50 protein-coding genes and 1 pseudogene (2 of these 51 running past the window's edge) are annotated in these 57671 nt (G+C 39.0%); 8 read left to right on the forward strand and 43 right to left on the reverse strand.

Annotation, left to right across the window (positions count from 1 at the left end; all coding sequences use genetic code 11):
* The 19 genes from xylB (IGI49_RS24305) to IGI49_RS24395 all read right to left on the reverse strand — a co-directional run.
* Positions 1 to 1332, reverse strand: the 5' portion of a protein-coding gene (gene xylB / locus IGI49_RS24305) for a xylulokinase (RefSeq protein ID WP_429965077.1). Its footprint begins 168 nt before the window's first position; only the first 1332 of its 1500 coding nucleotides appear in the window; its start codon is at positions 1330 to 1332; its stop codon lies off the left edge, out of view.
* A gap of 43 nt (positions 1333 to 1375) precedes the next feature.
* Positions 1376 to 2764 carry a melibiose:sodium transporter MelB gene (gene melB / locus IGI49_RS24310; protein ID WP_429965076.1) on the reverse strand — a complete coding sequence of 463 codons (1389 nt, stop codon included), beginning with the start codon at positions 2762 to 2764 and terminating at the stop codon, positions 1376 to 1378.
* On the reverse strand, positions 2743 to 4989 hold the full coding sequence (locus IGI49_RS24315) for an alpha-galactosidase (protein ID WP_429965075.1): 2247 nt from the start codon (positions 4987 to 4989) through the stop codon (positions 2743 to 2745). Before IGI49_RS24315 ends, melB begins: the two co-directional genes overlap by 22 nt.
* A 95-nt stretch (positions 4990 to 5084) precedes the next feature.
* On the reverse strand, positions 5085 to 5936 hold the full coding sequence (locus IGI49_RS24320; protein WP_429965074.1) for an AraC family transcriptional regulator: 852 nt from the start codon (positions 5934 to 5936) through the stop codon (positions 5085 to 5087).
* Positions 5937 to 6150: 214 nt separating this feature from the next.
* The gene (gene xylB, locus IGI49_RS24325; protein WP_429965073.1) at positions 6151 to 7623 is read right to left on the reverse strand and encodes a xylulokinase; all 1473 of its coding nucleotides are present in this window, start codon (positions 7621 to 7623) and stop codon (positions 6151 to 6153) included.
* 13 nt (positions 7624 to 7636) lie between these two features.
* The gene (locus IGI49_RS24330; RefSeq protein ID WP_429965072.1) at positions 7637 to 8599 is read right to left on the reverse strand and encodes a hypothetical protein; all 963 of its coding nucleotides are present in this window, start codon (positions 8597 to 8599) and stop codon (positions 7637 to 7639) included.
* A gap of 56 nt (positions 8600 to 8655) precedes the next feature.
* Positions 8656 to 9171 (reverse strand): D-lyxose/D-mannose family sugar isomerase, encoded by a 516-nt coding sequence (locus IGI49_RS24335; RefSeq protein WP_429965071.1) that lies wholly within the window; start codon positions 9169 to 9171, stop codon positions 8656 to 8658.
* 18 nt (positions 9172 to 9189) lie between these two features.
* Complete coding sequence (locus IGI49_RS24340; RefSeq protein ID WP_429965070.1) at positions 9190 to 10287, reverse strand: PTS fructose transporter subunit IIC; 1098 nt, start codon at positions 10285 to 10287, stop codon at positions 9190 to 9192.
* 79 nt (positions 10288 to 10366) lie between these two features.
* Entirely contained in the window at positions 10367 to 10675 is a 309-nt protein-coding gene (locus IGI49_RS24345; RefSeq protein ID WP_207703213.1) for a PTS fructose transporter subunit IIB, read from the reverse strand.
* A gap of 17 nt (positions 10676 to 10692) precedes the next feature.
* Positions 10693 to 11559, reverse strand: a complete 867-nt coding sequence (locus IGI49_RS24350) for a ketose-bisphosphate aldolase (RefSeq protein ID WP_207703212.1) — start codon at positions 11557 to 11559, stop codon at positions 10693 to 10695.
* A 29-nt stretch (positions 11560 to 11588) separates the two neighbouring features.
* Positions 11589 to 12053: a PTS sugar transporter subunit IIA gene (locus IGI49_RS24355; RefSeq protein WP_429965069.1), complete on the reverse strand. Its 465-nt coding sequence runs from the start codon at positions 12051 to 12053 to the stop codon at positions 11589 to 11591.
* A 19-nt stretch (positions 12054 to 12072) separates the two neighbouring features.
* Complete coding sequence (locus tag IGI49_RS24360; RefSeq protein WP_429965068.1) at positions 12073 to 13551, reverse strand: BglG family transcription antiterminator; 1479 nt, start codon at positions 13549 to 13551, stop codon at positions 12073 to 12075.
* Between the two features lie 533 nt (positions 13552 to 14084).
* The gene (locus IGI49_RS24365) at positions 14085 to 14729 is read right to left on the reverse strand and encodes an HAD family hydrolase (RefSeq protein ID WP_429965067.1); all 645 of its coding nucleotides are present in this window, start codon (positions 14727 to 14729) and stop codon (positions 14085 to 14087) included.
* The gene (locus IGI49_RS24370; RefSeq protein WP_429965066.1) at positions 14730 to 15623 is read right to left on the reverse strand and encodes an aldose 1-epimerase family protein; all 894 of its coding nucleotides are present in this window, start codon (positions 15621 to 15623) and stop codon (positions 14730 to 14732) included.
* A gap of 78 nt (positions 15624 to 15701) precedes the next feature.
* On the reverse strand, positions 15702 to 16709 hold the full coding sequence (lacD, locus tag IGI49_RS24375) for a tagatose-bisphosphate aldolase (RefSeq protein WP_429965065.1): 1008 nt from the start codon (positions 16707 to 16709) through the stop codon (positions 15702 to 15704).
* Between the two features lie 156 nt (positions 16710 to 16865).
* Complete coding sequence (locus IGI49_RS24380) at positions 16866 to 17909, reverse strand: galactitol-1-phosphate 5-dehydrogenase (RefSeq protein ID WP_429965064.1); 1044 nt, start codon at positions 17907 to 17909, stop codon at positions 16866 to 16868.
* Positions 17878 to 19260: a PTS galactitol transporter subunit IIC gene (locus IGI49_RS24385; protein ID WP_207703205.1), complete on the reverse strand. Its 1383-nt coding sequence runs from the start codon at positions 19258 to 19260 to the stop codon at positions 17878 to 17880. Before IGI49_RS24385 ends, IGI49_RS24380 begins: the two co-directional genes overlap by 32 nt.
* 18 nt (positions 19261 to 19278) lie before the next feature.
* Positions 19279 to 19557, reverse strand: a complete 279-nt coding sequence (gatB, locus tag IGI49_RS24390; RefSeq protein ID WP_429965063.1) for a PTS galactitol transporter subunit IIB — start codon at positions 19555 to 19557, stop codon at positions 19279 to 19281.
* Positions 19558 to 19577: 20 nt separating this feature from the next.
* Complete coding sequence (locus IGI49_RS24395; RefSeq protein WP_429965062.1) at positions 19578 to 20024, reverse strand: PTS sugar transporter subunit IIA; 447 nt, start codon at positions 20022 to 20024, stop codon at positions 19578 to 19580.
* A 273-nt stretch (positions 20025 to 20297) separates the two neighbouring features.
* On the opposite strand from IGI49_RS24395, the gene IGI49_RS24400 reads away from it, so the two are divergent.
* Positions 20298 to 21233: a 1-phosphofructokinase family hexose kinase gene (locus tag IGI49_RS24400; protein ID WP_429965061.1), complete on the forward strand. Its 936-nt coding sequence runs from the start codon at positions 20298 to 20300 to the stop codon at positions 21231 to 21233.
* A 54-nt stretch (positions 21234 to 21287) separates the two neighbouring features.
* Here the strand turns inward: IGI49_RS24400 and IGI49_RS24405 are convergent, their stop codons facing one another.
* From IGI49_RS24405 to IGI49_RS24465, 13 genes are all read right to left on the reverse strand, one after another.
* Positions 21288 to 22052: a DeoR/GlpR family DNA-binding transcription regulator gene (locus tag IGI49_RS24405; RefSeq protein WP_429965060.1), complete on the reverse strand. Its 765-nt coding sequence runs from the start codon at positions 22050 to 22052 to the stop codon at positions 21288 to 21290.
* A 165-nt stretch (positions 22053 to 22217) separates the two neighbouring features.
* Positions 22218 to 22553: a PTS galactitol transporter subunit IIB gene (gene gatB / locus IGI49_RS24410; RefSeq protein WP_429965059.1), complete on the reverse strand. Its 336-nt coding sequence runs from the start codon at positions 22551 to 22553 to the stop codon at positions 22218 to 22220.
* A gap of 182 nt (positions 22554 to 22735) precedes the next feature.
* Positions 22736 to 23506, reverse strand: coding sequence for a DeoR/GlpR family DNA-binding transcription regulator (locus IGI49_RS24415; protein ID WP_207703199.1), 771 nt, complete (start codon positions 23504 to 23506; stop codon positions 22736 to 22738).
* Between the two features lie 258 nt (positions 23507 to 23764).
* Positions 23765 to 28114, reverse strand: coding sequence for an SdrD B-like domain-containing protein (locus IGI49_RS24420; RefSeq protein ID WP_429965058.1), 4350 nt, complete (start codon positions 28112 to 28114; stop codon positions 23765 to 23767).
* A gap of 820 nt (positions 28115 to 28934) precedes the next feature.
* A complete protein-coding gene (locus IGI49_RS24425) occupies positions 28935 to 30599 on the reverse strand; it encodes a glycoside hydrolase family 13 protein (RefSeq protein ID WP_429965057.1) in 1665 nt (554 codons plus the stop codon).
* Positions 30600 to 32777 carry an alpha-galactosidase gene (locus IGI49_RS24430; RefSeq protein WP_429965056.1) on the reverse strand — a complete coding sequence of 726 codons (2178 nt, stop codon included), beginning with the start codon at positions 32775 to 32777 and terminating at the stop codon, positions 30600 to 30602.
* 12 nt (positions 32778 to 32789) lie between these two features.
* The gene (locus IGI49_RS24435; RefSeq protein ID WP_429965055.1) at positions 32790 to 33614 is read right to left on the reverse strand and encodes a PTS system mannose/fructose/sorbose family transporter subunit IID; all 825 of its coding nucleotides are present in this window, start codon (positions 33612 to 33614) and stop codon (positions 32790 to 32792) included.
* Positions 33611 to 34417 carry a PTS mannose/fructose/sorbose/N-acetylgalactosamine transporter subunit IIC gene (locus IGI49_RS24440; RefSeq protein WP_429965054.1) on the reverse strand — a complete coding sequence of 269 codons (807 nt, stop codon included), beginning with the start codon at positions 34415 to 34417 and terminating at the stop codon, positions 33611 to 33613. Before IGI49_RS24440 ends, IGI49_RS24435 begins: the two co-directional genes overlap by 4 nt.
* Before the next feature lie 18 nt (positions 34418 to 34435).
* Positions 34436 to 34927, reverse strand: coding sequence for a PTS sugar transporter subunit IIB (locus tag IGI49_RS24445; protein ID WP_429965053.1), 492 nt, complete (start codon positions 34925 to 34927; stop codon positions 34436 to 34438).
* Positions 34928 to 34945: 18 nt separating this feature from the next.
* On the reverse strand, positions 34946 to 35362 hold the full coding sequence (locus tag IGI49_RS24450) for a PTS sugar transporter subunit IIA (protein ID WP_429965052.1): 417 nt from the start codon (positions 35360 to 35362) through the stop codon (positions 34946 to 34948).
* Between the two features lie 123 nt (positions 35363 to 35485).
* Positions 35486 to 38065 (reverse strand): sigma 54-interacting transcriptional regulator, encoded by a 2580-nt coding sequence (locus tag IGI49_RS24455; RefSeq protein ID WP_429965051.1) that lies wholly within the window; start codon positions 38063 to 38065, stop codon positions 35486 to 35488.
* A gap of 15 nt (positions 38066 to 38080) precedes the next feature.
* Positions 38081 to 39049: a Gfo/Idh/MocA family protein gene (locus tag IGI49_RS24460; RefSeq protein ID WP_429965050.1), complete on the reverse strand. Its 969-nt coding sequence runs from the start codon at positions 39047 to 39049 to the stop codon at positions 38081 to 38083.
* A 208-nt stretch (positions 39050 to 39257) separates the two neighbouring features.
* The gene (locus IGI49_RS24465) at positions 39258 to 40190 is read right to left on the reverse strand and encodes a nitronate monooxygenase (protein ID WP_429965049.1); all 933 of its coding nucleotides are present in this window, start codon (positions 40188 to 40190) and stop codon (positions 39258 to 39260) included.
* A 107-nt stretch (positions 40191 to 40297) separates the two neighbouring features.
* Between IGI49_RS24465 and IGI49_RS24470 the strand changes: the two genes are divergently transcribed.
* A complete protein-coding gene (locus IGI49_RS24470) occupies positions 40298 to 40927 on the forward strand; it encodes a DUF998 domain-containing protein (RefSeq protein WP_429965048.1) in 630 nt (209 codons plus the stop codon).
* A gap of 77 nt (positions 40928 to 41004) precedes the next feature.
* Here the strand turns inward: IGI49_RS24470 and IGI49_RS24475 are convergent, their stop codons facing one another.
* From IGI49_RS24475 to IGI49_RS24485, 3 genes are read right to left on the reverse strand one after another with little or no spacing between them, the layout of a single operon-like run.
* Positions 41005 to 42342 (reverse strand): MFS transporter, encoded by a 1338-nt coding sequence (locus tag IGI49_RS24475; RefSeq protein ID WP_429965047.1) that lies wholly within the window; start codon positions 42340 to 42342, stop codon positions 41005 to 41007.
* 28 nt (positions 42343 to 42370) lie between these two features.
* Entirely contained in the window at positions 42371 to 44353 is a 1983-nt protein-coding gene (locus IGI49_RS24480) for an alpha-rhamnosidase (protein ID WP_429965046.1), read from the reverse strand.
* Positions 44354 to 44366: 13 nt separating this feature from the next.
* Positions 44367 to 45677 carry an MFS transporter gene (locus IGI49_RS24485; RefSeq protein WP_429965045.1) on the reverse strand — a complete coding sequence of 437 codons (1311 nt, stop codon included), beginning with the start codon at positions 45675 to 45677 and terminating at the stop codon, positions 44367 to 44369.
* 139 nt (positions 45678 to 45816) lie between these two features.
* Here IGI49_RS24485 and IGI49_RS24490 point away from each other — a divergent pair, with 139 nt between their 5' ends.
* Positions 45817 to 46791 carry an AraC family transcriptional regulator gene (locus IGI49_RS24490; protein ID WP_429965044.1) on the forward strand — a complete coding sequence of 325 codons (975 nt, stop codon included), beginning with the start codon at positions 45817 to 45819 and terminating at the stop codon, positions 46789 to 46791.
* Between the two features lie 17 nt (positions 46792 to 46808).
* On the opposite strand, the gene IGI49_RS24495 is transcribed toward IGI49_RS24490, so the two are convergent.
* The 4 genes and pseudogenes from IGI49_RS24495 to IGI49_RS24510 form a co-directional block, all read right to left on the reverse strand.
* Complete coding sequence (locus tag IGI49_RS24495) at positions 46809 to 47633, reverse strand: histidinol-phosphatase HisJ family protein (RefSeq protein ID WP_429965043.1); 825 nt, start codon at positions 47631 to 47633, stop codon at positions 46809 to 46811.
* 32 nt (positions 47634 to 47665) lie between these two features.
* Positions 47666 to 48283, reverse strand: coding sequence for a sugar O-acetyltransferase (locus IGI49_RS24500; RefSeq protein ID WP_429965042.1), 618 nt, complete (start codon positions 48281 to 48283; stop codon positions 47666 to 47668).
* On the reverse strand, positions 48280 to 49482 hold the full coding sequence (locus IGI49_RS24505) for an MFS transporter (RefSeq protein ID WP_429965041.1): 1203 nt from the start codon (positions 49480 to 49482) through the stop codon (positions 48280 to 48282). The genes IGI49_RS24500 and IGI49_RS24505 overlap by 4 nt, the downstream gene beginning before the upstream one ends.
* A gap of 34 nt (positions 49483 to 49516) precedes the next feature.
* A pseudogene (locus tag IGI49_RS24510) lies at positions 49517 to 50293 on the reverse strand (Cof-type HAD-IIB family hydrolase).
* Between the two features lie 274 nt (positions 50294 to 50567).
* On the opposite strand from IGI49_RS24510, the gene IGI49_RS24515 reads away from it, so the two are divergent.
* The gene (locus IGI49_RS24515) at positions 50568 to 51452 is read left to right on the forward strand and encodes an AraC family transcriptional regulator (RefSeq protein ID WP_429965040.1); all 885 of its coding nucleotides are present in this window, start codon (positions 50568 to 50570) and stop codon (positions 51450 to 51452) included.
* Between the two features lie 286 nt (positions 51453 to 51738).
* Here the strand turns inward: IGI49_RS24515 and IGI49_RS24520 are convergent, their stop codons facing one another.
* On the reverse strand, positions 51739 to 52740 hold the full coding sequence (locus IGI49_RS24520; RefSeq protein ID WP_429965039.1) for a YeiH family protein: 1002 nt from the start codon (positions 52738 to 52740) through the stop codon (positions 51739 to 51741).
* Positions 52741 to 52841: 101 nt separating this feature from the next.
* On the opposite strand from IGI49_RS24520, the gene IGI49_RS24525 reads away from it, so the two are divergent.
* The 3 genes from IGI49_RS24525 (at position 52842) to IGI49_RS24535 (ending at position 54853) form a co-directional block, all read left to right on the forward strand.
* Positions 52842 to 53660, forward strand: coding sequence for a LysR substrate-binding domain-containing protein (locus tag IGI49_RS24525; protein WP_429965038.1), 819 nt, complete (start codon positions 52842 to 52844; stop codon positions 53658 to 53660).
* An 18-nt stretch (positions 53661 to 53678) separates the two neighbouring features.
* Positions 53679 to 54311, forward strand: coding sequence for a pentapeptide repeat-containing protein (locus tag IGI49_RS24530; protein WP_429965037.1), 633 nt, complete (start codon positions 53679 to 53681; stop codon positions 54309 to 54311).
* 134 nt (positions 54312 to 54445) lie between these two features.
* Positions 54446 to 54853 carry a YjdF family protein gene (locus IGI49_RS24535; RefSeq protein WP_429965036.1) on the forward strand — a complete coding sequence of 136 codons (408 nt, stop codon included), beginning with the start codon at positions 54446 to 54448 and terminating at the stop codon, positions 54851 to 54853.
* Between the two features lie 35 nt (positions 54854 to 54888).
* Here the strand turns inward: IGI49_RS24535 and IGI49_RS24540 are convergent, their stop codons facing one another.
* Positions 54889 to 55539: a carbonic anhydrase family protein gene (locus IGI49_RS24540; RefSeq protein ID WP_429969607.1), complete on the reverse strand. Its 651-nt coding sequence runs from the start codon at positions 55537 to 55539 to the stop codon at positions 54889 to 54891.
* A 67-nt stretch (positions 55540 to 55606) separates the two neighbouring features.
* Positions 55607 to 56521: an alpha/beta fold hydrolase gene (locus IGI49_RS24545; protein ID WP_429965034.1), complete on the reverse strand. Its 915-nt coding sequence runs from the start codon at positions 56519 to 56521 to the stop codon at positions 55607 to 55609.
* 211 nt (positions 56522 to 56732) lie between these two features.
* On the opposite strand from IGI49_RS24545, the gene IGI49_RS24550 reads away from it, so the two are divergent.
* Entirely contained in the window at positions 56733 to 57101 is a 369-nt protein-coding gene (locus IGI49_RS24550) for a YccF domain-containing protein (RefSeq protein ID WP_429965033.1), read from the forward strand.
* Between the two features lie 530 nt (positions 57102 to 57631).
* Here the strand turns inward: IGI49_RS24550 and IGI49_RS24555 are convergent.
* A protein-coding gene (locus tag IGI49_RS24555; protein ID WP_429965032.1) for a MarR family winged helix-turn-helix transcriptional regulator crosses the window boundary here: on the reverse strand, positions 57632 to 57671 show its 3' portion. 437 nt of this gene lie beyond the right edge of the window; the window shows 40 of its 477 coding nt (coding positions 438-477); its start codon lies off the right edge, out of view; it ends in the stop codon at positions 57632 to 57634.

The raw sequence follows: 57671 nt of genomic DNA on the forward strand, positions 1-57671 counted from the left end.
CAGGGCCGCACCTAAAGTCGTTGTAGTATCTGTATTAACCACACGAATTTCTTTGCCTGTTACATCACTTTTGATTTGTGTCCATACTTCACTGTTGGCAGCTCCCCCCATTGCTCGAAGCAATGAAACCTCTGCACCAGCCTGCTGAGCAGTTTCCAGATTATGTTTAAGGGAATAAGCTACGCCTTCCATTCCTGATCGGATCAAATGACCTTTTGTTTTACTAAAATCAAGTCCATAATAAACGCCCTTGGCTTTAGGATTCCAAATCGGGGAACGTTCTCCCGCCATATAGGGCAGGAAGATCAATCCATCTGAACCAGGAGAGACTTTTTCAGCTAAAGAGCTTAATTCAATAAAACTGTTGGTATTATTTTTGGCTGCTGTTAGTTTTTCTGCATCGCTTAACTGTTTTTCCAGCCAATTCAGCACACCGCCTCCACCAACGGTACCACCTTGAAGCAGCCACTTATTTGGTACTACATGATTACTAAGGATTAATCGTTTGTCCGCTTGGTAGGTGTCTAAACAAATGCCCATCCCTCCAGCTTGGCCACCTTGCTCTTGCGTTTCGCCAGCTTGAATTGCTCCAGTACCTAAAGCGCCGCAAGCAGAATCTAATCCGCCAGCCACAACTGGTATGCCCGCAGTTAGTCCAGTTTGAAGAGCAGCTTCATCTGTTACTTTGCCCACAACCTCATGGCAGGCGAAAATATCTGGCAATATTTCCAGCGGAATGCCTAATTCCTGACAGATTGTTTGGTCATAGGTACCTTTTCGCATATCAAATGATTGATACCCGTAGCCTTGGGAAACATCCTGAGAGAAACAGCCGGTCAGCTGATAAACAATGTAGCTGTTGGACTGCAAAATTTTATCGATTTTTTGATACATCTCTGGTTGATGCTTTTTGTACCATAGAATTTTTGGCAATGTGTAGGCCGGTTGAAGCGGATTTCCGCAAAGCTGAAACAACCGTTCTTCGCCAATTTGTTCCTCCAGCTCCTGACAACTATCCACCGCTCGGGTATCCATCCAGATCGGCGTATTGGCTAGAACTTGTCCGTCAGCTGACATAGGAATTGCTGACCAGCTTTGTCCTGCTACTCCAATTCCAACAATCTCACTCGGATCAATTTTTGACTGTTCAATTAGTTTCTTGGTTGCTTTACAAACCGCCTGCCACCAGTCAGCTGGATTCTGTTCGGCCCAGCCCTCCTGAGGATAAAAAACGGGGTAACTTTCACTTGCTTGGGCAATGGCTTCTCCAGCAGGATTAAACAAGGCTGCTTTACAGGAAGACGTGCCGATATCAATACCTAATAAATACATACGATCTCCATCCTTCTTTTAATATGCTGCACTCTTTATAAGCTTAGCATGTTCCTTTACTAAGGGAAACAGCAAGTCTGTCATTATAGATAGACTTACTGTTAAGGTTTTTATATATATGCTGGCAGTTTTTCCAGCATTTCCAGATTTTCCTCTGACAGTAGATCTTCTTTAAAGTAGCTGGACTCTGTACAGCATTAGGTACATAACCGGTTAAATCTAAGGCAAATCCAGTCAAAAGGGCCCCAATTGCGGAAGAAAACTTAATCATCAAGGTTTGAATCGAGAAGGTCACAGATTCGTTACGGGTGCCAAATTTGTATTCCCCGTAGTCCACAACATCGGCTAAGATAACCGTTGCTGTTCCCAATTGTAAATCAGAACCTAATTTAACTAAAATTCCAGCTGCAGCGGTTAAGAACACATTTTCTGGTGCAACATAACCGGTGATTAGTAATAAAACAAATCCAACGATCGGTGACAGACAAGCCAGTAGATAAACCTTTGCCCGTGAAATCTTGCCAACCAGCTTAGGAAATAGGAACAAGCCGCCGATTTCGGCAAAACCAGCAAACATAGTAAAGACAGAGAACATCATTTTACTACCGGTTACATAAATGAAGTAATACGTAGACACCCCATTAACAAATTGGATCGCCAAATTGAAGGTTAAAATAATACCAATGGCAACTACTAGCTGGTCATTTTGAAAAATGATCTTCATTAAGTGCTTAACAGATACTTTTTCAGCAGTTTTACTAACCGCTTTATCAGCGGATTTCACATTTAGCACTGTGATGCCAATGGTCACAATAAAGACAATGGCAATTACCCAAGCAAAACGGGTAAATCCGCTTTGCATATCTCCAGAGCCCAGGAAGTCAATAATCTGCAAGCCGAAACCAGCGACAATTAATGAGCCGCCAATCGAAGCAAAAATACGAGGGATGACGGATAACTTTTCACGTTCCCTTTTGTCACTAGTCAAGTTGGGAAGCATCGACCAATAAGGAATATCCATTACTGTATAGGTCATTCCCCATAAAATGTACATCACCGCAGCGAAGACATAAAGAGCCGTTCCTGATAAGCCCCAGTTGGTAAACAAACAAACGAATACAATAGCATTTAGCAACGTACCGATGACCAGCCAAGGCCGGAATTTCCCAAACTTGGTCCGAGTATTATCAACGATGACTCCCATAGCCAAATCATTGATCGCATCCCAGAAATTAGCCAGAAAAAATAAACTTCCGACAAATGAAGCGGATATTTTTAATACGTCAGTAAAATACAACATCGCGAAAACGAAAATCAGAGCAACAATCATATCTTTTCCTAATGCACCTAAACCGTAGGAATACTTTTCTTTTGCGGATACTTTTATGGTATTTTCTCCTTTTCTCTTGCTTAAGCTTTTTCGATGATCCAAAGTCTTGAATCATAGTCGTGGGTCGGCGGCAGTGGCGTTTGATCAATTAAAAATCCGCTGGAAGCATCGGAAGAAACTAATCCTGCGTGTATTAACTCAGCCCCATTATGGACGTTTCCATCAATTACATAATCCCAATCATCCTTTAGTCCCTGAAGCTTCATACGATGGAAGGAGCGATTGACTTCATTTAACATTTTGTAGTATCCAGCAATTGCAATGGTCTGATCCTCACTTACCACCATCCAGCTAGTTTCGGTCCTGTTTTTCTTGAAGGGTGACTGAATCCGGTAAAAGGTCCCATTATGGAAAACTGACTGGTACTTTTTGAAAAAGGCCACTTGCCCTTTAACTTCAGCGATCTCGGCTTCACTTAACTTGCTTAAATCCAATTCATATCCAAAAGTGCCAAAGTAAGCAACATTTGCCCGGGTATTTAAAGGTACTAAACGATTGGTCTGATGATTAGGAATCACTGATACATGAGACCCCATCGAGGACAATGGATATAAAAAGCTGGTTCCATATTGGATCTTCAGCTGTTCCACAGCATCCGTGTCATCACTGGTCCAAGCCTGAGGCGCATAATACAGCATTCCCGCATCAAAGCATCCCCCGCCGGAGGAACAAGATTCAAACAAAATATTAGGATATTTTGTTGTTAAACGTTCATACAAATCGTAAACACCTAATACATAGCGATGAAAAGCTTCTCCTTGGCGATCAGCAGGAAGATTGACAGCATAAACCTCAGACAACACCCGATTCATATCCCATTTGATGTACTCCAGCTTGGATTCATCAATTACCAAACACATTTGCTGAAAGATATTGTCAACGACATCGGGATTGGCATAGTTCAACACGTATTGATGCCGGCCGTGACTAGCCTTACGATTCGGAGTATGAAGCATCCAGTCAGAATGATTGCGATAAAGATCGCTATCCAAATTAACCATCTCCGGCTCAAACCACAGGCCGAATTTCAAACCTAAGGCGCGAATCTTATCAGCCAAAGTCCCAATCCCATCAGGTAACCGATCGTGATTGACATACCAATCACCCAACCCAGCCTTTTCATGAGTCCGCCGACCAAACCAGCCATCATCTAAGACAAAAAGCTCAACACCCATCTGCTTGGCTTTTTTAGCAATTGTCAGTAATTTTTCCTCAGTGAAGTCAAAATAAGTCGCTTCCCAATTATTAATTAAAACGGGACGTTCCTGATCCCGCCAGTTCCCGCGAACTAAGCGCTTTCTAAAAAGACTGTGGAAGGTCTGACTCATGCCGTTCAATCCTTGATCAGAATAAACCAGCACCGCTTCAGGAGAAACAAAGCTTTCCTCGGGAGCCAGCTTCCATTCAAAATTGAAAGGGTTAATGCCTAATTGTAGTCTCGTCACATCAAAGGTATCCACTTCTACCTGCACCAGGAAATTTCCTGAATAAACCAGTGTCGCCCCAATTAATTCTCCGGAAAATTCAGTGGTCTCCGGTCGTGCCAAGGCTACAAAAGGATTTTGCTGTGGACTCGATATCCCACGGGTAGATTCAATCGATTGAATTCCCTGCTGCAAGGTACGCTTTTTTACGTGACGTTCTCGCCCCCAGGCACCTGAAAGCTGAAGCCATTCATAATCACTGTCGGGCAAATCCAAATTCAAACTCATGAGATGGGTTAAGAAAAGATTCTCTGTCCCGTGATTTAGAACGTTTACATTTTGAGTAATCACTGACAGCTCTGAGAAAATAGTATAAACAACTTCAACAACTGCGCCTGTGAGTTCATCTTTTAACTGTACCTTTAAAGTTGTTGCTTCCAACGAATCTTCAGTATAGGTTGCAGGTAAACCTGGCAACGGCTCTTTACCAGCTCTTATTTCATAAGAATCATAAACCAGCTCGCTGATGGCTGAGCCATTGGACTGACGTAAGCGAATCGCTGGGTGACGATAATCGGACGTTCCGTATTCAGGCAGCTCCTGTTTTAAACTATCCAATGAATACAATAAATCATCCTTCGTTCGGCAAGTGGCTTGCTGCCGATAGTGTCGTTCAATCAAATGAGAATAATCTTTTTCTTGAGGTACTTTTTTACCATAGTATAATTGCAGTAGCTTACCATCCTCAGATATACAAAACACATAACTGATTTGTTTGTTAGACAGGTGGAACTGTTTGCAATTCGCTAGATATTCAATTGATGCTTTTGCTTGCTTTGTCATATTGGTGACACCTCCGTTTAACTTAGCTCCATTATAAAAAGCGCTTGCCTAAAAAGTAAGCGCTTTTTGATACGGAAAGTTGTCAATTTCTGACTTTATGAAATTTCATGGTTTGAGCCGATTCGTTCCTTGCGGTAAGCGAAGGGTGACAACCCCATACCTTTGCTGAAAGCCTTGGAGAAAGCTTGTGTCGTAGGGAACCCTACCATCTCAGCAATTTTAGAAATTGGTAGATTAGTCGTTGCAATAATATCTCGGCTAGTTGAAATCCGCATTTCATTAATATAAGATTTTATGGAAATTCCAATGTCCTTTTTGAATAAACGGGATAAATAGCTGGCGTCAATCATCAGCTTTTCGGCTATTTCCTTAACCGTAATGTTCCGCCAGAAATGTTCCCCAATGATCTCTAACGCCTCTAAAACATAGCCGTTCATTTTGGTACTGTGACTGTCCTTCAAGGCATGGACCATTGATTTAGACAGCAGCTCCATAAAGCTGTAAGCAATTTTTTGCAAAATCAGTTCATTCACTTGGGTATCCTGTTCATAGGCCAAGCATTGCAAGATTAAGGCATGAAAGTCGGCTGAGTTTGTTACTTCAAAAGATAAATGAGCCGGAGTAATGCCTAAGTTGGCTAAATAGGATTCGATTAAATCGCCGCCGATTGCTAACCAAACGTACTCCCAAGGCTGTTCCTCACTGGCTTGATAAAAGGTCGACTCCCCAGGGTAAATGACAAAGCCCTGTCCTTTAGAAAGATGATATTTGGTTTTCTTAATAGAATAGTAGCCGCTGCCTTCTAAAATAATGTGAATCAGGAAAACATCCCTCACGGCTGGTCCAAAGCTGTGCCCAGGAAATGTTTTTGAATGTCCGCAAAAGGAAAAATAGAAATCCTTAAAATCCGATCGCTGCCGTTTGACTAAGAAAATGGCTTCTTCCATTGTGCTCTCCTTTATCCGCTGAGGTGAGATATCAGCTTTTGATAACTTTCTCGTCCTTTTTTACTTTTTGGCTAAAGGTCCAGGCCAATTAACTGGTTTTTCATTGGCTTTTTTCGTGTTTCTTCTATTATATAAGACAATTAATGGTTCTTTTGTTAAGTTCATTTTACTAAGGATGCTTTGTTGATACAACTATTTTTGAGGGATTAATCAGCTAGTTTGTGGAAGCCTGTTGATCACTTAATTTTTTAAATTGTTCATAGGCTTTCTGATAGTCACTCGCCTGGTCAGAGTTTGGTTGATAAACCACTTTCACACGATTAGCTGCCTGCCAGGTTGTGAAAAGCTGAGAATCATTTTTACCATCCACTGCACATAGCATCGCACCATAAGCCGGACCTTCATCAAAGCTCAGCACCTCCATTTTCGTTTGAAAAACATCCGCAAACAGCTGCAGCCAGAAAGGATTCTTGACTACTCCTCCAGTAATTCGAAAAACTTCAATAGCAGCTGCTGATTGAATCCCCATATTTTCATAAACATTGCGCAATGAAAAGGCGATGCCCTCCATGACCCCGCGGATAATATCACTGCGTGTATGGTGTGCACGTAAGCCCAGCAATGCCCCGCTTAAGCTCGGATCAAAATATGGACTGCGCTCGCCAAATAGATAGGGCAGAAAAGTCACCCCTTGACTGCCGATGGGACTATCTGCTGCTGATTGGGTAAAGGCAGTAAAGGATTCTTCAGGTGCCAAAAGCTTTTTGAGCCAGTCGAGAGAATATCCTGCCGCAAGCGTTACTCCCATTTTATAATTTTGATCTGCCATCACTGAAGTGAAATAATGGTATTTTCCCAAATCCTGCTGGGTCTTTTCCGTTTCATAAGTCAAAACTACCCCAGAGGTTCCCACTGAAATAAGGCCTTGAGCTTGTGGGTCTGTCAAATTGCCAAAAGCGCCGCAAGCGTTATCCGCCCCACCCATTACTAGTTCGACTGATCCTTTAAAACCGAAACGCTGTTTTAAATCAGACTTCATTTCACCAATTATTTTAGTAGAAGGCTGAATCTTAGGACACTGTTCTAAAGAAATGTTCAATTGTTTTAATAGCTCTTCGTCCCAACACTGTTTTTCGACGTCTAACATAATGGTCCCCGCAGCATCGGAAGGTTCTGTAAAGACCTGCCCGGTTAAATAATAGACTAGATAATCCTTCGGCAGCATGAATTTCCATGTTTGGGTCCAGATTTCTGGCTGATACTTTTGCACCCATATAATTTTAGGCAAAGTAAAGCCTTCCAAGGGAATATTTTTTTCAACTGATAATAGATGTTCCCCCAAGGTTTCTCGCAGCTGTTGTACTTCTGCTGAGGTACGGCCATCGTTCCATAAAATTGCTGGTCGTAAAACTTTACCCGTCTGGTCAATTAAAACCAGCGAATGCATTTGACCCGAGAAGCCCAGAATTAAGGAAGCCTCAACAATTTCAGGGAATTGAGTAATCAAATCGGTCATTGCTTGATCAAAAGCTCGTTGCCAGTCGACAGGATTTTCCTCACTGTAGCCGGCTTGTGGAGAAGATATAGCAAAGGTGCTGCTGGTACTGCCTAATAACTCCCCGGTGTCATTTCCTAAAATAATTTTTAATGAGCTCGTGCCTAAATCGACACCTAAAAAGTATGTCATGGGTTTCCCCCTCCTATTCAATTTCATAAACTGTATACGCCTGATAATCTGTCACTAAATAATCGGCAGTCGTGTGAACATAATTGGGTTTGTGCTGCATTTCAAAAGTAATGCCGCTATATTTCTCGACCAGCCCGCCATTTTCTAGTTTTACTTTGTCAGAAAGCTTGTTCAAGGTATAGATAATGCAAGCCTCCTGGTCGGAATAAATAGTTAACTTGTTTTGTCGTTGACGATCAGTTAAACGAATTTTAGGCTCTTTGTCATCATTATTGGTGAAACAATATGCCAAATCAATTCCGTCCGCACAAATTTTTGACAGAGGAGTTTCTAAGTTCAAAGCTTTTTGAACGGCCTTTTCTTCAGAAAAGTTAAACGGAGCATATTCTGAAGACAGCATTGCCGAATATTTTTCTGTTGGTATAAACTGCTCATCAATCAGCTGAAGTGTTGCCGATGCTGTTTGCAGACGATGAAAGGCAACAGTCGTCTCTTCTCCTAAGTTGAAATAACTGTGATTGGTAAGATTGCAGATAGTTGGCTTATCTGCACAACCTTGCATTCTAATTGTAAAACGATTGTTCTCTAGCTGATAAATCAGCTCCAGCTTCATTGGTTCATAAAGAGATTGAGTATCTTCAAAAGTTAGACGATAGGTAGTATCCGACAGCTTTTCAACCTTCCATTCCACTTGGTGCAGGCCCTCGCTCCCACCATGCAGGTGGACCTGTCCTTCGTTCGTATCCAATACTCTTTTAGCTCCTTGATAATTTTGATAAAAGGGTGGATACGTTCTTCCAGCATTCCGACCAATTGTCGCACCAAAGAAATAAGGGTTCCTTTTATAATCCTCCTGATTTTTATAGGCTAGGAGATAATTTTGTTGGGTCTTTTTGTTAATCATTTTGGTCAGGATTCCACCATAGTTCAAAAATTCGATACGAACAAACTCATTTTCTAATTGGTAAGTTTTCATCAGTTGTTCCTTTCAAAAAGAGACTAGGAACATTAGAGCTCCTAGTCTGTCTATAATTATTTAGTCACCCGTTGGATATTGGGATTGGTAAAGATGTCACTGGCATCGTCACTGGGTGAAGAAAATTCAGAGATGATGGCTCCCTCATTACCAGCTTGGAACCAATGCTTGATATCAGGCTCGATTGTATATTGCTCCCCAGCTTTTAACTCCACTTCGTGCATCACAGTGTAATAAGCTTCCTGATCTGTTGGGATTTTACTATGAATAGTATCAGTTGCTTCCCCTTCTACATATAAATACACGTTACCTTTGCGGCAGCGAAAGGTTTCTCGTTTGCCTGCTTCACCATTGCGGGGAGGATGGCGATGCTCCGGACAAGTTTGGCCTGGTAGCAGCACCATCTCCTTAGCACAATACCGATCATTGTTTTCATAGACAATTAAGTTCAAACCCTCTGATTCCAAGCGCTTTAACCCAAAGTCAGCATAGTCAATTGAGGCCAATTCTTTTTCCGTAAAAACAATCCCCGAGTCTAAAAAACGTTGCTTTACTTCTTCTTGATACGTCATGTCTCGCTCCTCTTTTCCTTAAGAAATGGTCAAATCATCCCAAGAAACTTCCTCTTCTTCTTTTTCCTCCATAATGACTTCTGCATTTGGATCAACCCGTTTTTTTAATACAAGAATTGTTACAGCAGTAGCCAGTGAACCAATTCCTAAAGCGGCTAAGAAAGCCCAAGGACGGGTCATTGTCGGAATAGCAAACATGCCAGAAGCAGGAATGTGGCTATCTGCTCCCCAAAGCATACTTAACCCACCACCGATTGCACCGCCAACTCCGGTAGCGATAACATTGCGGACCAAATCATTTAACACGATCGGGAAACAACCTTCAGTAATCTGACAAATCCCCATTGGAAAGGCCGTCTTCAGGGTTTCGATTTCCTGACGATTGAAGATGTTCTTGTTAATTATTTTGCCGATAAAGTAAGCAATCGTTAAACCAAATGGCGTAACCATCGAAGCTAAAATTAAAACCGTAATCGGCTCATAAATTCCTTCTGAGAATAAAGCGAAGACAAAGGCAAAGACCACTTTATTAAGGGCGCCGCCATAATCAATCGAAGCTAAAATCCCAATAATTGCACCATAAACAAATAACGAAGAAGTATTCAAATTACCTAAGTAACCGGTGATCAAATCTGTAAACCAAGTAATCGGTGTGCCGACAACATAATACAGCACCATACCCGCAACAAAGGTGCTAAGGAATGGCAATACCAACGTTGGCAAAAGACCTTCCATCCATTTTGGCACTTTAATGACCATCATCATGATCACTACGATGTACCCTGAAACATAGCCGCTGACTACACCACCCAAAAAGCCCGTTCCAATTCCATGAGCCACAAAGCCTACCACCAAACCAGGAGCAATGCCCGGCTTGTCAGCAATCGAATAAGCAATTGCTGTAGAGACAATCATTGGCAGAAAACCTAAGCCGTATCCTCCCATTGTGGTCATCGTATCCGCAAAACTAAAGCCTTCTCTAAAATTCTCAATACTGACGCCGCCCATCATATTTCCGATCGCCAGTAAGAAACCTGAAGCAACAATAATTGGCAAGAAAAATGAAATTGCTGTCATCAAATGTTTTTTTAAACCAATCGCTTTGATCTTTTCCATGATCTTCCTCCTCGTAATTTACGCTTCATTGTCGGGATTCCCAGTTTACTCAGATAGCTGAGAACCCCGACAAGAAGAATCAGACTTTGACTTCCTCTAATTTTTCCACTAATTTATTGGGGGATTTTACGACTAAACCTGTAGGGACTTCCACCACTTTTTTATTTTTAAATCGTTCACGACCGTTTACTTTGATGTCGGCAGCGATAATTACGACATCTGCCTCATCAATATCCTTTTGCGTTAATGCATCCTGCGTGCCTGCCAAGCCTTGTGTTTCGATATGAATTTCATGCCCGCGACTGGTACTAGCTTGAATCAGCTTTTCTCTGGCAATGTACGTATGGGCAATCCCCGCTGTACATGCGGCTATTCCGACAATTTTCATAACTGCGCCTCCTCTCTTTAGTAGAATTTGACTTTATCGTTTGATTTAAACAACTTGATTTTTTCTAAAGCAACTTTCTTCGTTTCGGCCATGCAGCTAGGGAATAATACATTTGGTTCTCTAGCTTCCAAGTTGCCATTGTTTAAGACCTCACGCAATTCATTAGCAAAAACAATTTTGATGTCACTAGAAATATTTATTTTGTTTACCCCCATTGTTACAGCCTTGCTGATTTCTTCATCCGGATTACTAGAGCCACCATGCAATACTAAAGGAATATCGGTTAAGGCTTCAATTTCTTCTAAAATATCCAAACGTAATTTCGGATCAACGTCTTTTGGATAAATACCGTGAGCTGTTCCGATTGCAACGGCCAAGCTGTCTACACCTGTTTGGTCAATAAAATTCTGTGCAACCTTAGGATCAGTGTAAACAATTTCACTAACGCCGCCTTCAACAGTATTTCCCGTATCGCCGATCGTGCCTAATTCAGCTTCCACGGATACATTAGCTGCATGAGCTGCTTCTACCACTTTTTTCGAAATCGTTACATTGTCTTCAAAAGACAAATGAGAAGCATCAATCATGACTGAGGTGAAACCTATGCTGATGGCATGCATGACTTGTTCAAAGCTGGCACCATGATCCAAGTGGATACATACTGGAATTTTTGTGTGATTGGCTAAATAAATGGCTTGAGCCACAAAGCTGTCTGTTAAGAAGCTCAACTCATCAGGGTGAATGGCAATCATAACTGGTGATTGAGCTTCCTCACAAGCCTCCATTACCGCATTTAAAAGTTGTCCTGACCCAGCATTAAAAGCCGGCACTGCGAATCCTTGTTCCTTTGCGACACTCAAAATTTCTTTACCTGATACTAACATGTGATCTTCTCCTTTATCATTTCCAAATTTTATTGAAATTCCGTAATTAATTGATACAACGCATCAACAGATTCCACATTTTTAGCTGCTTCGATAAATGTGTCATTTGCTAATAAAATCGCGACTTGCTGCAAGAGCAGAACGTGGGTTGTGTTTGCATCTGAATCCTTGACAGCAAACATGATAATCAGTTTGACCCCCTTACCATCCAATGTTTCCCATTCTATCTCTTGATCTAAAACCGCAATTGCGACGGTTGTCTCTTTTACAGCGCTGGATTTCCCATGAGGGATTGCCACGCCTTGACCGATACCGGTCTCGCCTTCTTCTTCCCGCAGATAAACGTCTTTAATATACTCTTCAGCGGAGGTAACGTAGCCTTTTTCTTGTAATAGCCGGCCAAGCTGCTCGATAATTTCTGCTTTGCTTTTCGCTTTCGTGCCAACAACCATTAGTTCCTGGTGAATCACTTTGCTTAATTCAATCTTTTCCATCGTATTCTCTCCTTCATTTTTATGTTGCAGTGAGTTCTTTTAGTGTGTAGTTAATGTTTTGAATATCTTTGTCGGTTAACAAAGGGCTTATATTCAGCACGGGAATGTCCCCAATGGTCAAGGGAATCCGAATAGTTGAAAATATCAGATCAACATTCTCATGAATAAAGCTTTGATTCTTTTTCATCTGCCGCTGGCTCATCGTAGCGACGATGTTCAGGTTGGGAAAATTTTGCTGTACGCGAACCTTTAACAGCTCAGAGGTTCCCACACCTGTAGAGCAAACCAGCAAAACATTTTTATTTTTGTGCCGATCAATTTTGTATTTTTCAAAATATAGCGTCATATATCCGATTTCAGAATCATTCATTTTTGTTTCAAACATCAATTCCTGATTGATTTCTCCAGCAATCCTTTTTACCTTAAGGAAGGTACTGCGATATTCCAGCATTAGTTCGTCTATTAAATTGTTTTCAACCTTGATCCCTAAGCGTAAGCGGCTTAACATTGGCAAAACGTGCTGGTACAGATCCTCGTATAAGGAACGACTGGCTGGCAGTAAAGAGACATCTGAAATGGAAAAGTAATCAACGATAAATTTTTTAGTAATCTCTTCAGCCAGCTTCTTATCAACATTGCTGCTTTCGCGTTTTTGACTGTTGATGGAATAAATATTCTGAAAAACAAAATAGCTTTCTAGCGGATTCATCTGAATTGTCAAATAACTTTCAATATTGCAAATAATTTGCTGGGCCACCTGAGTAATTTGCGGATTGGCGGCCATCAGCTGCTGCTCCTCTTTCTCCAAAGGCTCCTGGCTCCCTAAGTACTGAACCTCGCCCTCACGGTAGCGTTTGATGATCATATAAATATGGGTATAAATCGTAATATCATAAGGATAATTAATGTACTCTCCCAGTATCTCTTCAATCTGACTAATCTGCTGATCAATGAAATGCTTTTCAATCGCATTAATTTCGATACCGATTTCATTTAGGCTGTTTAGCTTGTTCATTTCCAAAAAGATATTGTTAATCGCTTTACGTAAATCAATTTCTTCACCAATCAGCCATAAATACTCTCGATCAGCCTTCAACTGGATGGTGTATTTCTTTAAAATGTCAGCTGCCTTTTTGAGTCTTCGTTCAATCGAGCTTTCACTTAGAAACTGAGTATCTAATACCGTACGTTTTACTTTTCGGGGATGTTTAAACAGTAAAGCTAGAACCAATTCGTTTAAGCTGTTTTCTTCAGTGAATTCAATCATGGAATAAAGGTCCTGATTGCGAAAGGCCGTATTCAGCTTATAGCCTTTTCCCGGCTCAGAGATAATCAGCAGCTCATTATTTTCTTCAAAGGACAGCTCATTGATTTTTTTGATCATGCGATAGATCGTTTTGGTCGAGACATATAAGGTTTTCGAGAGATATTTTGCTGAGACATAGTCTTCGAAATTCAAAATGTTAATTAGCATGTTTTCATTTGAACTAAAAATCATTTCCCTCACCTCTTGAGTCATATTGTATAGCTTCTGTATCCGTTTTCTTCGTCAACCTCTGTCTAGATATGTGGACAAGGCTTTTTTTCTCCGTAATAAAACAAGAGAACATAGCATTTCTCCTTTCCTTAAGCATAGCTATCAGCTTAAACAATTTCGGGGATTCCTTCAACGGAAAAAAATCTTTAGATTCAGGTTCAAATACCACAAAAAAAGGGTTTAACTTTAATTCCGTGAAGATAAAAAGTTATTTTCCCTTATTTTTGTTTAATTTTATATTTATTGTATAGTGATTCATTCGTCATTATGCGATTATTAAGCTACGATATTGGGGAAGATTGGGTGATAGATGTGAGGCGTAAATTAGAAGATTGGTTCGATTCAATGCCAGCTTATTTAGTTTGGCGTGGAATCATTGTGTTTTGTCTAACCTTTTGGACCATCGTTGGTTTGCTCCTCTATTTTATTTTTAAAGGCAGCAGGTAAAAAAATAAGTCGATAAAAAGAGCCGGTCTCCTTTTATCGACTTATCGTCATTTCTGCAACGAAGCTTGAAAATCTTGGACCTGTTGATAGTACGAAAAGTTGTATTGCTGCCTGAAGCTCTGGGTAGGCTCAGTTTCTGGAATAAATACGGCTTGAAAACCGCCCTGATTAGCAGCGATGATCCCTGATTCAGAATCTTCGATTACAACTGCTTCCTCAGGTCTAACAGCTAAACTGTCTGCTGCTTTAAGAAAAAGCTCCGGATGAGGCTTTGCTTCCTTTACCTGTGAACCAAAGGTAAAGGTATCAAAATGCTGGATTAAACCAGCCTGCTCCAGTAAAGGTACTGCAATGGATTCTTTCGCTGAAGTCGCCACCGCTGTTTTCAGCCGGCGATTTTTAATAAAAGCTAAAAAATCAAAGATACCGCTCTTTACCTCTACTGGATGAGTTTGGTAATACTTGGCAAACTCAATTTCCCGCTGTTGAATAATTTGGCGGGCAATGCTGGGATGTTGGAAAGTCTCTTCAAGAAACACTTCAATATCCTTTAAACTCCGACCTAGAATTTGCTGATACAGCTCCTCAGTAAAATTCAAACCAACAGATTCAAAAGCCTCGGTAAAAGCTTGCTTCGAAACCTTCTCTGTATCTATTAAGACACCATCCATATCAAAAATCACTGCCTGCATTTATTTACCTCCAGTTAGGAAGGTAGTGCAATATTCAGTTGTGAATACTGCCTGTGGTTCTAACTGATTAATTCCCTTTTTCTCTTCCAGCAAACCACTGGCATCAAAGGTATCAGCCAAACCATTCCAAGGCTCAATACAAATAAAAGGTGCCTCGACCGGATAAGTTGACCAAATACCTAAGTGAGGCAAGGTTTGATATTCCATAATAATCTGCTTTTGGCTTTTCGCTGATTTTAGAGCAACCTGCGTCTTTTCCGGGGTTTCAAAAATCAATACTCCTTTTTTAAACAAGTCACGACTTAACGTGAAGTTGGATTCTTCCCTTTGAGTAGTTTGATCCGTTTGCAGCAAGACCTCTGAGGTAACTGGAATAAATGTTCGCGGCGTTGCTGGTGATAGTTCCAAGGTGTAGTCTTCAAAAGTCGCATCCCCGTCCAGCGGAACATTAAATCCTGGATGCGCACCTACAGAGAACAACATTTCAGTTTCTTCTGACAAATTCGTAACAAAGTAACGTGTTATCAAGCTATCCGCCTGTAAGCTGTATTCCACCTCCAATAAAAATCGGAAAGGATATTTTTCTAAGGTTTCTTTGGTGTCCTGTAATGCTAAACGGATTTTATCGGTCTCCTGCGTCACCACCGAAAATTCCATATCCCGCGCAAAGCCGTGCTGGGACATTGCATAAGTTTTCCCCTGATACTGGTATTGATCATTTTTCAGCTTTCCAACAATCGGGAACAGGATTGGCGCATGGCGACTCCAGTATTCTGGGTTAGCCTGCCATAAAAATTCAGTGCTGTCTGTTTTGGACTGAATGCTGCTTAATTCGGCTCCTTTAGTCAAAATTTGAACCTGTAATTTGTCGTTTTCAATCATTAATTTACTCATTTTCCGACCTGCTTTCTATTTGTTCAAAAAAGAAGGTGGCTCAAAATGCTTAACACATTTTGGGTCACCTTCATGATTTTATGAGAATCGTTGGCCTTTTGACGGGCCTTGGATTTTATCCTGCCAAGATGACGCTGTTTCTTTTAAGACAGCATTCAATTCTTCAATATTTTTGCGTCCAACCGTGCGCAACCATTCACGGGCAGCTTCTTCACCTTTAGTAATGAAAGGTTCAACACCATTTGCCCAAGTTGCTCTTCCGCAAAGTACGCCGTTAAAGATAGAGCCGGCATCTTTTGCAAAATGCAAGGTTTCCTGAAATAATTGGGCGCTGACACCCGCACTCAAGAAGATGAACGGAAGCTCGGTTGCTGCACTTTGCTCAGCAAATAATTTAGCCGCTTCTTCTTTTGTGTAAACCACTTCTTCACCGTAGCCTTCAACAAAGTTCATGTTAATCGGTACTTCAACCTTCAGCACATCAACATTGTAACGAGGATCAGAAAATTCTTTCATCATATCGTTCACTTTGTGAGGTTTTACTTTGGCATACTCTTTTGAGGCAGCATCACTAATATTGGCATCGTAAGAAACCAATTCTAAGAAGAAAGGCAAACCCTCCGCTACACATTCAGAGCCGATTCTTTCCATGTAAGCTTTCTTTTGATCATTAATTGCATCTGCTTCGTCAATGTCATAGTATAGCAAGAACTTACAAGCATCGGCTCCAGCCTCTTTCAAACGCTTCACTGACCAAACGTTCAATGAATCTGGTAAACGACCTGGAGTTGAAGCATCATAACCAGTTTTTTCATAGGCTAATAATAAGCCAGCGTTAGCTGCCCGAGCATCAGCTGCCGGCAAACCATATTCAGGATCTAAAAGAATCGAAGTTGCATAGGGAGTTAGCTCTTCAGAAACAATTTTTTTGAAATCTTCAATGTCTTGATCGGTTGCCTCTTCCTTATATTTCGCGATCATTTTTTTCAACGCTCCCCGCTGATCAATCGCTAATGCTCCAATTACTCCATCTTGATTACTCGTGTTTTTTAACGCTTCAAATTGACTCTCAGTGATTGTTTTCATTGATTAAATCTCCTTATTCATACTGTAGTAATAATTTTCTTAGAAAAATTAATTTGATTTTCATCACGTATACCATCCAACTAAACTGTTCTGTTTAAGATTCCTAGTTATTGTTTTTTTGAGCTGAAATAAACTGCAAAAAGTTGGACTGGTCTCCTAATTAATAGCGTATAGTAGCTTAATTGCTGTTGAGTTTGCTTCAACCATTTTGTCGAATGGGACAGCTACGTCTTCTAATTGATACAAGCCGGTGATTAATGGTTTGACATCCACTTGCCCAGTCGACATATAGCGTAAGCCGGTTTCCCATTCGTAGCCTGGGAATGGTGCGGAGTAGGACATCCAAGAACCGGTTACTTCCAGCTCACCACGCAGGATTTTTTCAAAGGTTTCAGGATCAAGAACAACATCTTTAGTGCTTGTTCCTACATAAACCACTTTTCCACGTTTGCTGACAAATTCAATCGCTTGTTTTTGTGTAATAGAGCTGCCGGCAGTTTCAATTACCGCTTCAGGTGAACTATTTTCTTTATAATAGTCCTCCAAGGTTTGAACCATTGGATTGACCACCTCATCGGCCCCAATTTCTTTAGCAACTTCTAGTTTCTTATCATTTAAGTCAACGACTGTAATTTTGCCAACACCGATCGCTCGTAGGGAAAGCACAGTTAATAAGCCGATCGTTCCCGCACCTAAAACTAAAACATCTGCTCCAGCTGAAATGTTAATCCGTTCGATACCATGGATCGCAACCGTTAAGGGCTCAACCAAAGCCGCTTCCTTTAAAGAAAGGCTGTCAGGTACTTTTACGCAATTCTTTGCTGGTACAGCCACATATTCAGCCATTGCACCTTGTTCGCGAGAACCAATAAAACTGTAATTGGTACACATTGCTGGTTCACCCTTTTGGCAATTTTCACAAGTCCCGCAAGGAACCAGCGGCGCTACTGCTACGCGATCACCAACTTTTATGTGGGTAACTTTCTCGCCAATTTCTTCAACTACACCAGAAAACTCATGACCTAATACTTGAGGAAAGGCATGAACGCCTCCCTCAAAATATCTTGGCAAGTCTGATCCGCAAATTCCGCAATAAGCTACTTTGATCAGGACCTTTTCTGGAGCAGCAGTTGGTTTATCAATTTCTTGTAATTCTAGTTTATGCTTATTAGTTACTACTAATGCTTTCACCAGCTTCATCTCCTTCAAACTCTTCCACTTCTACATATAAGGTATTCTTTTTGTATTTGATAAATGTGTAAACAAAAGCGGCAACATATAAAACTAGAATAATGAAGAAGCCTGCTCCCATTTTGAAAGTCAATCCATTTGCCAGTAAATAAGTGATTGGACTGCCGGCTTGATCAAGAGAAGAAACACGTTCGCCTGCTCCAACTAACCCAACATTTTGTCCCAGCAATGTTTGCAAATTAATCATTTGGTTAGAAATCCAAATGGTCATGAACATAATGAACGAACCAGAAATCAACGTACGGAACAAATTACCTTTGTGTACCCCAACGGCCATTGCAATAAAGAATCCGATTGTTGCCAAGTCACCAAATGGTAATACCTGGTTGCCTGGTACGATAACTGCAATCAAAATAGTTAAAGGAACAAAGATTAAACTAGCTGCGATAACTTGTGCATCGCCTAAAAGTAATGCTGGGTCTAAACCAATCCGCAATTCACTACCTTTGAAATGTTTGTCTAAAAGATTACGAGCAGCTTCTGAAATTGGAATTAAACCTTCCATGATCAGCTTAACGACCATTGGCATCAAGACCATAACAGCAGCCATTTGAATTGCTAGCTGCATAGAATCGCCAAAGTTGTAACCTGCTAATAGACCGATCACTAATCCTAGAAATGCCCCGACAATTGTTGGCTGTCCTAAGACACCTAAGCGAGACTCGATTTTTTCTGAAGTAATGTTGATCTTATTAAGTCCTGGAATTTTTTCAATCAAATCATCAATTGGCACTGAGAAAATGCCCATATAAGCAGAAGAACCGTGTGGAATTGAAATTCCTTCTAAACCAAAGTACTCATCGGTTACTGCACCAAACATATCTCCCAGTTTATAAGCAATAATCGCATGAATGACAACACCCAAAATACCTAGATAGAAGCTGCCAGTCGCCGTTTGTACGATCGCTCCAGTGAAAGCCATATGCCAAATGTTCCAAATATCTACATTGACTACACGAGTCATTTTTAGTAATAACATCAAAACGTTCACACCAATAGCGACTGGAATAGCAATAAGTCCTAAATCTGAAGCCCAAGCCATCGGTGACGTTCCTGGCCAACCTAAATCAACTACGTTTAATCCAAGATTGAAGTTCTCCGCCATTGATTCAGCGGCAGCACCCAAGTTTTCTGTCAGCAGGCTGATGACTAAGTTAATACCAACAAAACCAATTCCGATCGTAATCCCTGCTCTTAACGATTTACCAATTCCTTGCCCTAGAAGTAGACCTAAAATTAAGATAACGATTGGCAGCATTACGCTTGCACCTAGATCAACAATATATTGAATAACTCCCATGATATTTTCCTCCAATAATTATTTTTTTAGTACATCCAAAATCTTTTGTTCAGTTGCTTCCATGTTGACCCCTGAGATAAAAGCAACGCCATGAACAACTGGAACACCATAATCCTTTTTTACTTTTGCAGTTGTTACAATTAAATCAATGCCATCTTTTTTTGAATCCAATTCATTCACTCGACACTGTGAAACCTCTGCTGAAATGCCTTCCCGTTTAGCCAGTTCGCGAATCTTATTCGCCGCTACTGTTGAAGTTGCTACTGCTCCGCCACATGCTACAATTACTTTTTTCATCTGTTTATCTTTCCCTTCTTTTATAAAAACGCATTCACAGCTGCTAAAATTTGTTCCTCATCGGTTGAGTCAACCAATTGATTGACGAAGCCTTCTTTTTGAATCGCTTCGATTAAATTTTGCAAAACAGTTAAATGCTTTTTGCCATCTTTCACTGCCAACATCACAACAACATTTACTTCAATCGTATCTTCATCATCGCCGCCCATTTCATTAAAGACGATCGGCTCAGTTAAAGTTACGAAGAGCAGCTGATCGGAATTAACTAATGATCCATCCGTATGAGGAATAGCCACACCATGTTTGACTGGTAAACCAGTTGGAAATTCTGCCTCCCGATCCTTCAATGCCTGTGAGAACCCTTCTCGTACAATATCTTTTGCCATTAAATCAGCGGTTAAGCGGTCAAATAATTCCTCTTTATCCTTTACCGTATACTGGCAATACAAGAAATCCTTTGTAATCATGTTTTTCCTCCTTAAGATGTTTCTGACAGTTTGCATTTGATTTGCATAATCATGATAACAACCTGCCAAGTGTTTGTTTTGTTGGCTTCTGTTGTAATCGTTATCATCATAATAGCATATTATTTTGCTTTTGCAATACTTTTGTTTGCATTTTGTTCAAAAAGATCTTTTTTTAAGTCAAAAAGCCAATAAAAACAGTCGGCATCCTACTTCGTATTGCTTTCTTTTTGCAAAAGTGCTACTATTGACAAAAAAGAGAAGGAGTTGCAAACAATGATACATTTAATTTGCCCTAATCCTGCTATCGATCGTACACTGTTAATTGACGGCTTTATTGAAGGAAAACCTAATCGCCCCTATAAGGTAAAGGAATTTGCTGGAGGTAAAAGCTTCAATGTAGCTTATGCACTGGGATTCGAACCATCACACGTTGATTTTTGTGTTCACACCATCGCAGGTGGACGAAATGGGGATTTATTAGAAGAATTGGCAAATGCAAACAATACCTCTCTACAACTAACAGAAGTCGATAAAAACACTCGGGTATGCAACATTGTAATGGATACGAAAAACAATCAGACCTATCCTATTTATGAGAACAGCTTTGATTTGAATCCAGAGCTGCTCTCTGCTTTTACCAACAAACTAAAACATGCTATTGCTCCTGGTGATTATGTTGTCTTCAGCGGCTCATTAATGAAAGGGATGCCCGGTGACTACATCGCTAGCTTCATTAAAGAATTTCAAGAGAAAGATGTAAAAGTTTTTGTGGACACTAGTGGTGAAGCCTTGGTTCAGGCCTACAAAGCACAACCTTATGCTATAAAAATTAATGATGAAGAAATTTTGGATCTATTCCCGAATTTAAAATTAGATACAGTGGATGCTTACGCTGATTTATTGAAATCAGATGCTGCAGCAGAGACTCCTATCTTTATCATCACTTTAGGTGCTAAAGGGATTATCGCTAAAATTAATGATCAAATCATTCATGTACAGGCGCAAGAGGTCGCTGCCAAAAATCCAATTGCCTGTGGTGATTTCTTTCTAGGCGGATTAGTCAAAAATATACGTTTGCAAAATGATGCCGTAACTACGCTAAAGAAAGCTATCAGCTATTCAACGGCCAATGTCCTAAGCTGGTATCCAGAATTAAAGCAAACAGATATCGATGCAATTTATGATTCGCTGGAAGTAACTAATTATTAATCGAAGGCGCACAAAAAGAAGCAACTAGTCGAATCAATTTGACTAGTTGCTTCTTTATTCGGCGGAAATTAGTTCAATCCCATGTTCATTTAAGGCATCATAATCCTTGTTATTGTCTCCTAAAGAATCGGTGATAACAATATCAATTTCTTCGAGTGAGGCCGTGCGGTTAAAAGCCATATTGCCAAATTTGCTTTGATCTCCCAAAATAATTACACTTTGACTCTGTTCAACCATTTGCTTAGAGACTTGGACTTCTCCCATATGATGACTAGTAACTCCCGCTTTGCTTTCGATGCCGCTGCAGCCAAAAAAGCCAATATTCACGAAAATCTCACACATATTGTTTAACGCAAATTGTCCAAATAGCGAGGACTCGTTGCTTCTCAGTAAACCTCCAGGAATAATAATGTCAATCTCGTCATTTTTCAACAGCGTATTAATGATCGGAATGGTATTGGTTACGACCGTAATATTCTTCATTTTGCAAATTTCTTTTGCTAAAGCCAAAGTAGTCGTACCATAGTCCAAATAAACACTATCACCCTCTTCAATATAGCTAGCGGCTAGTTTGGCAATTTTTTCTTTGGCATGCCAACGTTCGATTTTTCGTTTTTCATAATCCGTTTCCCCCGTTTGATTATCTAGAATTGCTCCCCCATGAACCTTTTTGATCATCCCTTCTTTTTCCAGGGTGTTTAAATCACGGCGAATCGTTTCTCTAGTTACTTTTAAATTTTGACTTAGTTCATTGATTCTTACAGAGTGCTTAGTATCCAAAGAATCCAGAATATACTCTTTTCGTTCAGTCGAATTCATTATTTCACTCCTTACTATGATAAAAAAAGAGGCAGTAATGCTGCCCATTGCCAGTTATAAATTGAGGAATCAAATTCTGTTAATCTTTTCACTAATAAAGTGATTAAAACCGGTACTAGCAAATCCACTGTAGTTCAGTAATTTGTCAGTACCGTCTTTCCATGTTTAATCTTTTAAAACATCAAGAATCTTTTCTTCAGTGGCTGCAATATTCACACCTGAAATGAAGGCTACACCGTGAACAACAGGAACACCATAGTCTTTCTTCACTTTCGCGGTTGTTACGATCAGATCAACATTGTCTTTTTTTGATTCTAACTCGTTTACGCGACATTGCGAAACTTCTACCGGAATCCCTTCTCTTTTAGCTAACTCTCTAATCTTGTTAGCGGCAACCGTCGACGTTGCTACGGCTCCACCACATGCTACAATAACTTTTTTCATCATTACGACCCTCTTTCTCTTTAATCCAGCCTTCAAATATTTTGTAATCGTTACCATTATAATAGCACATATTTTTGCTTTTGCAACATTACATTTTGCTGTTTGCAACAAAAGGCAAAATTAAAGCGAAAAAGACTCGCGTTATAACGTAAAAAGGCAAAAAAAGCAGCTACAACACAAAGTATCACAGCCACTTTAAATCTTATAATCAGTGTGAATCAAATAAACCTCATATCATCCTATTCTTCTTCTGAGCCATCAATCAATTCCACTCCCTGTTGTGTTAATTGCTGTTGCTCTTCTTTGTTTCTTGACTGGTCGGTAATAACAATATCAACCTGATCAAATGTAGCGGTTCTATTGAAGGCCACCGCGCCAAATTTACTGTGATCAGCTAGAATAACGGTCGTTTGGCTGTGCTGGATCATTTCCTTGGAAACCAAATTTTCTCCAGTATGGTGAGAAGTAATTCCTCGTTCCATATCAATTCCGCTGCATCCAAAAAAACCAATTGAAACATATATTTCCTTAATATTGTTAGAGGCAAAAGGCCCGTACAAGGAAGATTCATTGTTTCGAACAATTCCTCCAGGCATAATTAAATGAATCGTTTTATTCTTTAGCAATAAATTGACGATAGGAATCGTGTTTGTCACAACCGTCAGATTTTTCATTTTGACAATCTCTTTGGCTAAAGCCAAGGTTGTTGTTCCATAATCCAAATAAACAGTATCCCCTTCTTCAATATAAGAGGCAGCCTTTTTGGCAATGATCGCTTTTTCGTCATGAAATTCATTTTTCCGTTTTTCATAATCCGTTTCCTGATTAGAAATTTCTAAGACAGCACCACCATGAACCTTCTTAATAATCCCTTTTTTTTCAAGGAAGTAAAGATCTTTACGAATGGTTTCACGAGTGACTTTTAACTGTCGACTAAGCTCTAAGATTTTAACTGTATGATTTTCCTCTAATTCTTTAATAATAAAATCTCTGCGGGCTGCTGAATTCATTGGCTTCTCCTTTGCAAATCGAATTTTCTCTTCTTCATCTTAACACAAATAATTTGGCATTTTAAGCTGTTGAAACGCCTTTTGCAAAAATTATTAAAAACAAATAGCAAATATTCTTCGCAAGTAATTAATCACCTATTGCTTCTCTTATTCTCGCAACAGTTTTTTTCATGCCATGAAGTTTCAAATAGCTCAAATTCTCAACAAAACAGTCATAAAAAAGTTACCCACTAATTAAAAATCAGCGGGTAACTCCTCTTATTTAGATTGCTTCGATCGTTTTATTAATATGCTACCGGAAAGAATTAGTAAACATACACCAAACACTATAAACAATGTCCCACTTAGGTCATTTGTCTTAGGCAATAGTGAACGCTTGGAATTCGTAACTGGTAAATCTTTTCTGTTTATTTGACTTCCAGGAGGAATGTTCTTTCCTCCTATGCCACCTACACCACTTTTTTCTGTCTCAGATGATTCAGAAGTAGACGAATCTTTGCCCGATGAATTACTCGTAGTACTACTGTTGGAATCATCAGTAGTACTTGGAGCAGGCCCTGGCGGCTTACTCGGTTCTGGTGGATCTAATGGATCTGGCGGTTTTGGTGGTGGAACATTTACAGTATAGACACCTAAGTGCAGATTAATTTGTTCATAACAATTGTCTGCCATATCCTTCAATAGAGGAAAATCTTCACTTAATACAGTGTTCCAACCAGTAATTCCCGACAGCTGATTATCTTTATCAACTTTCGAGCTGGTAGCTTTGTCACCTGTATCAAACGTGGTAATTTTCTTATTCTTCAAAACAGAAGCCTTCTGGTCAAAGGAGACAATATATTCACCAGTTGCTAAATACTCAAACGCATAATTGCCAGCAGCATCCGTTTTTATTCCCTTCAATGACTCATCTCTCAAGTTTTTTAGCACCAAAACATAATTAGACCCATCTTTTCGGTACAAGGAAACAGGTACGTTTTTCAGTTTGGGTTCAGCACTTTGCAACTGCCCATCCCTATTTTCATCTAACCAAACTTTTCCACTAATTCTTCGGCCCTTAACTGAATGTTCAACAATATTTGATGAAATAGGTACTTTGTAATCCGAAAGTGAGTTGCCAAAAGCTTGATGACGATAAGAGTTGCCATAGCTGTTTTGCTTGTTTTTCAGGTCAAGATGAATCGCTGTTAATTCTTTCGGTTGAAGCTTTTGTTGATATTCGTATAAGACAGTCTGTACATTGGATAAATCTTGACTGCTTCCAGTATATAGATACCAGCCATTTTGCGTTGTATCGATCAAATTAGGGTTTTTTTCAGTAACCAAACTATCATTCAGATAAATAGCGATAGATTTACCGGGATCAATGTCAGTTTGAATGCCAGTGAGTTCATTCTGTCCTTCGAAATTATTGCCTGAATAGCTGCCATCCTTTGGCAATGGAATAATACCTCGCACTTTTTCTTCTTCACGCATTGTTGAATAAGGAACAATACTTAGAGTATACGCTTGATTAACTTCCTCTACAGGAGGGGTAATCGTTTGATAAATTCCTAATCGGCCGATATTCATGACATTGATAGTGGCAGTTGCCGTTCGTAATTCATCTTGACTAGTATCCTTTTCAGTACTAATGATTGATTGAACAGTTAACTCAGCAACATTATTTGTATAGTTAATATTGATATCATCAAAATTCGTTTCAAATTCAATATTTTTCAACAGAGCAGTTTCTTCTGGTGTCGAAACTGCTTTTATGGTCCAGATTAAAGTTTGAGATTTATCAGGATTAGTTATCACAGTAGGCTCTAAGCCTGCTTGATCATATTTTCCAGAGCCGTATTGATAAGACAATCCCGGCGGCAATGTTACAGTCCAGAAAATTTCATCTTCTTCATTGTAATTCTTACTGGCAATCAATCCGTTGTCATGAATCGTCCATTTGGCATTTTCTGTACTGTGATAGGTACTCCTTTCTGCCTCGATCGCATTACTGACCTTAACTGGTACAATTCCTAACGTGTCAAATTTAGTGTGCCCTTGCGCTGGTTCTTGTAAAGAAACCAACTTATTGTCCTCATCATATTTAGTTTCCTTATGGATAGCATAGCCATTTGAAATACTATACCTACTTGGCTCATTGTAGCTGGCTGACGGATTATCAGGATTAAACAGTGGTCGATTTTCATCGCGAAAGACATCCATTTCAGCTACATAAATATTGGGTGTATCTTTTGTCGTGCTAGATCCCAGCTTCTCAGTAATGATGGTCAGCTGAACGCCCTTTTTGTTGTTGCTGGCATTATACTTCCATGTGCGAGCAATTGGTAACCGACAGTCTATTAAAACAGCCCCCACCTTATCATAGGTCTGGTTACTGGCAATTGTAGCACCATCGTACCAATCATAATCCGTTACATTTGCTGTTTTTAGATTTCCCAGTGAGTTAGGGTTTGTCTTTTTACTAATACCATACCAGTAACCTTTTCCTGTATGCGGATAGCCGATACTGCCAAAAACGGGGACAGACTGCAGCAAGAGCTCATTTGAGTTAAAATCTTCATTGGTCATTCGGAAAGCATCTGTATTCCATTTTTGTAAATATTGATAGCCGCCTTCCACAGTAGTATCACCAAATGTTCCACCACTAGAAAGAGCAACCTTAGCACCACTTACTGTCTGACCGTCACCATAAGGATCAATATCGTTAGCTATTGTGTATTTACCAAACGGGAGCCCAGTATCTGGATTTTTAAAATTGGCTGACAGCGTTCCTTTGAGTCCAGGAACTTCATTACGAATAGCAAATTCGGTAAAACTCTCCTTAGTCTCCCCTTCGTCGTCGATGAACGAAAGGGTGGCATTGTAATAAAGCGTATTATCCAATTTTTCAGGATTTAAGCTCCCCTGATAGGTATAATCATTAGAAAGAAGCAAATCTAGATTCTGGTTTGTAAAAACCTTTTCGTTCGGACCATAAACAGTCCTGCCGGTATAACCATCCGCTCTTCGAACTGGATAAGATGCGCCGATTTGATAATTTTTTACATCAATTGTGACCTCGTTTTTTAGATCGTATTGATCAATTTCATATTTGCCGCTATCCCATATACTATTTAGTTCATCATAGGATGCTTTATCAGACCTTTTTGAACCTGCCCAATAACTCCTTGAATCATTAAACTCTCTCAGTTTATACTCAACATTGGCTGTATTGCTCCAAGTGTTAGGGTTACTGCTGATTAAATTTGATCCTGTATTAACAATATAATTATGATGATCGATAATAAAAGGAGACTGGTCAATACTGTTAAAATCTAAATCATGAACTGGCTTAACATGATTATCCCAAACAACCCGTCCCTTCAAGTTTAACTCCATTTGTAAATCATCTCTTGGGAAAGCAGCACCCTTAATATCCGTTTTTCCTAGTAGTGGTACGGCCATCAGCTCTACCCCAAGCGGAATCGTTCGATGGTTTTTATTGAACGTATCTGCGGTAACTAACGTCTGAGATGCAAATTTTACAGTCCCATGTGAAATTTTAGGAGCAATACTGACTTTACTGCTAACCGTTCGAGGAATTACTTGCGTGAAATCTGCCTTAATGTCTTCACTAGTCACATCAACACCGTCAATACTTATCACTTGAACATGAAATTCTGGTTGCAATACTGTCCCATTATCTGCCCCCAAGACATTTACTACTACTGGAAATGTAACTGCATTACCAGTTGCACCAACAACGTATTCATCTTCGAAGGTCACAGTATTATGAGTGTAGTCATTAATGGAATTGTCAGCAAATACGGCATTTGTTCGACCTGCAACAATTCCGTTATGCAGAGTACCAGTGACTTTGATTCGAATATTATTTAATGTTCCACCACTTGAATCATTCAGCGTCATTTTTATCGGATAAGTAATCGTATCAAACGAACGAACAATCTGATTATTTGGGGAGGCATCATTACCTGGATTACTATTTACATCGAAATTTTCTGTGCCATCAACAATTTCAGCTTCATTCAAGTCTGCGTGAAGGGTAAGTGAACTGCTTAGAGGAAGAAAGGAGGTACTTGGTTCCAAGCCTTGAACGTTTGCCTTTTTTTTAACTGAGTCCGAACTATCATTGATTTTAGAATCTGATTGCTGCAGTTGATCCTGCTGGATAATTAATCGTTGATTAGTAGCTGAGTGTTCAACATAAAGGTCATTTTCATCACTTAAGTAATCTCCTTTTAGTTGAATTTCAACTGTAGTATCCTTTGTCATAGGATTAAAATCTAAATTTATTTGCCGATTCTGGTACGTACAGTTGCCTATGGTTTCCTTCGTTTCTTGATCGATTACTGGTAGGTTTTCAGAATCGATTAAATAATTATCAGAAATGTCCAACGTAATTTGTTGTTCATCCTGCGATTCAGGAACCGATAGTGATAGTTCAGCTGTCAGCTGTTGATCTTGGTGTTCAATTAGCTTAAACGATATTAATTCTATTGGAGTATCTGTTGCTTCAGCTAACGAACGTGTTGCAAAAAAAACAGGAGCTATAACAGATACCAGTAGAAGAAAAACAGTTAACCCGTTGACTCGTTTATTTATCATTAGTTTATCCCTCCTTTTGTAATAAAAATTGAATATATTGTTATGAACGAATGAATCCAAATTATTAAACGCCTTGTTTAATTATATAAGAAATGTACGATTCAATCAATAACGGATAAAGGTTAGAAAGTAACTGCAATAAACTGTAAGTATTTATAAGTGTTATATTTAAATAACAAATGATGATGAAAGATGTTTAGAACTAATTAATGCTTCATGTATGAGCAAATAGTATGAATGATCTACCTTAATAGCATCGATTCGCATTCTTATTTTTATGTAAATAAATAATTAAAAAAATATTCACTTTTTTTTATTATCTTCGTATTACTTTGTGGTTTGCAGTAACTCTTTGCTTTGTTTACACTAAGAGGAATTTTTCGTAACGCTAAATTAGTCAAAAACGCCAAAAGGACAAATCGAAAGCTCGACTTGTCCTTTTGGCGCTATTCAACAGAATAGTTAATTTGAAATAGAACATTCTAATTCAAAACTATTTTTTTAAGGGACGGATAATATCTAATGAAAAGATATCTATCGTAAAATTATCCAAGATTCTCAGCTTGATGATGATTCGTAGAGCATCAATAGCTTAACCGCTCGGGTTGGACAATAATATATACGCCTCGTGTGCTGATCCGTGCTAGCAGTGCTACTACAGTTTGCATCAAAAATCACTCGGTTTTCTTTAACCTATCTGATCCTGTTTCATTTAGTCAACCTGTAGAAGAACCGATTTTTGATGGTTTCTGCTTTGAAAGCTTTGCTAGTATCTGGAACTTCCACCCGTAATAATAGATTTAAACTTTTGACAGCAGCCTCATGTTTCTTGTGTTGCAAAAATCAATGCCTCATAAGGAGCTAAAGAATTTTGCATAGTTTGTCGATCCGAATAATTCTTGATGATAAACGTTCCTTCTAATTTTTGCAACTCTTCAGGAACAATCTGCTCTTGATCGGAAAAGTTTGCTAAAACATACCAGACCGTATCTCTATAAGTTCGTTTATAGATAAATTTTGTTGGATCGTCCTCATACAAAAGCTCGAATTCACCTTCTGTTAAAAGCTCCTCCGTATGACGAAGCTCAATCAGCTTTTGATAATAATTGAAGACTGATTTCTTACTGAGTTGATCAGCAGCCACATTAATAGTCGAATAATTTGGATTCAATTTGAACCAGGGGGTTACTTCACTAAATCCAGCATTTTGACTATCATCCCATTGCATTGGCGTACGAGCATTGTCACGGGTAATTTTATGAACCGCCGCCAGAAATTCTTTTTCTGAAATAGTCTGCTGCTGTTTTACATAAAACTCATAATTGCCTCGCAACTCTACATCCTCATATTCATCAATTGCAAACTTTGGATTGGTCATACCAATTTCTTCCCCTTGATAAACAAATGGCGTTCCCTGGAGTCCATGCAAAACTGTTGCAAAAGCTGTTGCACATTCGAAACGATATTCCTCATCATTCCCCCACCGGGAAATGATTCGGGCACGGTCATGATTCTCAAAATACAAGGCATTCCATCCCCGACCTCGTAATTCTTTTTGCCATGAAGCTAAAATCTTTTTCAAAGCAGGTAAATCCATCGGTTTTAATGCCCAACGACCATTGACATCCCCCTTTACCCGATCCACATGCATGTGTTCAAAGGTAAAGATCATATCTAACTCTTCTCGTTGTGGATCTACTAGTAAGTATCCATCCGTTGATTTAGCTGCTGGTGATTCACCAACACTCATCATAGAAAAGGGCTTTAAAACCTCTTGGTTCATTTCATGAATAAACTCATGCATTCGCGGCCCATTTTGCTGATTCTCGGTAGTGAATGGTCTGGGATTATCTGGGAAATCTAAATCTTTAGAAATAGAGGTAACTACATCCATCCGCCAGCCGTCAACACCTTTAGATTTCCAAAAACGCATCATATCATAAATATAGGAACGCACATTCGGATTCTCCCAGTTTAGATCTGGCTGCTCTTTAGCATAATAATGCAAATAGTATTGTTGACGAGAGTCATCCCAGGTCCAAGCAGAACCGCCAAAACTGGAGCCCCAGTTATTTGGCTCAGACCCATCCGACTTGGCATCCTTCCATATATAAAAATCGCTAAAGTAATTTTCCTTGGATTTGCGACTTTCTTGGAACCAGATACATTGATCTGAAGTATGATTTGCCACAAAATCCATCACTATTTTCAATTTTTTTTGATGTGCTTCCTCGATCAGTTGATACATTTCTGCATTGTTGCCAAACATTGGATCAATCGTACGATAATCCGCAATATCGTATCCGTTGTCGATTTGTGGTGATAAATAAATGGGGCTGATCCACAGCGCGTCAACTCCGAGCTCTTTTAGGTAAGGAAGCTTTTCACGGATTCCATTAATGTCGCCAACGCCATCACCATTTGTATCATTGAAACTTTTCGGATAAATCTGATAAAAAACTGCTTTTTTCCACCAGTCGTTCATTTACTCATCCTCTACTTTCTTTAAAATCCATTGTTGACTATAAAAATCTTTATGCACTACATCAATTGCTAAACCAAAAGCCATTAATTCATCCCCGTAACGTTTTTCACCGCTTGGTAGCTGGTACAACGTTTCTGAATTTAAACCAGTCAACTTCAATCGTTTTGACGGTGAATTAGGTTTAGCATGAATTTGGACGTAAGATACCACTACCTGCTGATCATCGATAAACAGCCAGGCTTTAGCATTATCCTTTACTGGTACCGCCAAACGATAGAATTTTCCTAACTGTACAGTTGAGCGAATCAATTTAAACTGGTCTATTTGTGCTTGAATTTCCTGTTTTTCTTCAGTTGATAATTTGGACAAGTCCATTTCATAACCGAAGTTTCCTTGCATGGCAACCACACCGCGGGTATTCAAAGGAGTTACCCGCCCAATTTGATGATTTGGTACTTGAGAAACGTGTGCGCCCATGGAAATTGCTGGATAAATTAGACTGGTTCCTTCTTGAATTGTTAAGCGTTCAATCGCATCCGTATCATCGCTAGTCCAGGTTTGTGGCATATAATACATCATTCCTGGATCGAAGCGACCACCACCTCCAGCACAGTTTTCAAACAGAATCTCTGGAAATTGTTCTGTTACTGTTTCTAAAACACGATACAATCCTAGTATATATCGATGATAAAATTCTTTTTGCTGACTATTAGTAAGAATGTTAGAACCTGCTTCAGTCATGCTGCGGTTCATGTCCCATTTTACATAATCAATATCGTAACGCTGGAATAATTCTGATAATACTTCGATTAAGTAATCCTGCACTTTAACATTGGCCAAGTCTAATACAAATTGTCCACGAGAGTAAGATTTCAACCGGCCGGGCACCTCAATACACCAATCAGGATGCTTCCGATAGAGGTCGCTATCCTCCGAGATCATTTCAGGTTCCACCCAAATACCAAAATCCAAACCAATTTGTTCAATTTGGTTAATAAAATGCTCCAATCCCTGTGGGAATTTTTGCTTATCCACGAACCAGTCCCCTAATGAACTGCTAGTATCATCGCGATGACCAAACCATCCATCATCTAGAACAAATAGTTCTACTCCTAGTTCTTTAGAAGAACTTGCTAGCTCCAATAGTGATTCTTCCTGTAAATCGAAATAGCAGGCTTCCCAACTATTCACTAAAATCGGACGTTCATTTTTAGCAAACTTGGGCGGCATCAGATAATTTTGATAAGCCTGGTGATATTTATGAGTTAATTCCTGTAGTCCATGTTGACTATATACCAAAACAGCTTCTGGTGAAATAAAGGTTTTTCCTGGCTGCAGCTGCCAATCAAATAGCGTACTATTTATCCCTATCTGCATTCGGACAGCGTCCTGCATCTCCACATCAACGGTTGCTTCGAAGTTTCCACTGTAAACTAAATTCATGCTGTAAACTGATCCGGTAGTTTCAGTAGTTTCCTTATCCATTAAAGCAATAAATGGATTGTGCTCGTGACTGCTGCTGCCGCGTGTACTTTCCACTCGGTAATTTAGTTGGCTTAAGGGTGTCCGCTGAATATGCGTTTCTCGTGCCCAAGAACCACTCAAGTGCAATAAATCTAAATCATTGGTCGGCAGTTCGACACATGCACTGTTCAGCTGGTTAATTTCTAATTTGTCTGAACTGTTGTTTCTTAGTTCAATATGACGAGTGATGAGATCCGCCTCTTCATAGAGAGTGTAAAATAAAAACATACTGACCTGTTGGTAATCATCCTGCAGCGTGATTTTCAACGTTTCACAATCAGCACTCTCACGCAAACTAGGCAATCCCTCTAAACTCGGTTTCCCTTCACTAATTTCATGAGCAATATAACGAAAATCACTGATTTGTGTACCGTTTTGAAAAGATAATTGATAAGCTGGTTTACGCAAATCACTATTTCCAAAAGCCGGATATTCTTGTGGTAGGCGTTCTAACTTGTATTCTTTAATATGATCCGTATCCGCTATGTAGCTTGCGCGCTTAATCTCTTTCAATACATAATCGGGGAGACGCTTGGCTAAGCGACTCCCCCAATATAGATGAAAAAGATGATTGTGTTCGTTTTTTTGCATGAAATAACTTGTTTGTTTTCCTTGAAGATGGAAAATACCGGTTGCTTCATCAAACGTAATCATTTTTTCGTCCTCCTATGCGACTCCTAGTGCTGATAATACAATTCCTAAAACGATAATTCCTAACATTAGAGTAGTAATGCTTACCTTTTTCTTTAATAAATAGTAGCAAAACAAAGTTAACAGTAAAGGAACAATGCCCACAAAGATTTGATCCAGCATTTCTTGAAGCTTCATCACTGTTTCGCCCTGCATATCAAAGGAAAGCTTAGTTTGGAAGACAACCATCGAACTAGTCATAGCACCTACCATCATTAACCCAACCATGCTGGCACCTTTAGTCAAGATACCGATCAAACCTTCAGAATAGAGTTTTTCAATATATTTCGATCCAAGAGAATAGCCTAAGAAAGCGCCGTAATATCTAGTTAGCCATTGCGGAATATTAAACATTGCCAAGAAAACTATCGGAGCCAATACATTCCCGCTAGTTGCCAGACCAACTGCTAAACCAGCTGAAATAACGCGCCAAACTCCCCAAAAGATTGAATCACCGATACCTGCCATTGGTCCCATTAAACTTGTTTTGACAGCATTAATGGAAGCTACATCAAAGCCTTCTTTTTCAGAATTCTCTTTTTCCATAGAAGCTGCGATCCCCATGATGAAGGAAGCCATTGGAACGGTTGTATTAAAGTAAGACATATGGCGAACCAAAGCTTCTTTACGTTGTTCTTCATCTTTATAAAAAGCATTGATAAACGGCATCATAGAGTAACAAAATCCGTTGGCTCCTTGTTTAGCTGGATTTACTGAAACATACAAGGTTTGCGAGCGCCAAAACATTTGACGGACTATTTTTTTCTCTTCTTTGGTTAATTCGTTTCCTAGTTTACTCATGCGAAAAAGTCCTCCTCTTCTTGATCAACTCCATCGGTTGCTTGCACAACAACTGGTTTTGCTTTTTCTAATTTATTTAATTGGTAATCTCGTTGAGCAATCAAGATCGCAATCACGAAGGCGATTCCTGCTACTGCAACTAGTGGAAGCTTAAGATACGCAACGAATATGAAACCTAAGAAAAAGAAAACGGCGATCTTGTTTTCCCATAGCATTCTTAACAACATAGCCATACCAACAGCAGGAAGTAAGTTGCCCGCAATAGATAAGCCATTCATAATAACTTCTGGAATCATGTCCAAAGCTGCTTGCACAGCATTAGCACCAAACAACATTGCAAAGAATGGAATAAGTGAATAGGCAAAATACCAAACGGCCCAAACTCCGTAATGTAAATAAGTAAATTGTTTCTGCTTTCCTTCTGCTGCTAATCGATCAAACACAGGTGCCATTGAACCACTGAATAAAATATAAATAGCTAGTTTAATTTGTTGACCTAAAATACCAATTGGCAAAGCCAGCGCAATTGCCGCATCTACTCCACCACCTAATTTGATGGCAAATCCAGTTGCTAAAGCTGTTGCTAAACCAGGTTCTGCTGCTGAGGCACCACCAATGTTGATGACTCCCATAAAAATTGTTTCTAACGCTGCACCGATCATTAAGCCTGTTTGCAAATCACCCATCAATAAGCCCAAGAATGGTCCGACAACGATCGGTCGAAACAGTAGTGAAAATCCAATTAATTCATGTCCTCCGACACAAAGGAAGACAACTAATCCTACTAAAAATGCATCCCACATGGTGTAACACCCCTCATCTTATAATTTTTGATCCTTAATTATCGTACTAGCTAATACTTTGTCTTCTGTCGGTACCGCTTGAAAAGCAGTCTCTGGATAAACTTCAACTAATTCTTTTAGTGCCGCAATTTCAGAATCAGTCAGCATAACATACTTAGTGATTTCTTTTTTTGGTTCGTTGATCATTTTGCCAGCATTGCCAATATTCACATATTCAATTGTTGGAATTTCTTTAGCAATTTTCAACGCATCCTCGACAGTTTTTACTAGGACCATCAAATTCATAGCACTCGCTTTTGGATTTTTTAACAAAGCGATGGCACCGTCGATATCTTTCATAATTGATTTAATATTACTGGGTACTGCCATCTGCAGTGCCATTTTTTGAGTATCATTATTGGCCACTTCGTCGTTAGCGATAACTAAACCTTGCAGTTTTAATTCTTTAGACCATACCATGGCAATCTGTCCGTGAACCAATCGTTCGTCTACTCGTAATGCTTTAATCATAGTTATTATCTCCTTTATTTATGCGAAGAAATCTTCTTCATTCACAGTCTTTTCTATAATTGGTGTTACTAGCTGCATAGCATTTTTACTTGTTTCTAAATAGTGCCCCAAATTCTCTACACTCAGATTCTCTTTATTTAAAACAACCTCTAAAATCACTGGCAAATTGAAACCAGCAATGATTTGAACTTGTTTCCCCTCACTTGCCAATAAAACTTTCTGATTCACGCTGCCGCCGAACAAATCCGTGAAAACTACTGCTAATTCGTCAGCTTCTAATGAAGCGAAGAATGTTTCTAATTGTTCATCAATAGGTGGCTCTTCTTCCACATAGGCTGATAAAAACGCGATTTCCTCATTAGGAATGAATAATTCTAACGTGCTTTGTAAGCCTTTGGCGAAATTCCCATGAGTTGCGATTGCAAACTTTGTCATCTCGTTCCCTCCTTCTCATTTATAATATAAGCAAGTAGCGTGCCAACTATTCCAAACGTGCTTTACCAAGGTCTCTTAAGCACAAAAAAATAGTGCTTAAAAAACTAAGCACTATTTTTAAGCTTAAAAACGCATTTTAAGCAGTTCGTACATTAATGACAGCTCATAGTCATCAACAAAGATATTGTATTTCCGTTCAATCGCATGAAATATATTTTTTGAGACCGAATAAAATTCTTTCCGTTCCGCATCCAGTGTTTCTTCGTCAATAGCAGCTTCCTCGTTTCGACGTGAGCTGACCATCATCCGCTCAATCATCAAGGCAATATGCATATAAAGATTCAATTTATCGCGACCTGTCAAAGTTAATTCATAATACTGTTCATATTTTTCAACAATTTCCTGAACTTCTTTAATCACAATCTCAGGATTGAGAAATTGTAACCGGGCACCGATCCCCTCAATCGTGAAAAATTGCAGAAACTGTTCTAACAGCTTGTTGCAAGCAGTCTCCAATTCCCCATTTTGTATAAGCAGTCGTTTTACTAAGTCGGCACCTTCTGGCTCCATCACATCATAAATATTAATGATCGAAATTTCTTTGAAGGAATCAATATCAGTAGTGGTCAGAATCATTTGTGTATTGGCAAAATAATCTAGCTCATGAGAATTCAGAGTTTGTTTTAAATCCTTGTAATCCATCGTGATAATTTCTGTTTCTTCGGCTAAACAGTCCATCATAATTCGCTTGATTTCTTCTGAAAGACCTGCCCCAGACATACAGGAAACAATAATATTGCGATTTTGTGACAGCCCTTCATAGTACTGCACATTAGTTAGTTCACTATAATGTTCTGCTTTTTTGGCGATTTCTTTAAAAGGTACCTGCTGTTGAACCTGCAAACCAATGTCTAAAGCCATCGAAGTAGTCAAATTGTTAATTACCATTAAATCAGCATCTGATTGCTTTTTGATTTCTTTGTACATTTGGCTCAGGGAGCCCATATCAAATAGAACAATCACTTCCTGATCCCGTCGATTTTGCTTTTGCAGGAAAATCTCCACTTCGATAATAATTTCCTTAATCGATGCATCAATTGGCATATCAAAAGCTTCAAATAAGTAGGTTTGACACAAGCTGTTCACTACCCGCTGAATACTAGAAGCCATATTTCCGTGCGATAAAAGCAAACAGAAATATGGTACATTCTCAATTGTATGATATTCCTCACCTATTAGAATAAATAAAAGCAAACATTGCAGCAGCTCAGTCCGTTCAGTTTCAATTGCAAAAATTGGCTGAAGTTTACCTACAAACTCCCCAATTAAATAGTAGGAACGCGGATAAGTAGATTTGATTTTTTCAATCATGCTGCGATTTTCTAATGTTGCTGAAGACTCTAAAAACAATGACAAAATTAGCGCAGCTTCTTCTAAATCTTCGGATGACAATTGATTAAAAATTCCATACGCAGTCTGGAATTCGATAATCTGCTTCTGAAGTTGCTGGACAAAACTATCAATAATTAATGAGTTCACTGCCTGACTTTGTAGCTGTCTTCGAACCTTTTTCAATTCCTTCCGAATTGAAAAGCGACATTCATTCATATCAGTGATCTTCTCTGGAGCAAAAATTTCTTCTATTAAATAGCTGAAGCTCTGCTCAAATAATTCTTCTGTAATTTGTGATGAGACGGTCTCCTTTGAGATAAAAATGATACCTTCTGTTGCATTCCCTATTTGAATCACTGATTCAGCTTGCTGCTCCATGAAAACTCGAGCACAAAGTAGTCTTACCCGATTTTTCAAGTCTCCCAGATTGCCCTTGTACTGCTGATTAATTAACTGAAAGACTTCAGTTAAACTCAAGTTAAAATCTTTTTCCAAATTTTGAGCTTCTCTCACAAAATTATCAAATGTAATTTCTAGCCGTTCATGAATTGGCCGTTCATGAAAAGCTGGCAATTTGATCGTCATGGGAACACGCCGTTGAAAAGTTCGCAGCAGCGATTTGTCCAATGATTCAGTAGTAGCAAAAATGAAACGTAAATCCACTTCAATTGGCTGCTCTTTTTCTCCTAAAGGATAGTACTGCCCTAAATCGAGCAACGTAAACAATTTCTCTTGATTTTCACTGTTTAACCGATGAACTTCATCTAAAAAGAGAAAGCCTCCATCCGCCTGCTTAACCAAACCTTCTGTGTCCTGATCTGCTCCGGTAAAGGCCCCCTTGCGATAGCCAAACAAAACGGAAGACAGCAATTCTGGATTATTCGCATAGTCCGCACAATTCAACGTGACAAAGTTAGCTGACGGAGTGATTACTTTTTCTTCAAGCGCAAATCGGTGAATCAAAGAAGCCAGATAGCTTTTTCCTACGCCTGATTCACCAGTGATCAGAATCGGAAAACCTTTAGGCGGATAGGTAACTGCTGCCTTGCATTCATCAATTTCTGCCTTCAAACTGCCCTTGGCACCGATAAATTTTGAAAATGCATCCTTCTTCTCGGCAATTGGTGTCCAGTAAACGGGACGGGTGCCATTTTTCTCAACTAAGCCTTCATTTAATAATTGCGAAAGATAAGTAGTGACAACATTACGGCTAAGGTGTGTACTCTCAGCAACATCATTGGTGGTAATTTTTTCCTGCAATTCAGCCAACTCTTTTAGATGGTCCAATACTACATAGCGTGATCGTTTCATTACAATCACCTCCTCTTAATCTGTAGGGTAATTCATGCCCCAATCACGGCGAATCTGATCGGTGAGGGTTAATAAATCTAACGTAAATTTAGGTGGTACTTCCTCGAGTTCAGTGCAGCCAGCTTCTATACAATCCTTCACAGCTATCCACTCATAGGTATAACCTGTCATTCCCTCGGGCAACTGCTGGTAATAAATTATTTCTCGCTCCTCATTGAAAACCTCTAATTGATTAAATTCTGAGGGATGATCGATTTTAATATAGCCTTTTTCTCCACTGATTAAAACACCATTCAAGGTTTTTACCTGAATGGTTGCATTTAGTACGCCACTGCTGTCATTGCAATAATTGAAGCATAGTGTATGTTGTAAATCGACACCTGTTTCCCCTATGTTTACTATTGTTGTGTAATCGTTATAGTCGGTACCGAAAGTTTCAAAAAGTAAATTTAATCCATAAATTCCTGTGTCCATCAGAGCACCACCACCCAGCTGCAGATCAATTAATCGTTGATTTGTTCTACTGTTTCCACCAATATTGGTAATCAATGATTTGAATGAACCAATCAGTTGATTCCTTTGGATTTTTTGTAGTTCCTTAAATACTGGATTAAATCGCGTCCAGAAAGCTTCACCCAAAAAAAGATTTTTTTCTTTAGCCAATGAGAACAGCTCAGCAGCTTCACAATGATTTAGCGCTAGGGGCTTTTCACATAAGACATGCTTGTTCTGTTGAAGAGCTTCTCTTGTATATTGATAATGATAAATATGTGGTGTAGCAATATAAATCAAGTCAATTTCTGAAAAATTCAAAAAATCCTCTAATTGATTAGTGAAAAAGGGTACTTGATGCGTCGCTGCAAATTCCTCTGCTTTCTCAAGAGTTCTCCCATAAGCAGCAATTAGATCAATTCCCTCAATTTTTTTTATTTCCCGCGCCATAATATCAGCGATGGCTCCGATTCCAATAAATCCAACTTTCATAAGACGATCTCCTCGCTAGTGTATAAGTAAACTTATCATAAAATAGTTAGTAAACGAATACAATAGATTTTACTAATAAAGTGAGAAACAACTGAGTGATTAGTAAACAGGTATCATACATTAAATGACCAAACGTTCGTGGTTCTATTCAAGCAGTTAGCTTAACCTTATTCTGAATTTACAAAAAATCCCATAGAAATCTCGATAGTCAGATCTCAAACTTCAGCACCTTAATTGTTTGTTTGGTTTCTGCAAGAACTTCTTCAATAATTTTCTTAACAGATTTAATCTCATGTATTGAACCAGAAACTTGTCCCGCCATTACCGAACCATTTTCAATATCTCCAGCTGCTGCTTTTCGTGCTGAACCCAATGTCAGCTTTTCCAACTCTTCAAAGGGAATGTTTTCTTTCTCCCGTTGTCGGTATTGCTCAATCATTTTATTCTTAATACTGCGAACGGGTGCAATACTGTTTCTGCCTGTCACTACGGTATCCAGTTCCCCGGCAGCTGCTACAAATTCTTTTACATTTAGGGGGATTGGGCATTCTTCAGACAATAAAAAGGCTGTGCCCATTTGAATCCCTTCAGCACCTAAAGCAAGCGCGGCCGCCATCCCTTTTCCATTAGCAATTCCACCCGCAGCAATTACAGGAATTTCTACGGCTGTTGCCACCTGTGGAACCAAAACCATGGTTGAGAGCTCACCAATGTGCCCGCCAGCTTCCGAGCCTTCAGCAACAACTGCATCTACTCCCAGAACTTCCATTTTTTTTGCTAATTTTGCACTAGGAACTACTGGAATTACCTTGATGCCAGCTGATTTTAATTCAGGCATATATTTTTTAGGAGTTCCTGCTCCAGTTGTCACAATTTTTACTCTTTCTGCCACAATTACCTCTATCAGCTCTGGAATATTTGGTGCCATCAGCATCAAATTTACCGCAAAAGGTTGATCGGTCAATGCTTTACAAGCAATAATTTCTTCCTGCAGTTCAGCCGCAGTCATCCCCCCAGAGGCAATAATTCCTAGCCCGCCAGCATTAGAAACCGCCGCAGCTAAAGGATACTTGGATATTTGAGCCATCGCTCCTTGAAAAATGGGGTACTTAATACCTAATAATTGAGTAATTGCTGTCATTTAAACGCTCCTTTTTACGGATTCTATCTTTTCTATTTATTATACACGATTATCCTTTTCCCTAATCCTTTAGTATAATAAATCTATTGGCTGAAAAGGAGTATTTTATGAAAAAATCATTGATTCATTGGTTAGGTTTATTAGGTATTGTCAGTTTGATCTCTTATACTGCCGCAGTGATCTTTAGCCCATTAGCTTATCCTGGCTATCGCTGGATGGAGCAGGCGGTAAGTGATTTGAGCGCGTCCAACTCGCCGTCTCTTTTGCTATGGAATCAGTTGTCCTCTCTTTATGAGATTTGCGGAATGATTTCTATCATGATGGTTTGTGTCTTTATTCAAGGAAAGCTTACGACCGGACTACGAATTGGTATTTATTTATTTGCAGCCATGAATTGGGTATCTGCGATTGGTTACGGCATGTTTCCTCTTTCCGATAAATGGGAGGTCAGTTCTTTTCAAAATACCATGCATGGTGTTGTTACGGCACTGGTTGTGCTGCTATCAGTTTTATCATTAGTAATCATCATCGTTTCTGGCTATCACAACAAAACCTATCCTTCATTAGCACTTTGGGCTGCTTTGTCTTTTCTGTTAATGCTGGCAGGAGCCATTGGCGTTGGAATCGTTCCGAAAGAATTTTTTGGTATAGCTGAACGTTTTAGTGTTTTTGCGGCAACTGGCTTCAATGCTGTTTTGGGCATTTACTTATTCAGAGGGTTCAATTTTAAAAAATAGTTGGCTGATGTATAACTAATGGAAATGTCAACATTCTGACGAAAAAAAGAGGAAGGCTAGCTGCCTCCTCTCATTCCTTAGTCCATTTCATCGACAACCGTCGTTAACTTTCCAGCTTCGATATTTTTATAACCTAATTTAAATACTAAAATAGTAATGATATACAAAATAAAAGGCACGATGAAGGCTGCCAGCAGGATTCCCGTTTGAGCCTCAGGCGATTGATCTTGATTCGATACATAACCAAAATGATTTAAAATAAAGCCTGGCGCTGCACCTCCCAAAGCCATAGCTACTTTCATAACAAAAGAGTTTAAAGAGGCGATCAATCCCGCACTTTGTACATGCATAGTTTCGTATACCCGATCAACATTATCAGCCGAAATACTGTATTGAATGGTGTTGATTAGTCCGAGTCCAAATTGAATGAACAAATAAAATACAATGAAAAGAATAACCTGCTGCCGGAAGAATAAAATGGCCACCATCATGCAGCTGGCAATAAAAAGGCCCAAAATATAAACATTTTCCTTGCCTATTCTTTTGGAGACGCTGGGAACAATCATTCCAGCGAACAGGGCCCCAAAAAAGCCGACTAAACTAGCCATACTAAATATCCGTTCATCCCCTAAAATGTAGGTAATGTAATACAAAATTGTACCATTGAAAATATTCGTCGCCGCTGTAACAAAAAGCATTGATACGAAAAGGACAGAAACACTTCGGATTTTAAAAATGGCTACGATGTCCTTAAACGAATAATGCACCGCTGCTTTTTCCGGCTCCTCTGCTTCTAAATTCCTTTCTTTTAAACAAGCAGCACCAACAATTGTAAAGAACAAAACAGTTAGTACTGTACCGATGATCAGCAATAAATACCCATCAGTCTTATCAGTGAATGAAGCAATAGCTAACGGTGCCAGTACATTCAGAATGGTTGGCCCCACTGTATAAGATACACCTTTAATAGAAGACAAAACATTTCGTTCATTCTCATCCTTGGTTAAAATAGGAATCATACTGTTCAAAGGAATATCCATCAAATCGAAGGTCACTCCCAGTAAAAGGTAAGAAATACCAATTGCCAATACCTGATGCTGAACAAGCAGTAAGGGAGCAAACCAGACAAACAGATAGTTGATGCAGCAAATAATGGTTCCTAAAACTAAAATTACTCGATATTTTCCAAAACGGGTCTGTGGAAACTTATCAATGAAGTAGCCGAGGATAGGATCGCTGATCCCATCAAACATACGTGACACAAGAAACAGCATGGCTACAACGGCTGGATTGATCCCAATCACATCAGTGTAAAAGATTAATAAATAGGTGTTCAGTAAGGTCATAATCGGAATGTTTCCTAGATTGGTCAAGGCAAAACCGATTTTTTCCTTTAGGCGCATCTTCTTTCTCATGATTTCTCCTCCAAACTAGAGTAGCTAGTTAAACAGGCTGCAGTGTCATATTTAAATGAAGAGGTTCGTCTTTAATTAGTTGAAACACCTGCTGATTAAAGTGCACCTCTCCGCCCTCTTTATCCGTCCAAATGATGACTTCATCTCCAGTTTTGTTTAGGGTTACTAAACCATCCTTGATCGGAAACTGGCAGCTTAATGAGTCAAAATTATTCAGCTTGGGTTCAACGACAAAACTCTCATAGCCAGGAGCAGTTGGTACCAGGCCAACAAAATAACGGCCTAACAGATAAATCGGGCTGGCTCCCCAAGCATGACATAGGCTCTTACCAAAGGGATCGCCGTACATTTCATACCTATCTGCACCTGTTTCCTCAGGCTTATACTCCTCCCAAAAAGTCATTGCATCATGGGCCAACATCCCACCCCAATAATCCAAAATGATTTCATAAACACGCTCTGTTTCACCCAGCTTGCACAGGGCATCTTGTTCAAAGAATTTGAAATACGGAGTGGTAATCTGAGTAATTTCATCATTCAATAAAACATTTTCTAAAATTGAATGCTGCTGCTTAGGATTTACTAAATCAAACAGCACAGCAAAAATATTGGCATGGCGGGTTACATGACGTTTGCCGGATTCATAAGAATCAATAAAGGCTCCCTTTTCTTCATCCCAGAAATGATCCAACAGGTTTTTGTAAAGCTGATCATATGCGTCTTGGTATGCTATAGTTTCTTTTTGTAAAATTGATCCGCAAACGACCATCGAATGGTATGCCTTCAGTAACAGGACCTGCTCAGCAGCCAAAGTTCCCTCTTTATCCATTTCAGACCAGTCAATAAAAATCCAATCCTTTTCTCGTCCATAGATAAACCCTAGTTCATTGGTTTGATTTTGTAAATAAGTCATCATGGCAACCATTTTAGGATAGATTTGCTGTAAAAAATCGACATCGTTGGTCATCATATAGTGATTCTCAACGCCAATTAACCATAAAATTGAATAATCAACAATCGTGTTCATATGCTGTTTAATTTCATTTTGACCTCTCAGAGCCAACATGGTTCGTTTATTGATATCCTCATCAAAGAATAGATACTGATTAATGAAATAGGATTGATAAGCATCCCCCGACCAAATCCAGCGGTCACGTTTAATTCCATCAATAAAGAATAAGCCACTGCACAAGGTGAAGGTCTCAACCGAAACATCCCATATTTGATTTAACAGCGGATTATCAGAACGAAATGCTGCTTTATTTTCTAGTGGAATGAATTCATGTACAGCGGATACTTCCACATCTTCTGCTTTTATCCTAAGAATGAAGATATAGCGAAAGGCTCGTTTTCTGATGGAGGTTGCTGCAGTCGCTGAAATTTCTTTGTAATAACACATTTCTTCATCCAGCGCTTCCGTTTCAGACTCACCGAAGCAAACAGTTACCGGTTTTCCTTCCCTTAACTCTTTGATAAGCAGTTTGCCAAAGATCGCGCGACCAAAATCGAATAGAACCCCTTCCTGTATTTCTTTTTTATTTAGATATGCTACTGGTTCAGGTGCATGGTAAACCTGATTAGGATCCTGATCGACTTTGGTATAAAGTGTACTCCAACCGGCTGGGTGTTCTTCAATAAAGTTGCTGCAGACCCAGCCAATATCACTTTTGATAATTTCACCAGTAAGGTAGACCGCCGGCAGCCCCTCCGTATTCCCTACAAAAACGCGAATTTTATTATGACCAGCAGGACAAGTTAAGGTTTGGCCAAAGGGGAATTTTTGATCATTTATCTCTACGTAACCAACTCCTTTGGCATCAACTTTAAATTCAGTTGGTTCTGCTAAATCATAATAGCGCTTAAATTTCACATTGCGATGACAATCATCCATATACCAATAAGCTGGCCAGTCATACGCCCGTTCTTCACGGGAAAAATTTTGTAATAGGCTTTGCCGAATCTCAAAGTCGCCTGAGTACCATAGCCATCGGGAACTATTTTCGTTTATCATTGCTCTCTCTCCTCTACTTTACTGAATGAACACTGTCTAACGGCAGTTCTTTCTCAGAAGTTGTATATCGTTTTTGCAGCGACATCATCCAAACGCCGGCAATTGCTGCTAGTAAAACAATTCCAGCAAAACCATACATAGAAACCTGGATAGTTCCAGGAGCTACTAAAAACGGGGTGATAAAAGCGAACAAACCGCAACAGATTCGTGAAAATCCATTAATGAATCCTTGCAATCCTGCTCGTACTTCTGGCGGAAAAGATTCCTGAGTCCAAACCTTATAAATCGCTTCACCAGCCATCGGGTTTCCAAAATTATAGAAACCAATCGTTACAGCCAGGGCAATAAAGCCAGCACCGCCACCTAAAACAGCCATACCAATCATTGCTGCAAACTGAACAAAAACACCAACAAAGAAGGCCTTATTGCGATATTTCCCACCCGATACAGAAGCAAATAAGATGGTTGTGATGAGCGATACAACATTCAAAATGATTCCTAAACCTGTTGCCTGAGTTTGAGTAGCTCCTGCATTTGTTAAAGCATATGTTTGGAATTGCCCCCAGGTATTAGCTAGCAGGTTCCAACAAACATAAAAAATCAGAATTGCCGCGAAATAGCCTAAATACTTATTCTTCTGTGATCCAAATAAAACAGACTTAACGGAAACTGCTGTTGTATCAGCAACCACTTTACTATTGGCTCTGCGACGTAGGCCTTCTTCATGAAATCGCTTGAATTTTTTTGAAGTAATTCGCCACAACCAAGCAACAACTGAGAAAACAAACAGGATTAAAAAGACAATCCGAGCCCCCATCACGCCTTCAATTCCTGATAATAGAAATGAACAAATATAAGAAATAAAAATACCTATTTGCCAAAAAACTTGGGTGGAAGAAACCAGCTGTGCAGAAGTGGTCTCATCTGGAGCATCATGAGAAACAACCGTCAAGCTGATAGGCAAATCAGCCCCAGAAGCAATTCCCATAACAACTACTCCTAAAAGCAGTGGATAAAAGCCGGTGGACATTACGCAAATGCCGGCCCCAATAGCATAAAATAGATTTCCCCAGTTAAAGGAGCGAAATAAGCCGAAAAGGTGCGTTATTTTCCCTGCCATTAACGATCCAAAAGCAATAGCGAATGTTAAGGTTCCTGAGAGGATCCCTACTTGAGCTGTAGTAAGTGAAAGGCCTTGCTGCCAGACAGGAATAGTTGCGGAAAGACCCACGATGCATCCTGAACCTAACATCGATCCAATACCAGCTGCTGTAGCCAAAGGGGTATATTCCTTAGCTGTATTCTTTTTCAATTGATGTGTCATAATTTCTTTTCCTCCTAATTGATGCCCTTATTCTAACCGCTTTCAACCACTCGTTGCAATTTCATAAATCCAGAAATTTAGTATCAAATCTACAGATTATTTGTTAAACTATTTTTAGCGAATTGATGAGAGGAAAAAAATGATGCACGAATTAAGAGAGCTTTTGCAGAAAGAACTTCCGGTAGAAACACTGCAACGACAAAGTGGAAAAAACATTAATGAAATGAATTTGAATTACGAGGAATCGATTGTGCCGAAAATTCCCGTGGTAAATTTTTTTGAGGAAGGAAATATATTTATTAATAAACATCCTCGCTTTTCCCATACTCCTGCTCACACCCACAGTTTTGTAGAATTTAACTATGTGTACACAGGCAGGTGTATTCAATGGATTAATGGAGACCGCGTAGCGTTATCGCAGGGACAGTTAATTTTGATGGATCGTAATATTATTCAGCAAATTGATTATGTTGGAGAAGAGGATTTAATTCTAAATATTCTGGTTCAAGATAGCTCGATACCTACGGAGCTATTGAATAATCTGGCACAATCAGAAGATATAGTGACGCAATTTATTGTCCAAGCCTCCCAAAAGCAAGCTTCTCATAATAATTTTATGGTGTTTGATTTGACTGAACAAAAAATTGCCCAACAGCTTATTGAACTAATGGCTCTGAAATTCTTTCAACCACAACGAAATAAGGTTCGCTCCTTGAATCTGTTGTTAAGCGCTCTGCTAGTTGAACTTTCCAACACGACAACCCTATATACGAACAATACTTATAGTGAAAAAAAAGAGATATTTCAGCTGTTGAAGTACATTAATGATCACTATTGTGAAGTCTCTTTAAAACAGTTAGGAAATCATTTTGGTTACAATAAAAACTATATCAGCAATATGATCAAGGCCAAAACCGGCAGCACCTTTCAAGAATTAATTGATCAGAAGCGGCTTTCTGAAGCCAAAATCATGCTGCAAAATACCAATTACAGTATTTCTGAAATTGCTGAAGCAATCGGCTATAAGAGTACTCCTTCTATTTTCAAATTATTCCAACAAAAAACCGGCCGAACGCCAAATGATTTTCGCCAAAAGAAAAAGCCGCAGGAATAACTCCTGCGACCAACGTTTTAAAGTGGGTGGAAATGAGGTTTCATTTTTTCAAAGGTGTAATAGTATTTAAAGCCTAAGTTTTTAAGCAGTTTTTTACTTTCCTCAATGTGGGCGCCTAATTGTTCTGGGGTATGGCTATCACTACCGATGGTAATTATTTCACCGCCTAATTCTTTGTATAGCTTCAAAATCTCTACTGATGGAGTAGTATCAGGAATTTGGTAACGAATTGACGAGGTATTGACCTCAATTCCCCTACCGTCTGCAATAATATAGCTGAGAATTTCACTCAATATTGCTTTATTTGCTTCAAAGGTATTCTCATCCTTGTTCAAGTAGCGTCGGATTAGATCCATGTGCGCAAGACAGCTATAATTGTGGTAATTTTTAACAACCGTTAGCATTTCTTCATAATATTCCTGATAACACTGAGCATCGGTCTTCCCAACTTGAAATTCTCCTGTCCAAAATTCCTGATTGTCGATCTGATGAATCGATAACAAAATAAAATCAAATGGATAGGAAGCAAACAGCTTTTCGAACTTAGGAATTGTTTCTCTTTGTATGCCAAACTCTAAACCAAAACGTAGAGTGATCTTCTGCTGATACTTACCTTTTAATTCATTGAACTGTTCGAAATAAGCCGGATAGTCAACATTGAGCATCATCTCGTTTCCGCCAGCAGGAACGGGGTCGTCACAATCCAACTTTACCCCGTAGTCAACATGGTCAGTAAAACATAACTCCTTAATCCCCTGCTTGATTGCATCAATTACAACCTCTTCCATGGGATATTCTGAGTCATCGCTATAATGAGTGTGAACATGGTAATCAAATTTCATGGTATTCCCCCTATTTTACTAACTTTACTAACCTAGCTTTCAAAATCCTTATGATATTCTTGCTCAAGCTTTTCCCAATAGGCAGTGTCTTCTTTAGTAATTTTTCTCAATACACGGCAAGGATTTCCGGCAGCGACTACATCATCAGGAATATCTCTAGTAACAACTGAACCAGAGCCAATAACTACATTCGATCCGATGGCAACTCCTGGATTAATAGTCGTATTTGCTCCCACCCAGACATTGTCTCCTAAGGTTACAGAAGTTCCAAATTCAAGTCCACGAACTCGTACATCTGGATCAATCGGATGGCCGGGTGTATAAATACCTACTCTTGGACCAAACATGACATTCTTTCCAATAGTAACTTTAGCAACGTCCAAAATGACACAGTCAAAATTAGCATAAAAATTCTCACCGATTACTGTATTGCTGCCATAATCGCAACGAAAGGGCGGTTCAATGTATATCTTGTCTCCAGTTTGCTGAAATAACTGCTTCAATAATTCTTGACGATATTCTTGCTGCTCTTCAGTTGTTTGATTAAACAACCGAGTCAATTGCCTGGAGCGTTTACAATCCTTTGCTAATTCTTGATCATCAGCCATATAAAGCTCTTCTGCCAGCATCCGTTCCTTTTGAGTTTTCAATTTTTCTTATTCCTCCCAATTTTTAGTTTCAAAATCAATAAAATACCAATAAGCACCGCAGATAATCCTGCTAAAAAAATAATTGACTCAGCCGTTTGATTATTTACCAAAGCCCCTAAACCATTCCAAAAGAAAGGTGTGGCAAACTGACTCAATGTCATAGATACTGAAATTAAAGCAGTAGCTAAAATCAACTGATGTGGTGGAGATAGTTCATTTACTTTAGTAATAATGTACGGTCCTGTAAACGAGTAAACAAAGTTAAACAATACCGCAGCAATCGCAGAAACGATAAACTGCTGTGAAAAGCTCAAAAGAATAACCAGAGCTCCAGCTGCAAGATAACTAATCGGCAAAAGGCGTTCTCTCCAATAAATAAACAGGCGACCAAACAACAGACCAGCTAACAAACCGCCTAGATTCATTATACTCAAAACTAAACTAGCAGATTGAGCATTGCCGAAATTTTTTTCCATAAACAATTCTGGTAACTTTATTTGTACCGCCCAAATAATCAAAAAAGTAAAAAAACACAATAAGATGTATAGTAACACTGAGTTGCTCAAGCGTTTATTTGAGGTAGCATCAGCTTTCTTTTGAGCAGTCAAACCCGCTGACGGTTCAGGAACTACCTTAGTAAAAACCAATAATATCGGTAGGGCCAATAAATAGACGAGAAATCCCCAATTCCACTTAATACTTATTAAGGAGCCACTCACAAGGAGTAATGCCGAATTCCCCAAAGCAGATATGCCTACTTGATAACCAAGCAAAACAGCTCGATCTTTTCCAGTAAAAAACATACTAATTAAACTGATTGCTAAAGGGGTAAACAAACCGATACCGCCCCCGAGAAACAGGCGGCAAAAAAAGATAAGCACAAAGCTTTTTAAAAAGAAGGGCATAATACCTGCACTAGTGGCAATCACTATCCCTAGTTGAACCGTTCGCTTGACACCAAATTTTTTCGTTATCTGATTGCTAAGCAATGAAAATATACAAGTAGTTAAACTGGGAATAGTTACCAAACTTTCGATCGTACTTTGTGGTAACTGTGGAAACTGCTTCAAAAGTATTGGCAACATCCCTGTTATAGCCGTTGCTGATCCAGTAAGCAATGAAATACTCAACAAAACGGCCTTGAAAGTTACTCGATTTTCATTAAATGTCCCCAATTTATTAGATGAGTTTTTCAGCATTTGATTAAAACTTCTCCCCTCTAATTTCTTGAAATTAAATCAGATTTAAGTGATGCAATCCGTGTATTATTCCGCCATCTTCATTTGATTTTGTTACAAAATCAGCAGCTTTTTTGATTTTATCCGTTCCATTTCCCATCGCTATTCGATAATCAACTGCTTCAAACATTGGTAAATCATTGTTACCATCTCCAAAAGCGTAGGTTGGGACATTTTCTTTCAGAGATAGACTATTCATTAAATTTTTAATCCCTGTTTTTTTGGAATTACCGATGGCTGTCATTGCTACTTAAAAGGGGGTATCACGAATGATAGTTAAATAATTCCCAAAAAGTGTTTGATATAGTTGATCCTTTTCTTCATCCTTAGAAAAGAGATACAACATTAAAATATCTTCTTTACGATAAAAGGTTGGCATAATTTCAGGCAGTGCAGCATTATCTAGTTGATAAAGTCTGACTGCTGCCTCATCAATTGCAGTAATTTTACTTGTTTCCTTTCCATAAAAGGCTAATGGATGATTCAGTCGGTTAGACAGAAGTACTACTTCCTCAATAATTTCCTTTTCAATAGTTGATTGGTAGACGATTTTTTGGTTAAAAACGATTTGACCGTTTAGTCCAATATATGAATGAATATCTCCCCCTGCTGTTAGCTCACGAATTTCCCACGGGGCACGGCCAGTCACTACAACGGGTAAATAGCCATTTTCTGTCAACTTAAATAAAGCTTCTCTATTGGCTGTATTTAAATGAGATCGTTTATCCAATAATGTTCCGTCTAAGTCAAAAAAAACAATTCCTTTGATCATTATTTTCCACTCCTTTTATGTCCTCGATTGCTAAATTCTGATCATCATGTCAGTCTGCTTCCCTTACAAATGCCCGCAAATTTTTAGAGTTATCATTCTTCATAGTGTTTTTCTGTTCAAAGTAAACTGGCGTATCACAAAAAATTCCTTCATTAGATATCAGAAAATGCTCAATTTATAGCGAACGTTGTATTTTTTTGTATATAATGTTTATTATACTATTCACTTTTATTTACAAAAATAATCCATGCACGTTTCAGAAAGGCTTAATCAAATGACAAATCAGCTGGAAAACTCACTAAGATGGTTTGATGAAGGGGATCACATGATTCCATTCGAATATTATCAACCTTTAAAAGAATATCCTAACAACGAAGTTCTTCCCCATTGGCATAGTGGTGCAGAAATTACTATTGTTCATGAAGGAACTGCAAACTACCTTATTGACGGTCAAAAAATTGTTAGCCAAGCTGGAGACATTCTTTTTATTCCGCCCAATAAACTTCATACAGCAACGAATATTAAGCAAACTTCAGAAACATTGGTTTTCCATCTCAATTTTATTGGACTCGAAACACATGATTATTCGGCGATCAACTATTTGAAACCTCTACAAAATGGCAAAGTTCAAAGCATTTACCGTATCAGCAAAGATGTGCCCCATTATCCTATTATTGTTGAACTGGTTCAGACAATTTTCGCAATAATTCATGAGAGAGCTCCCTACTTTGAACTTAAATTGAAAGGCTCCTTATTGTTACTTTTCAATGAGCTGTTCGTAGCTGATTTATTGAAATTCACGATTCCTAAAGACAGCAAAGCGTTGGAAAATCAAAAAATTATGAAGCTTCTGAATTATATTGATGATAATCTCGACAAACCGTTGAAAATACAAGATTTGGCAAAATTCAGTAATTATAGTCCATCTCATTTCATGGCTTTTTTCCGTAAGAATGTCGGAATGACTTGCATTGACTATATTCAATCTCTCCGTATAAAAAAAGCTGAAGAATATTTAAGATATTCCGAGAATACTATTACTGATATTGCTTTAAAAGTCGGTTTCAATAGTCCATCTAGCTTCAATCGATTATTTAAAGCAAAACGTGGGCTCAGCCCTCGTGAGTATCGTCGAACATGGCTAGCTGATGAAGCCTGAAAAGTTTCCTATCCTATGATAATTGAACTATGTTTTCGATTATAGCCTTTTATTCACCAGGAAGCTTGATAAATCCTATTAAAAACTTGTCTAATCCTATGAAGATCAAAAAAAGGCAGCTCGCTTTTAAACGGCTGCCTCTTCTAATGCTGGTTAAATTTTCAATTATTAACGTCTGATGAATATTCTTTACAATACCTTTTGTTTAAAAAGCCCTATATATTGTTTAATAGAATCTTCAATTGCTTTATCGAATTAAAGATTTTCTGAGAACGAACATACTATCTTAAAGCTTTAGTAAAAAGATGAAGATAACAGCACTAATGGTTTGGATTACTCCTACAGATACACCATAAATTAGGAAACGTGGACCTTCTTTTAAAAATTTTTTGAAATCAAGACGCAAACCAATAGCAGCTAATGCGGTTGTCTCAAACCAAGTACTAACAAAATGTGCGCCCGTATCTAAAATATGTGGTAACGGTACGAAGCTATTTAGGATACATGCAATTAGGAATCCTATAACATACCAAGGAACAGGTAATTTCTTACCCTTGGTCACGGGGGAATCACTAACAACAGTATTTTGCTTTACCTTCTGTTCAAAGATAAACACTACTACTACTAGCAACATGATCCGCATAATTTTAAAGAGCATTGCATATTTTACAGTTGCTGTGTCAATTAGACTGGCACCTGCAACTACCTGCCCTACTGATTGAAGGGTTCCTCCTAATAAAGCACTTTTGCCTAATAAATCGTCTCCAAAAAGTGCGATTCCTAAGAATGGTAATGTCAGCATCATTATAGTACCTAAAAGGTTGACTAATGTAATAACCTGACCTTTTTCTTCGTCCTTTGCACCGATTGCTGGAGCAATTGCTCCGATGGCTGAAGAACCACAAACGGCATTACCTCCTGCCATCATTAACCCCATTTTTTCACTAAAACCAAGTTTCTTGCCGATTAGGTAGGCTCCAATGATTGTAATTGTCATCATCAACAGAACATAGATGATTCCTTTTAATCCGATTTCACTGATAGTTTGGAAGGTAACGGTAAAACCTAGCAGTACCACTGAATACTCTAACAGGCGACTTTCTGAGAACTTAGTTCCAACTGCCAAAACTGGCTGACGAAAAATAGTATTTCCTAATAGAATACCTAACAGAATTGCGATAGTTGCACCGCCGATTTCCGGAAAAAATAGGGCTAAAGCTTTACTTACCGCTGCCACCGCGAAGGACAACAGCAGTCCTGGTAAAATTGAATAGTTTTTTGTGTTCATTAAATCATCCCTTTCCAAAATAGATTATACCTGTTTCTAACTATTTTTAGGAATGATTGTTATAATAGTTACTATAAGATATGTAAATGGAAGTGATTACTTTGTTTAAGTTGTTAGAAACATTCCGCGTCGTCTACGAAACGAGAAATTTTTCGAAGGCAGGAGAAATTTTATTTATCTCTCAACCCTCAGTATCTAGTCAAATCAAACAACTAGAAGCAGAATTAAAAACAACCTTGTTTTTACGCAATGGCCGAAAAGAGATTGTTGCCACACTACAAGCGGATTTGCTTTATCAGGGGACTTTGGATTTATTAGAAAATTGGAATGACTTATTAACTGAATTGTCTAGTGAACGAGATCAAACAACAATTTGCCGGATCGGTGCTTCTCATACTTTTGCAGTTTATGTACTGCCTAATCTAATGAAGGAATTGATACCAGAATTTCCTGATATTGCCTTTTCAATTCGTCTCTTGAACTCTATGGAAGTATTAGAAGCGATTAGTAAACATGAGTTAGAGTTAGGTTTTATTGAAAAACCCTTATCCACCGGAAATGCTGAGCGTTTTACGCTAATGGAGGATCAGCTAGTTCTGGCAGGCAAACAGGGAGATACTCCTTGGTTGGTACGTGAAGCTTCCTCAGGGGTTTACTACTATACTAAGCGCTATTTAGAAGAAAATAATTTGACCCCGCCACTTTTAGAGGTTCACAATAATGAGGTCATTCGTGAATTACTGAAATCTGGTATAGGCCGATCAATTATTTCCAAACGCGCAGTTGAAGGTATTCCTTATCAGGAGTTACCCGAAGGTTATCGGAGAAATTTCTATTTATTACAGCGGGAAAATCTAGAGTCTGAAGCGATGACTCGTTGTATTGCTTTTATTCTGAATTGGAGCAGCAAGTATAATTAATAAAGGAAGGTGTAAAAAATGGCCGCAATTTTAAAAGATCACGATTATAGTTTTCGTCAACTGGCGGGTGCCCCTTTTCATGAAATACAATTTGAACGTGTCGATTTTTCAAACGCGAATTTGGAGAAAGCTGACTTTGCGAATTGCTTGTTCATTGACTGTGATTTTTCTTATGCACTGCTGAAAAATACTTCTTTTGAAAGTGCAGATTTGCGGGGCTGCAATTTAGAAGGTGCCGATATTTCTGGTGCAAATATGTATTTTTCTATGCTGGAAGGTGCGAACCTAAAAAATGTTATTTACGATGAGCAGACTCAATATTTCAAAATGTACTGTGCTGAGGACGGTCCGATTATTGGATATAAGAAATGTTTCGATTATCGGATTGTTCAGCTGTTGATTCCTGCTGACGCCCGAAGAACCTCGGCTACTAACAACACTTGTCGTTGCGATAAAGCCAAGGTGTTAAGTATTAAGGATATGTATACTAATAAAGATTACGATGAGGCTATAGCTTATGCAGATGGAAATTTTGTCTACCGCACAGGCGAATGGGTTGAAGCAAAAAACTTCAATCCCGATCGTTGGGTGGATTCCACTAGTGGCATTAATTTCTTTCTCACCCGTGAAGAAGCAGAAGGCTATTTGTAAAGCGCATAAAAAACGAGTAAACTAAAAGCGAGCACAAAAACACAAGGCGGTTGGTAGTCCGCCGCATGAGAATGTCAGTAGCCTTCCCTCCCGGGTCGTCCATTGCTCGAACATCCAAAAAGGGAGGTGTCATCTTGAAGTTAACTATCTACTTTGATGGCAGTTTTTGGTGCGGATTAATCGAGACTGATGAAAACTGTTATCAGGCAATTCGTCACGTATTCGGTCCTGAGCCAAAAGACAACGAGGTTTTTGATTTTGTTTGTCAGCAATTGCCAAAGCTGCTAAATCAGCCAGCTGTTTCAACCACTAAGTCTTCAAAACAAACGAAGAAGCTTAGTCCAAAACGAATGCAGCGTCTGATTAATCGAGAAAAACGGCAACCAGTTCTTTCTACCAAAGCACAGCTTGCTATGCAAGAAATGCGAGAAGAACTGAAATCAGCTCGTCGTTCGAAAACTAAAGCGCAAAAGGAACAATTAGCGCAGGAACGGTTTCAGCAGCGGCAAGAAAAGAAACGTCAGAAAAAACGAGGTCATTAACCCAAAAAACGCGCAGGTTCCTAGAGCTTGCGCGTTTATCTTTCTTCAAAATGTAAAACCGTCCGATCGTTTAGAGACTGTAAATCACGACAGTTTTTCCCGTGAATTTTTTCAAAGGCAGCTACTTGCTCCTCCGAAACAGTCATGGTCTGCTGGAGAACATACCATTCCACATTTTCAGTCAATGGTGGTGTAGTTAATGAGCCAAGATAGTGATAGTAGCTTTTATCACTAGGTAATAAAGCATCTACTGCACATTCTCCCTCCGCTTTTTCTTGAGCAAACTGGTGCAGAACCTGCTCAAAGGCTGGATTGTGATTTCCTAGAGTATAAAGTACAGCTACTACCGCTGTTTGCCCATTGGAAGCTCGATAAAGAAAATGCCCTTCTAAAGGAAAGTGCTGATGATTAATCGTATGTTCGCTTTCCGCATGAAAATGCATTTGAACTAATGAAAATCGCCGGCCATTCAAACGAGCTTTCCCCTGACACAGCAACTGTAAGTTTTGTCCATTATTTAAAAATGACCGCTGCTTTGAATTGAAAAACAATTTTAAGCTGGAAGCTTCCTTTGCGGTAACCGTTTTTACTTGCATGGAATCAATATTTATTGGTGATTGCAGCGTCCCAGCCTCTGGGAGCCAATCATTTTGTTCATGATAATCTATCAAAAATCGTGCTGGCAAATCGATCACCCCAAAAAAATATTTTTACAAGCATATCATTTTTTTGAGGAAAAGAACATCAAATTGCCTAAATCTTTTTAAGCCAAGTGACTAAATCTAGGTAAACTTGCTCTTTTTGCCGTTCATTCAGTACTTCATGTCTGGCATTTTCATACAAATGAACCTCTATTCGTTCCAAACCAGCTGCTTGATAGGACTTTGCTGCCTTCAAAACACCTTTCCCATAATCACCAATAGGATCCTCTTTGCCAGATAAAAAAAGCAATGGTATATTCGCAGGTAGTTGCCTGATCCTTTCCTGGTCTTGGGATCCGATAATTAATGAAAATAATTCCTGATACCCACTTAGCGTAAACAAAAAACCACATAGTTGGTCCGCCAAGTACTTATCTACTTCATCTGGCAAACTAACCAACCAATCTTTTTCCGTGCGATGCGGTGAAATTCGTCGATTATTTCCACTGAAAGCCACACGATCAATCAACTGACTATGGTGAGTTTCTCCTTGGAATTTTGCCAAATTTTTAGCTAACGCTCGGCCTGCTTTTGTTAACCACTTGGGTTGCTGTCCTGTTCCAACAATAATTGCACCATCTAATTCATTTGCATACTCATACAAATAATTGCGCAGCACAAAGGAACCCATACTATGCCCTAAACAAAAATAAGGTAAATTAGCAAATCGTTTTTTTGCATATTGAGTCACTTGATGAAGATCCGTCACTAGACCATTTTCAATCGATTTGTCATGAAAATGACCATAAAGGTCATGGTTTATTGATCCTCCATGACCTAAATGATCATGACCAACCACGACAATTTGATACTGGTTTAAATATTCAGCAAATGTTTCATAGCGTAAAATGTGTTCAGCCATCCCATGACTTAGTTGCAACACTGCTTTAGGATTTTCACAACCCCATAAATACCCCTGTAGCTGCGCTTGCTGGTCGATCGATGGCAATTGGAATGATTCTCGCATCCTTCTTCCGCCTTTCTGAAAATACAAACTGAAATTCTATTACTATGTGAACAATACTTAGTGGAACCACTTTAACATTGCTGACATTAGGAACTGTAAGAAATATCCGTGTTAATGCTTGCCGAGTTTGCAGAGTCCTTCTAAACTCCATCCTTGGTAGGAGGTAAATTTTGTTAAAAATGGTACACTATAGTTAAAGGAGAGATGAAATATGTCTTGCTTAGGCAATATAATATGGTTTATTTTTGGAGGTTTGATTGGTGGCATCACATGGTGTCTAGCCGGCATGCTTTGGTGCATTACCATTATTGGGATTCCAATCGGACTACAATGTTTTAAATTTGCTAGTTTAAGTTTTGCCCCTTTTGGTAAAGACGTTGTTTACCATACTACTGGAATAAACTTTATTGTTAATATTATTTGGTTGATTGTTTCAGGTATTCCTTTGGCAGTAGGCCATTTAATCAGTGCATTTTTCTTATGCATTACAATCATTGGAATTCCCTTTGCAGCTCAATCATTAAAATTAGCTCGTCTAGCGCTAATGCCTTTTGGAGCTGAAATTGTGTATAGCAGATAACCAGATACGATCTTTTATCTGGTTTTTTTCGGCCCCAAAAAGAGATAGAGTTGTTCCCACGCTGCTAAAATCAAAGGCAGGGTTACTTGTGCACTCACTAATTCTTTGCCTAACTGTTTGCGTTAGTATACAGTCTACTATTATTGACCCCAAGAATAATTATAAGCAGCAATAAACGAGTCTTTTTTTCTACCTCCCTCTTAATTTTAGCTTGACTATACATTTTCCACAAGCCTATCCGTTTAATGAACTAGTTATGCTCATTCATGAAGGTATAAAGGAATTACTTAAATAGAGTCCGATTCTTCTGGAGCGTCTGATAATTGTCGATGAATTAGAGGAGTTGTTTATCAAAGAAACTTATATTAAAAAATTGAAAACAGTTTGTATAAAACTGTTTGAACTTAAAAATACCCATCCTGCGTGCCTAAAAAAGCAAGAATAGGTATTTCTTAGAATAAATTATTTTGCATTTTAAGGTAAAATAGCTAATTTACTTTGCAGTCACAGGTTCTTCTAAAAAGAATGTTTTATAGTTCCCTTCCTTCTGCTTCAAAACCATCATGATTT

The organism is Enterococcus sp. AZ071, from assembly GCF_050499065.1.
GTDB lineage: Bacteria > Bacillota > Bacilli > Lactobacillales > Enterococcaceae > Enterococcus_A > Enterococcus_A ferrettii.

Coding starts and splice junctions, on each gene's coding strand:
- IGI49_RS24315 (WP_429965075.1), bottom strand. CDS start 4,989: ATGACAAAGCAAGCAAAAGCATCAATTGAATATCTAGCGAATTGCAAA.
- IGI49_RS24320 (WP_429965074.1), bottom strand. CDS start 5,936: ATGGAAGAAGCCATTTTCTTAGTCAAACGGCAGCGATCGGATTTTAAG.
- xylB (WP_429965073.1), bottom strand. CDS start 7,623: ATGACATACTTTTTAGGTGTCGATTTAGGCACGAGCTCATTAAAAATT.
- IGI49_RS24330 (WP_429965072.1), bottom strand. CDS start 8,599: ATGAAAACTTACCAATTAGAAAATGAGTTTGTTCGTATCGAATTTTTG.
- IGI49_RS24335 (WP_429965071.1), bottom strand. CDS start 9,171: ATGACGTATCAAGAAGAAGTAAAGCAACGTTTTTTAGACTCGGGGATT.
- IGI49_RS24340 (WP_429965070.1), bottom strand. CDS start 10,287: ATGGAAAAGATCAAAGCGATTGGTTTAAAAAAACATTTGATGACAGCA.
- IGI49_RS24345 (WP_207703213.1), bottom strand. CDS start 10,675: ATGAAAATTGTCGGAATAGCCGCATGTACAGCGGGGATTGCCCATACG.
- IGI49_RS24350 (WP_207703212.1), bottom strand. CDS start 11,559: ATGTTAGTATCAGGTAAAGAAATTTTGAGTGTCGCAAAGGAACAAGGA.
- IGI49_RS24355 (WP_429965069.1), bottom strand. CDS start 12,053: ATGGAAAAGATTGAATTAAGCAAAGTGATTCACCAGGAACTAATGGTT.
- IGI49_RS24360 (WP_429965068.1), bottom strand. CDS start 13,551: ATGATTTTTAGTTCAAATGAAAACATGCTAATTAACATTTTGAATTTC.
- IGI49_RS24365 (WP_429965067.1), bottom strand. CDS start 14,729: ATGCAGGCAGTGATTTTTGATATGGATGGTGTCTTAATAGATACAGAG.
- IGI49_RS24370 (WP_429965066.1), bottom strand. CDS start 15,623: ATGAGTAAATTAATGATTGAAAACGACAAATTACAGGTTCAAATTTTG.
- lacD (WP_429965065.1), bottom strand. CDS start 16,709: ATGAAAACAATCACTGAGAGTCAATTTGAAGCGTTAAAAAACACGAGT.
- IGI49_RS24380 (WP_429965064.1), bottom strand. CDS start 17,909: ATGAAGCTGGTGAAAGCATTAGTAGTAACTAATAAGCATAAACTAGAA.
- IGI49_RS24385 (WP_207703205.1), bottom strand. CDS start 19,260: ATGGGAGTTATTCAATATATTGTTGATCTAGGTGCAAGCGTAATGCTG.
- gatB (WP_429965063.1), bottom strand. CDS start 19,557: ATGAAAAAAGTAATTGTAGCATGTGGCGGAGCAGTAGCAACTTCAACA.
- IGI49_RS24395 (WP_429965062.1), bottom strand. CDS start 20,024: ATGATTACAAAGGATTTCTTGTATTGCCAGTATACGGTAAAGGATAAA.
- IGI49_RS24400 (WP_429965061.1), top strand. CDS start 20,298: ATGATACATTTAATTTGCCCTAATCCTGCTATCGATCGTACACTGTTA.
- IGI49_RS24405 (WP_429965060.1), bottom strand. CDS start 22,052: ATGAATTCGACTGAACGAAAAGAGTATATTCTGGATTCTTTGGATACT.
- gatB (WP_429965059.1), bottom strand. CDS start 22,553: ATGGTAACGATTACAAAATATTTGAAGGCTGGATTAAAGAGAAAGAGG.
- IGI49_RS24415 (WP_207703199.1), bottom strand. CDS start 23,506: ATGAATTCAGCAGCCCGCAGAGATTTTATTATTAAAGAATTAGAGGAA.
- IGI49_RS24420 (WP_429965058.1), bottom strand. CDS start 28,114: ATGATAAATAAACGAGTCAACGGGTTAACTGTTTTTCTTCTACTGGTA.
- IGI49_RS24425 (WP_429965057.1), bottom strand. CDS start 30,599: ATGAACGACTGGTGGAAAAAAGCAGTTTTTTATCAGATTTATCCGAAA.
- IGI49_RS24430 (WP_429965056.1), bottom strand. CDS start 32,777: ATGATTACGTTTGATGAAGCAACCGGTATTTTCCATCTTCAAGGAAAA.
- IGI49_RS24435 (WP_429965055.1), bottom strand. CDS start 33,614: ATGAGTAAACTAGGAAACGAATTAACCAAAGAAGAGAAAAAAATAGTC.
- IGI49_RS24440 (WP_429965054.1), bottom strand. CDS start 34,417: ATGTGGGATGCATTTTTAGTAGGATTAGTTGTCTTCCTTTGTGTCGGA.
- IGI49_RS24445 (WP_429965053.1), bottom strand. CDS start 34,927: ATGATTAAAGCATTACGAGTAGACGAACGATTGGTTCACGGACAGATT.
- IGI49_RS24450 (WP_429965052.1), bottom strand. CDS start 35,362: ATGACAAAGTTTGCAATCGCAACTCATGGGAATTTCGCCAAAGGCTTA.
- IGI49_RS24455 (WP_429965051.1), bottom strand. CDS start 38,065: ATGAAACGATCACGCTATGTAGTATTGGACCATCTAAAAGAGTTGGCT.
- IGI49_RS24460 (WP_429965050.1), bottom strand. CDS start 39,049: ATGAAAGTTGGATTTATTGGAATCGGAGCCATCGCTGATATTATGGCG.
- IGI49_RS24465 (WP_429965049.1), bottom strand. CDS start 40,190: ATGACAGCAATTACTCAATTATTAGGTATTAAGTACCCCATTTTTCAA.
- IGI49_RS24470 (WP_429965048.1), top strand. CDS start 40,298: ATGAAAAAATCATTGATTCATTGGTTAGGTTTATTAGGTATTGTCAGT.
- IGI49_RS24475 (WP_429965047.1), bottom strand. CDS start 42,342: ATGAGAAAGAAGATGCGCCTAAAGGAAAAAATCGGTTTTGCCTTGACC.
- IGI49_RS24480 (WP_429965046.1), bottom strand. CDS start 44,353: ATGATAAACGAAAATAGTTCCCGATGGCTATGGTACTCAGGCGACTTT.
- IGI49_RS24485 (WP_429965045.1), bottom strand. CDS start 45,677: ATGACACATCAATTGAAAAAGAATACAGCTAAGGAATATACCCCTTTG.
- IGI49_RS24490 (WP_429965044.1), top strand. CDS start 45,817: ATGATGCACGAATTAAGAGAGCTTTTGCAGAAAGAACTTCCGGTAGAA.
- IGI49_RS24495 (WP_429965043.1), bottom strand. CDS start 47,633: ATGAAATTTGATTACCATGTTCACACTCATTATAGCGATGACTCAGAA.
- IGI49_RS24505 (WP_429965041.1), bottom strand. CDS start 49,482: ATGCTGAAAAACTCATCTAATAAATTGGGGACATTTAATGAAAATCGA.
- IGI49_RS24515 (WP_429965040.1), top strand. CDS start 50,568: ATGACAAATCAGCTGGAAAACTCACTAAGATGGTTTGATGAAGGGGAT.
- IGI49_RS24520 (WP_429965039.1), bottom strand. CDS start 52,740: ATGAACACAAAAAACTATTCAATTTTACCAGGACTGCTGTTGTCCTTC.
- IGI49_RS24530 (WP_429965037.1), top strand. CDS start 53,679: ATGGCCGCAATTTTAAAAGATCACGATTATAGTTTTCGTCAACTGGCG.
- IGI49_RS24545 (WP_429965034.1), bottom strand. CDS start 56,521: ATGCGAGAATCATTCCAATTGCCATCGATCGACCAGCAAGCGCAGCTA.
- IGI49_RS24550 (WP_429965033.1), top strand. CDS start 56,733: ATGTCTTGCTTAGGCAATATAATATGGTTTATTTTTGGAGGTTTGATT.